Consider the following 53,949-nt stretch of genomic DNA (forward strand, 5'->3'; position numbering starts at 1 on the left):
CGGGGTCCGGGGCAGCGCCCCGGCCTTGCCTACAACCCCGCCAGCCAGGGCGGCTCTCCGGCGAAGGCGGCGGCGACATGGTCGATGAAGGCGCGGGTCTTGCGCGGCATCGGCCGGACCGGCGGCCAGACCAGGCTGACGGGCAACGGGTCCTGCGGCAGGTCGGGCAGCAGCCGCACCAGACGCCCGTCGCGCAGCGCGTCATGGACGATGAACATCGGCAACAACGCCAGCCCCAGCCCGCCGATGGCCATGTCGCGCATCGCCTCTCCGTTGTTAGCGGTGATGCGGCCCAGGGGCGGCTGCGCCACGCCCGCAAAGGGCCAGAGATCGCCCAACCGCGCGTTCAGATAGCCGATGGCGCTGTAGCGCGACAGGTCGGCCGGGCCGTCTATGTCACCATGCACCGCCAGATAGTCGGGGCTTGCCACAAGGGCGCGCGGATCGGCGCAAACCCGGCGGGCCATCAGGCTGCTGTCGCGCATCTGCCCGATCCGCAACCCCACGTCGAAGCCCGCCCGGCCCAGGTCGGTCAACTGGTCGTCGTAATCCAGCACCACCTCCAGCCCCGGATGGGCGCGGGCGAAGCCCGCGATCACCGGGCCAAGGTGACGGATGCCAAAGCTCATCGGGGCCGCGATGGCCAGCCGCCCGCGCAGATCGGCCTGCCCGCCCAGGCTTTCGGTCGCAGCGACCAGTTCGGCTAGGGCGGGCCGCACGCGATCGGCCAGGGCCAGGGCGTTGTCGGTGGGGGCGATGCGACCCGCATGGCGCGTGAACAGGGCCACGCCCAGGGCCGCCTCGAAGTCGCTGATCCGCTTGCTGACCACGGATTTCGACAGATCGGCCCGCGCGGCGGCGGCGGATATGCTGCCCGCGTCCAGGACCGCCAGAAAGGTCCGAATGTCGCTGATCGACCAGTCCATCCGGGCAGCATAGCGCGCCGCCCCCCGTTCGCAAGAACCGAACACCGCATTCCCTGCAAGACGGCTGCCACGAACGCCCCTGCTGCGCCATATTGGCATCAAGCAAAGACAGGAAACCGCATCATGCAACTGACCGGCATCCACCACCTGACCGCCATCACCGCCGACGCGGCGGGTAACAACCGTTTCTATACCGACACCCTGGGCCTGCGCCGGGTGAAGAAAACGGTGAACCAGGACGACACCTCGGCCTATCACCTGTTCTTCGCCGATGGCGCGGGCACGCCGGGCACGGACATCACCTTCTTCGACTGGCCCGCCCCACGCGAAAGGCGCGGCACCCATTCGATCAGCCGCACCGGGCTGCGGGTCGCGGAAGACAGCCTGGACTGGTGGGCCGCGCGCCTGTCGGACAAGGGCGTGACCACCGGCAAGGTCACAATGCTGGACGGCCGCGCCAGCCTGGATGTCGAAGATCCCGAAGGCCAGCGGCTGCGCCTTGTGGCCGCCCCCGAACCCGCAGGCCAGCCCTGGGACCAAAGCCCCGTCCCGGCTTCGCACCAGATCCAGGGCTTGGGTCCGATCACCATATCCGTCCCTGACCTGGGCCCGACCCAGGCGGTGCTGACCCAGGTGATGAACATGACGCTTGTGCGCGACTATCCCAGCCCTGACGGGCAGGGACAGGTCCATGTCTTCCAGATGGGCGATGGCGGGGCGGCGGCTGAACTGCATGTCGCGGTCCAGCCGGGCCTGCCCATCGCAAGCCAGGGCGCGGGCGGCGTCCACCATGTCGCCTTCCGGGTTCCGGACACGGACGCGCTGACCGCATGGGCCGACCGGGTCCGGGGCTTCCGCGTGCCGAATTCCGGCGAGGTGGAACGGTATTACTTCCGTTCGCTTTATTTCCGCGAACCGGGCGGAAACCTGTTCGAACTGGCGACCGACGGCCCCGGCTTCGACGTGGACGAACCGCGCGAGACGATGGGCCAGGGCCTGTCCCTGCCGCCCTTCCTGGAAGGCAGGCGCGCCGCCATCGAGGCCGGGCTGAAGCCGCTGGACTGACCGCATGAAAGGACGACGCGCATGACCACCATCCTTGGCCTGTCGGGCAGCCTGCGCCGCGCCTCGCTGAACAGCGGCTTGCTGCGGGCGGCCCGCGACGTGGCGCCCGAGGGGACGCGGATCGTGATCGGCGACATCTCGGGCGTGCCGCTTTATGATGGCGACGACGAGGCCGCGAACGGCACGCCCCCTGCCGTCGCCGCGCTGAACAGCCAGCTTGCGCAGGCCGACGGGTTGCTGCTGGTGACACCGGAATACAACAACGGCATTCCCGGCGTCTTCAAGAACGCCATCGACTGGATGTCGCGGGGCGAAGGCTTGCGGCTTTTTGCGGGCAAGCCGGTCGCGGTCATGGGCGCGTCCCCCGGCGGCTTCGGGACCACGCAGGCACAGACCCATTGGTGGCCTGTGCTGCGGACGCTGAAGACCCGGCCCTGGTGGGACGGGCGGCTGATGGTGTCGCGCGCGGGCGGGCTGTTCGACGCCCAGGGCAACCTGACCGACGACAAGACCCGCCAGCAGCTTGCCGAATTCATCGCAGGCTTCGTGGGCAGCCTGACACCGGAAAGGACCGCATCATGACACCTGACATCGACCATGTCGCGCTGACGGTGCGCGACCTGCCCGGCATGACGGCATTCTACCGCGACGCCCTTGGCCTGGCCCAGTTGGGCGGCGACGGCGAGACCGCGCGGCTTGGCGCCGGGGATAGCACCCTGCTGGAACTGCGCCGCGACGGCGCCGCACGCCCGCGCGACCCGCGCGAGGCGGGGCTGTTCCACACCGCCTTCCTGTTGCCCGACCGCGCCTATCTGGCCCGCTGGCTGCGCCATGCCGCCGAAAACGGCACGCGCCTGTCGGGAGCCAGCGACCACGGCGTAAGCGAAGCGCTGTATCTGGACGACCCCGAGGGCAACGGCATCGAAATCTATTGGGACCGTTCGCCCGACCAGTGGCAGCGCAGCGGCGACCGGATCGAGATGTTCACCCACCGCCTGGACCTGAACGACCTGCTGGCCCTGGCCGACACCCCGTGGCAGGGCGCGCCCCAAGGCAGCAGCGTGGGCCATGTGCATCTGCAGGTGGGCGACCTGGACCAGGCCGATGCCTTCCTGGCGGGCGACCTGGGCCTGACGCGGACCTTCGACGCCCCCGGCGGGGCCTGGTATGGCTGGAACGGCTATCACCACCACCTTGCCGGGAACACCTGGAACAGCCGCGGGGCAGGGATGCGCGACAAAGGAATGACGGGCCTGGCCGAGGTCGTGATCCGGGACCTTGGCCGGGCAAGCCAGACCATCACCGACCCGTGGGGAACGCCGTTCCGGTTCCTGTAGGGTGCGTGCCTGCACGCACCAAGCCGCCTACCAAGGTGCGTGCAAGCACGCACCCTACGGGCGTTCGACCGCGAAGGCGTCCGCCCAATCGGGGTTCTTCGCCAGCCGGTCCGCGACATAGGAACAGGCCGGGATGATGCGGAATCCTTCCTTGCGCGCATCCGCCACCATGGCCTCCACCAGGGCCGCGGCTGCGCCAGTGCCGCGCAGGGCCTCGGGGGCGCCGGTATGGTCGGCGCTGACCTGGCCCTTGCCGCGCCGGGTGAAGGTCAGTTCGGCCTCGGCCTCGATGCCCGCGATCCGGGCGACATAGCGGCCGTGGCGGGCATCGGTATCCTCGCGGGTGATGGTCAGGTCAGGCATCGGTTTCCCCTTTCATCCAGTCGGTCGCGGCCGCCAGGTCGTCGGCCACGACATCATGGCCCGCCTGCACGACGCGGGCGTCCAGCGTCGCGCCCCGGGCCGCCAGCCAGTCGTTCAGGCGCGGCGCATGAACACCGTAAGGATCGCGCGCCCCGGTCAGCGTCAGCACCGAAAGGCCGGTCAGCTCCACCTGGGGCAGGTCGTCCAGCACGGCCATCGGACGCATCAGGATCGCGCGGCGGATCAGGCCGGGATGCAGGCCCATCACCGCAGCCGCGAAATTCGCGCCGTTGCTGTATCCCATCACCGTGATTCGCGCCGGATCCAGGCCGTAGGCCGCCAGGGCGCCGGTCCAGAAGGCCGCGAAGGCCTCGGCCTCGGCCCGGATGTCGTCCTGGTCGAAGCTGGTCATCGCGGTGCGGCGGAAATACCGTGCCACGCCTTCCTCGGTCGAGCGGCCCCGCACGCCCAGCAGCGTGGCATGGGGCGCAATGCGATGGGCCAGCGGCATCAGGTCGGTCTCGGACCCGCCGGTGCCGTGCAGCAGCAGCATGGCCGATCCGTCGGCCTGGTCGGGCTGGCGCAGGCGGTGAACGAAGGGAAGCTCTCTCATCACGGTCCTTTCCTCGCCCGGACGGGCGAATTGCGGCAGGCGCAGGCGCAGGTCGTCAATGTTTCCGGCATGGGGCGGAAACATCAAGACCCGGCCCAAGGCATCGGCGGCTTCGTCCACCGCCATGCCCGGCCCGTCGGTCGCCAGTTCGATCAGCGTATCGCCCGGTTCGCGGACGTAAAGCGAGGTGAAATAAAGGCGGTCGTGGACCGTCACACCGCTGGCATTGCGGGCCTTCAAGGCATCGTGATGGCCCTGCAATGCCGCCAGATCGGGCACCCGCAGCGCCACATGGTCGATGACGCCGGTGCCCGGAATGCCCGGAACGAAGCCCGAGGCGTCACGGATGCCGATGGCATCGGTTTCGGACACCAGCCGCGTCAGCCCGCCCTCGGCCCCGTGCTGGCGATAGCCGAATGGACCAAGAAAGGCGGCCGTCTGTTCGGGCAGGGCCGACCAGATCGTCACCGCGCGGATCCGGGCGGGGGCGGCGGGCCAGTCCGCGTCGGGCGCCTCGGTGCCCACCAGCTTGACGATGATGCCGTCGGGATCCCTCAGCCGCAGAACGGGTTCGCCCCATTCGCGCACCGGCCCCTCGACCCGCAATCCGCGCTGCATGGCCCGGGTCAGCCAGTCGCCGATCCGCGCGCGCGGAATGGCCAGGGCGATTTCCGCCACGCGGCCATGGCCCACCCGTCCCGGCGCGCCGTCCTGCCAGACCAGGAAGCTGACAAGGCTGCCGGGCCTGCCCTGCGGGTCACCATAGAACAGGTGCAACTGCTCGGCATCCTCGAAGCCTGCCGTCTGCTTGACCAGCGAAAGGCCCAGAAAGCCCATCCAGAAATCGACATTCGCCTGAACGTCGCGGGTGATCGCCGTCACATGATGGATACCGCTGGTCATCGCGCACCTTTGCCGCAAGAAACATTCGCGCCGAAGATGCGGTTCCGGCAGGGCCCGCGCCAGTCGGGGCGGGGCCAATCCGGTGTTCGCGTCCGGCGAACGGCTTTCCGCTTCCCGTTCTGCCGCAGCGCACCTATCCTGATGCCTGACACAGGAGGAACCGACATGAGCTGGAATCCCGCCCTGACCCCCGGCTGCCCCGACGAGATCGGACCGGACGCCATCGAGACGCTGATCATCCCCCGCGCCCGCGACCTGGGCGGGTTCGAGGTGCGCCGCGCCCTGCCCGCGCCCAAGCGCCAGATGGTCGGGCCGTTCATCTTCTTCGACCAGATGGGACCTGCCGAGTTCCTGACGAACCAGGGCATCGACGTGCGCCCCCATCCCCATATCGGGCTGGGCACCGTCACCTATCTCTATCGCGGCAGCTTCCAGCATCGCGACAGCACCGGGGCCGACCAGATCATCACACCCGGCGCGCTGAACTGGATGATCGCGGGGCGCGGCGTGACCCATTCCGAACGCAGCCCCGAGGCCGCGCGCCAGGGGCCAAGCAGCCTTCTGGGCATCCAGACCTGGATCGCCCTGCCCGACAGCCACGAGGACATGGCCCCGGCCTTCGAACATCACGGCAAGGATGCGCTGCCCGTGATCCGCGACGCGGGAATAACGGCGCGGCTGATCCTGGGCCGCGCCTATGGCGAAACCGCGCCCGCGACGATGTATTCGGACACCTTCTACCTGGACGTGACGCTGGACCCCCGCGCCCGCTTTCCCCTGCCCGCCGATCACGAGGATCGCGGCATCTATGTCACCGAAGGCTCCATCCGCATCGCCGGCCAGGACTTCGAGGCCGGGCAGATGATGGTCTTCCGCCCCGGCGACGCGATCACCGTGCAGGCGGGCGACCGGGGCGCGCGGCTGATGGCCCTGGGGGGCGAGACGCTGAACGGGTCGCGCCATATCTGGTGGAACTTCGTGGCCTCCTCGCGAGAGCGCATCGAGGAGGCGAAACGCCAATGGCGGGCGGAACGTTGGGGCGCGGGCCTCTTTGACCTGCCGCCCACGGACCGCGCCGAACACATCCCCCTGCCCGAAAGGACCTGAACCATGACGATCAAGACCGCCCAGGACGTGCTGGACTTCTGGTTCTCGCCGCAGATGGAACCGATGTGGTTCGCCAAGTCCGACGATGTGGATGCCCGCATCCGCGACGACTTCGCCGCCACCTACGAGGCCGCGCACCGGCGCGAGCTGGACGACTGGGCCGCCACGGCCGAAGGCGCGCTTGCCCTGGTGATCGTGCTGGACCAGTTCCCGCGCAACATCTTCCGGGGCAGCGGCCGGGCCTTCGAATCGAACGACATCGCCCTGGAACATGCCCGCGCCTCGGTTGACGCGGGCCATGACCGGCAGGTCGATCCCAAGCGGCGGCAGTTCTTCTATCTGCCCTTCATGCACAGCGAGGATCTGCCCGACCAGACCCGCTCGGTCGAGCTTTACGAGGCCCTGGGCGACGACAACAGCCTGCGCTTCGCGATCGCGCATCGCGACATCGTCCAGCAGTTCGGCCGCTTTCCGCATCGCAACGCGGCTCTGGACCGGCCCAATACCCCGGACGAGGAGGAGTTCCTGAAAACCCACGGCGGCTTCTGATCGCGGCGGCTGGACGGTGCCGGGCGACTGGATTATCTACAATCCATGCCGAACGAACCCCTTGCCCATCGCATCAGCCGCGAACTTGCCGCGCGCATCGTTTCCGGCCGGATCGCCCCCGGCGAACGGCTGCGACAGGACCACATCGCCGCCGAATTCGGCGCCAGCCATGTCCCCGTGCGCGAGGCGTTTCGCCACCTGGAAAGCCGCGGCCTTGCCGTCAGCGAACCCCGCCGCGGCTTTCGCGTTGCGGGCTTTTCCCTGGCCGAGGTGCGCGAGGTGGCCGAGATGCGCGCCGCGCTGGAGGTGCTGGCCCTGCGCCATGCCGCGCCCCACCTGACCCCCGCGATCCTGGACCGGGCCGAGGAAGCGACGCGGGCGGGCGACCGTGCGGCCGATGTGGAAACCTGGGAGGAGGCAAACCGCCAGTTCCACCGCCTGATCCTGGACCCCTGCGGGATGCCGCGCCTGCTGAAATCCATCGCCGATCTGCACACCGCAAGCGCCCGCTTCCTGTTTTCCGGCTGGCGCGCGGAATGGGAGGCGCCGACCGACCGTGACCACCGCGCGATCCTGCACGCGCTGCGGTCGGGCGATCTGGACCGCGCCTGCGCCGTGCTGGCGCGGCATGTCCAGTTCAGCGGCCAACGGCCCCGGACGCGGCGCTGAACGATCCCTCTTGATCCGATAGATAATCCGTGGACTATCCTCGCACGACGAATCCATAATTATCTATAATTCAGGATAGGGACGATCAATGACGCCAATTCCAGCCTTCAGCCCCGTGAACCCGCACAGCCTGTCCCTGCCCCTCCGCCTGCTGGCGGTCGCCTTCGGCACGGTCCTGCTGGCTGTCTCCTCGCGGATCGAGGTGCCGATGGTGCCGGTGCCGGTGACCATGCAGACCTTCACCGTGGCGATGATCGGCGCGCTTTACGGCTGGCGGCTGGGAACGCTGACGGTGCTGGCCTGGCTGGGACAGGCGGCTTTGGGTCTGCCGGTGCTGGCGGGCGGCGCAGGGGGCCTTGCGCATTTCGCGGGACCGACCGGCGGCTATCTGGCGGCCTTCGCAGTGATGGCCGCGCAGATCGGCTGGCTGGCGGAACGCGGCTGGAACGGCGACCGGGCGGGCCTGGCCTTCCTGTCGATGCTGGTGGGCAACCTGATCTGCCTGGCCATGGGCGCGGCCTGGCTGTCGCGCGGCATCGGCTGGGACGCGGCGATCACCCATGGCGTGCTGCCATTCCTGGTCGGCGCGGTGCTGAAATCCGCCGTGGGCGCGCTGGCGCTGCGCCAGTTGGGCCGCCCGCGCCGCGCATGACGATCCGCCTTCGCGCGCATCACCTGCTTTGCCTGCTGACTTGGGCGGGCAAGGGCTACAGCCCCGCCTTCACGGCGGGGTTCACCGTTATCGCCACCCGCATCGCGGCGGGCGAGGCGGTGGCGATGGTCGAAGGCCCCGACGATGTCTGCGCGCCGATGCTGGACGATCCCGCCTGCCATTGCCGGGGCGGCAGCGTGGCGCGCCGCGACGCGCGGGCTGCCCGCGATCTGGCCGCGCTTCTGGGTCGTCCACTGGCGGCGGGGCAGCGGCTGGTGCTGGACCCCGCGACCCTGGCCCGGATGCGCCGCGCCTTCGCGGGCGGGGCGATCCGGGGTGCCTGCGCGGGCTGCGAATGGTCCGGCCTGTGCCGCGACATCGCCGATGACGGCTTTGCCGGGACGGTGCTGCCCGTTTCTCAGCCCGACAGGCTGCGGGCCTGATCGCGCAGCACGAATTTCTGGATCTTCCCGGTCGAGGTCTTGGGCAGCGGTCCGAACACCACGGTCTTCGGCGCCTTGTAATGGGCCATGTGGTCGCGGCAGAAGGCGATGATATCGGCCTCGGACGCGTCCTTGCCCGGCCGCAGGTCCACGAAGGCGCAGGGGGTTTCGCCCCATTTCGCATCGGGGCGGGCAACCACCGCGGCCTCGTTCACCGCCGGGTGGCGATACAGCACGTCCTCGATCTCCACCGACGAGATGTTTTCGCCGCCCGAGATGATGATGTCCTTGCTGCGGTCCTTGATCTCGACATAGCCGTCGGGATGCATCACGCCCAGGTCGCCCGTGGCAAACCAGCCGCCGCGAAAGGCCTTGGCGGTGGCCTCGGGGTTCTTGAGGTATCCGCGCATCACGTTGTTGCCGCGCATGAAGATCTCGCCCAGCGTCTGCCCGTCATGGGGGACGGGGGCCAGCGTCTGGGGATCGGCCACCATCAGCCCGCCAAGCGCCGCGTTGCGCACCCCCTGCCGCGCCTTCAGCCGCGCCCTTCGATCCGGCGGCAGCTCGTTCCATTCCGGCTTCCAGACGCAGACGACCGAGGGGCCATAGACCTCGGTCAGGCCATAGACATGGGTGACCTCGACGCCCATGTCTTCCATCGCCTGGATCACGGCGGCAGGGGGCGAGGCGCCGGCGGTCATCACCTTCACCGGGTGGTCGAAGCGTTTCAGATGCGCGTTCTGGGCCAGCATGTTCAGCACGATGGGCGCGCCGCAGAAATGCGTGACGCCTTCGCCCGCGATCAGGTCGAAGATCGGCTCGGCCCGCACCGCGCGCAGGCAGACCGAGGTTCCCGCGTTAGCGGCCATCGCCCAGGGAAAGCACCAGCCGTTGCAGTGAAACATCGGCAGCGTCCACAGATAGACCGAATGCGCGGGCATCCCCCAGTCCTGCAGTTGCGAGATCGCGTTCAGCGCCGCCCCCCGGTGGTGATAGACCACGCCCTTGGGATTGCCGGTCGTCCCCGAGGTATAGTTCAGCGCGATCGCGTCCCATTCGTCGGCGGGCGGCTGCCAATCGAATGCGGGATCGCCTTCGTCCAGCAGGGCCTCGTAATCCAGGTGGCCTATGGGATCGCCATGGGTGATCGTGGGGTCCAGGATGTCCACGACCAATCCCATGTCGCATCCCTTCAGCGCCTCTCGCGCAAGGGGCGCGAATTCGCTGTCCACCAGCAGGGCCTTGGCCTCTCCATGCTGCAGGATGAAGCGCACGGTGTCCGCGTCCAACCGGGTGTTGATCGCGTTCAGCACCGCGCCCAGCATGGGAATGCCGAAATGGGCCTCGTAAAGCTCGGGGATGTTGGGGGCGATCACCGCCACCGTGTCGCCCCGCCCGATCCCGCGCGCCGACAGCGCGCTTGCCAGGCGGCGGCACCGGTCCTGGGTCTGGACCCAGGTCCGGCGGACCGGGCCGTGGACCAGGGCAAGCCGGTCGGGATGGATCGCCGCCGTGCGGGCCAGGAAATCCAAGGGCGTCAATTGCGCGAAGTTGGCCGCGCAGGCGTCAAGGCCCTGGTCGTAGATGGTGTTGGTCATGTCCCCCTCCCCTTTTTTGCGATCAGCCGGCCCGGCCGATATGCTGGATCGCGGTGAAGCCTTCGAAGCGGGGACCGCCTTCGTAAAGCTTCTTCGTCTCGCCCGCCCGCGCATGGGCATCGCGGAACTGCTGGCTGCGGGTCCAGCCGATGAAATGATCCTCGGACTCCCAGACCGTGTGCGAGGCATAAAGCCGCCGCCCATTCTCCTCGGGGCCCTTCAGCATGTGGAATTCGACAAAGCCCGGCAGGCTGTCCAGCTTGCTGTCGCGGGACAGCCACAGGGCCTCGAACTCGGCGGCGTTCTCGACGGGGACGGTGAAACGGTTCATGGCGATGAACATGGCGAAACTCCTCTTTGCCGGCGATCCTGCCGATCCTGCCGCCATGGATAAGCCCCGGCCCGCCCCCTGTCACGCGCTTGTGACGGGGGTTCGAGGCGTTCCGGGTTACGCTTCCCGCGATCTTTCCGGGGGACGACCATGCGCCTTGCCCTTGCCGCCGCCGTGATCGCCGTTCTGCCGCTGGCCGCGCAGGGACAGGAACGCAGGCCCAGCCATTGCATCGCCATCGCCGGCGGACCCGAACGCATCCAGCAGGCCGCCTGGTCCGACCCGGTGCCGGAACGGTCGGTCAGGCTGTCCTTCCTGGGCCATGCGATGTTCCTGATCCAGACGCCGGGGGGCCTGGATATCGTGACCGACTTCAACGGCAACCTGCATCCCGACGCGCCGGTCCCGGACGTGGTGACGATGAACCGCGCCCATTCCAGCCATTGGACCGACCAGGTGGACGGGATCCCCCATGTGCTGCGCGGTTGGTCGGACCAGTTCGGCGTGGCGGCCGATCATTACCTGACGCTGGACGACGCGCTGATCCGCAACGTCCCGACCGATATCCGGTCCTTTGGCACGGTCGAGGAAAGCGGCAATTCCATCTTTGTCTTCGAGGCGGGCGGCCTCTGCATCGCGCATCTGGGCCACCTGCATCACGAACCCACAGATGAGGATTACGCCCGCCTGGGCCGGGTGGACGTGCTGCTGGTCCCCGTGGACGGCAGCTATACGATGGAACAGGCGGCGATGATGCGGGTGGTCAGCCGGCTGAACAGTTCGGTGGTGATCCCGATGCACTGGTTCGGCCCCGCCCGGCTGGAAACCTTCCTGACCGGCATGTCGGGCCAGTTCGACATCCAGCGGCCGGGGGGCAGCGAATACCTGGCGTCCTTGCGCGGGCTGCCGGACCGGCCGACGGTGGTGGTGCTGGAACCGGCATCCTCGGGGCGAAGCTGGCCTTGACGGGGACGGGGCGGCGCAACACTCTGCCCCCCGAACCAGCGAAGGCCCTGTCCTCCATGTCCGATTTCGTCATCCCGCCCGCCGCCATCCCGTCCCTGCCCCTGGCAGGGGACAGCCGCCGCTTTGCCGTCCGCCGCATCTATTGCGTGGCGCGCAACTATGCCGACCACGCGCGAGAGATGGGGCACGACCCGGACCGCGAACCGCCTTTCTTCTTTTCCAAGCCCGCCGACACGCTGCTGGCGGGGGATGCCGACCTGCCCTACCCGCCGCAGACCGGGGATCTGCATTTCGAGGCCGAACTGGTCGTGGCCCTTGGCGCGGGCGGCACGGACATCGCGCCCGCCGACGCGCAGGGGCTGATCTGGGGCTATGCCACCGGCAACGACTTCACCCGGCGCGATTTGCAGGCGGCGGCGAAGAAGGCGGGGCGGCCCTGGGATCTGGCCAAGGGCTTCGATCTGTCGGCAGCCTGCGGGCTGCTGCATCCGGTCGGCCAGACCGGCCCGCTGAACGACGGACGGATCGCGCTGTCGGTCGATGGCGTAATTCGGCAGGAATCGGATCTGTCGCAGATGATCTGGCCGGTGGCCGATGTCATCGCCCATCTGTCGCAATCGGTGCGGCTGGAACCAGGCGACCTGATCTTCACGGGAACCCCAGCAGGGGTTGGCGCGGTCACACGCGGGCAGGTCGCGACGGTCGAGATCGAGGGGCTGACGCCGCTGGTCACGCGGATCGTCTGATGGGGCGCAAGGTGCGTGCAAGCACGCACCTTGCGGATATGCGTGGCGTAGGGTGCGTGTTCACACGCACCATGCCTTACCGCGATCCTGCCCCCGTGGCGATCTGCAAGGTCGCCCATTCCTTTGCCGCGGCATTGCGGGCCTGTGCGGCAGCCAAGCGGGCGCCTGCGCGGGACCGGTCAGCCTCCAGCAGATCGACCAGTGCCAGGGCGCCTTCCTCGAAATTCTGGCGGGCCAGCGCATAGGCGCGGTCGTATGACGCCGCAGCCCCTTCCAGGGTCGCGGCCCGCTGGCGGAAGCGGCGCAGGTTCGACTGGGCGGTCTGCACATCCTCGACCGCCGCGGCGATGGCGGATTTCCAGGCGATCTCGGCTTGGCGGGCTTCGGACAGGCGGCGGGACCGGGTGGCCTGCAACGCGCCCTGGTTCAGGACCGGCAGCGACAGGCCCGGCCCAAAGCCCCAGGCATTCGCCCCGCCTCGGTCCGTGACCGTGCCCGTCAGTGAAATCGCGGGCAGCAGGTCGGCCGTGGCCACCCCCACCGCGGCAAGCGCGGCCGCGTAATCGGCCTGGGCCACGCGGATGTCGGGGCGCGAGCGCAGCAGGTCGGCGGGAACCCCGGTGCCCGGCCCCGGCGGCGTGCGCAACTGGGCCGATCCGCCGCGCATCTGTCCCATCAGCGGCGCGGCCTGCAGGTTCAGCAGCGTGGACAGGCGATAAACCTGGGCGTTGAACTGCGCCTCGTAATTCGGCAGATCGGCGCGGGCCGTTTGCAGCAGCGCCTCGGTCTGAGCCACGTCATATTCGGTGGCGATGCCCACCGACTGGCTGTTGCGCGTTACATCCAGCGTGCCTTCGCGCGTGCGGATCGTCTCGCGGGTCAGGGCCAGGGCCTGCTGGAAGAAACGCGCGTCGGCATAGGCCGCGATCACCTCGGCCAGCCAGGCCAGGCGGACGGTCTGCGCCTGGGCCTGGGCCGATTGCAGGCCCGCCGCCGCGCCTTCGCGGGCGCGGCGGGCGCCGCCGAACAGGTCGAAGACGAAGCTGGCCGACAGGGCGGCGGTGTTGGCGGTGCCGGCGGCGATGCCGTCGCCGCCCGTGCGTTCCCGCCCGGCCGTGGTCGTGCCGCCGATCTGGGACGCCCAGGGCTGGGCCGCCTGCACATCGGCCTGGGCCGCGCGGATGCGTTCGTTGGCTGCCATGATGTCGAAGCTTTGGCCCATGCCCTGCCCGATCAGGCGGTTCAGGGTGGCGTCGTTGTAGCCCGACCAGAAGGCCGCCTGCGGGGGCGTGGCCGCCCCCTCGCCCTCGTCGAAACCGGCGGGGACGGCGGGGGTGGGCAGGGCGTTCGGATCCGGGCCGACCGCCGCGCAGGCGCCCAGCGCCAGAACGGACCCAAGCATCGCGCGGCGGTGCATTCCAATCGTCATGCGAGTTTTCTCTTTCTTCTTGTCACAAGCTCGACCGCCTTCAGCACGGCCACATAGAAGACCGGCACCAGGAAGATCCCGATCACGGCAGACGACGCCATGCCGCCCAGAACCCCGATCCCGATCGAGTTCTGCGCCCCCGCCCCCGCGCCGCTGGCAATCGCCAGGGGCAGCACGCCCAGCATGAAGGCAAAGGTCGTCATCAGGATCGGGCGCAGGCGCATCTTGGATGCCTCGGTCGCGGCTTCCAGAAGCGGACGGCCCTGGGCCACCAGCGATTGCGCGAATTCCACGATCAGGATGGCGTTCCGGGCCGCCAGGCCGATGGTCGTCAGCAGGCCCACCTTGAAATAGACGTCGTTCGTCTGATCGAAGAACAGCGCGGCGGCCAGGGCACCCAGGATCCCCACCGGCACGGTCATCATCACCGCCAGCGGCACCGTCCAGCTTTCGTAAAGCGCGGCAAGGGCCAGGAACACGACCAGGGCCGACAGCGCGAACAGCAGGGGCGCCTGGTTGCCCGACAGCCGTTCCTGGTATGACAGGCCCGTCCAGGCCGTGCCGTATCCGCCGGGCATGTCGGCCACCATCTCCTCCATGGCGTCCATCGCCGCGCCGGACGACAGGCCCTGGGCCGCGGCACCAGACAGTTCCAGCGCGCGGGTGCCGCCGTAGCGGGCAAGGGCCTGCGGTTCCTGGTCCCAGACGCGGGTGGTGAAGGCGCCAAAGCTGACCATGTCGCCGTCGCGGTTGCGCGCGAACCAGCGGTCGATGTCTTCCGGCTGGGACCGGGCCTCGGCCTCGCCCTGGACGACCACGGGGCGCAGTTCGGTGCCAAGGGCGAAGTCGTTCACGTCGCGCCCCGAGAAGATCACTGACAGCATCGCGTTCACCTCGGATATCGACAGCCCGAAGGCCGCGGCCTTCTGCTGGTCGATGTCCAGGCGCAGGGACGTCTCGAACGGCGCGTCGTTGCCGCGCAGGTTGGTGACGCGGCCATCTTCCTGGGCCGTCGCGACAAGCTGGTCGGCAGCGGCCGTCAGCGCCTCTTGTCCCCGGCCCGACTGGTCCACGAGATACATCGAGAAGCCCGAGGACGCGCCCATGCCGGGAATGGCCGGCGGCTGCAGGAAATAGGCCTGGCCCGCGCGGTTGTTCATGAAGAAATAGCCATTGGCGCGCGTGACCAGGGACGCCACGTCAAGGCCGGGCCGTTCCTCGTAGTCGCGCAGCTTGGCGAACAGCAGGGCCTGGTTCTGGCCCGCCCCCCCGAAGCTGAAGCCCAGGACCGAGAAGGTCGATTCCACCGTCTCGGCTTCCTGCACGCTCAGGTATTCCTCGACCCGTTCGACAAGCGCCTGGGTCTGGGCGGTGGTGGAACCCTCGGGCGTCTCGATCATCACCATCATAACGCCCTGATCCTCGTCCGGCAGGAAGGATCCGGGCAGCTTGCCGTAAAGCGCGGCGGCGCCGAAGCCGATCGCCACCAGCACGATCAGCATGCGGAACGGACGGCGCACCAGCCGGGCCACGGCATTGCCATAGCCGTTGGTGGCGCGGTCCAGGTTGCGGTTGAACCAGCGTGCGGGCGCGATCCCGTCGCCATGCTTGCGGGGCTTCAGAAGGCTTGCGCACATGGCGGGCGTCAGGATCACGGCCACGCCCAGGGACAGCACCATGGCCGTGATGATCGTCAGCGAGAACTGGCGATAGATCACCCCCGTGGCGCCGCCCATGAAGGCCATGGGCAGGAACACCGCCGACAGCACCATGACGATGCCGACCAGGGCCGAGGTGATTTCCCCCATGCTCTTCTCGGTCGCCTCGACGGGGCCGAGGCCCTCCTCCTCCATCACGCGCTCGACGTTTTCGACGACGACGATGGCGTCATCGACCAGTAGGCCGATGGCCAGGACCAGGGCGAACATGGTCAGGGTGTTGATGGAAAAGCCCGCGGCCGCCAGCACCCCGAAGGTGCCCAGCAGCACGACCGGGATGGCGATCACCGGGATGATGGTCGCCCGCCAGCTTTGCAGGAAGGCCAGGATCACAAGGAAGACCAGCACCACGGCCTCGGCCAGGGTCTTGTAGACCTGGTGGATGGATTTTTCGACAAAGGGCGCGGTGTCATAGGGAAAGACCACCTCGACCCCTTGGGGCAGGGATGGCGCGATGCCGGCGATGACCTCGCGCACGGCATGGGCGGTTTCCACGGCATTGGCACCGGTCGCCAGGTTCACGCCGAAGCCCGCCGCCGGGTTGCCGTTATAGCGGGCCGATGCGCCATAGCTTTCCTGGCCGATCTCGATCCGGGCCACGTCGCCCAGAAAGACCGTCGATCCGTCCGGGTCCACGCGCAGCAGGATCCGCTCGAATTCCTCGACGGATGAGAACTGAGACTGGGCTGACAGGGTCAGGGTCAGGCGCTGGCCCTCGGCACTGGGTTCGGCGCCCAGGTCGCCCACGGTGACGTTGGTGTTCTGTTCGGACACGGCGGCGGTCACGTCGGCGGGCGTGACCTGGTATTGCGCCATCTTCATCGGATCCAGCCAGACGCGCATTGCATAGCCCGACCCGAAAGTGTCGATGGACCCCACGCCCGGCGTCCGCTTGACCGGATCCTCGATCATCTGGGACACCAGATCGCCCAGTTCCACGGTGGAATGGCTGCCATCCGTGCTGGTCAGCGCGCCCACCAGCAGGATCGACGAGGTCGAGCGCGACACGTTCACGCCCTGCTGCTGAACGATGTTGGGAAGCTGGCTGGTGACAAGCTGCAGCTTGTTCTGCACCTGGACCTGCGCGATGTCGGCATCGACCGTATCGTCGAAGGTGAGCGAGATCGACGCCGACCCCGGCGTCGAGTTCGAGGTCATGTAGATCAGCCCGTCGATCCCGGTCATCGCGTCCTCGATCACGGTGGTGACCGAGTTTTCGACGATCTCGGCGGATGCGCCGGTATAGGTCGCGCTGATGCGGACGGTGGTGGGGGCGATCTGGGGATATTGCTCGATCGCAAGGGTTTGCAGGCCAAGGCCGCCGACCAGCATGGTCACGAAGGCCAGGACCCAGGCGAAGACGGGGCGGTGGATGAAGAAACGGGCCATGCGCGGTTACTCGGCAGCGGGGGCGGTTTCAGCCGCAGCCTCGGGGGCAGGCTGTTCGCGCACCACGCCGTTTTCGTCCAGCGTGACGGGAACGGTCGTCACGGTTGCGCCTTCGGAAAGCGCCGCGAAATTGTCCACGATCAGCGTATCGCCGGGTTCAAGACCGTCCGTCACGATCCAGTGGTTCTGCCAGGTGCCGTCGTCGGTCAAATCCACCTGCGTGGCCTTGCCGTCGCGCACGACCCATGCCGTCAGTTGGCCGATCTTGCTGCGGGTGGCGGCATTCTGGGTGACCAGGAAGGCCTCGGTCGTGCCCAGGTCGATCTGGCCGCGCAGGAACATGCCGGGCAGGATCAGCCGGCGCGGGTTGTCGAAGCGAAAGCGCGTGTCTACCGCCCCGGTCGAGGTCGAGACGGTGAAGCCCGGCGCGACCAGTTCGCCCGTCGCGGCATAGGTTTCGCCGGTTTCCAGCGTCAGCGTGGCCTGCAGCGTCTCGTTCAGTTGCAACCGCCCGTCGCCGATATCGTCGCGCAGGGCCAGCATCCGGGCCGAGGGTTCGTACATGTCCACGTCGATGGGATCCAGTTGCGTGACCGTCGCCAGCGGATCGGCCTGCCCCGCCGTCACCAGATCGCCCACCGACACCGCCGCGACGCTGGCCATGCCCGCGATCGGGCTGGTCACGGTGGTCCAGTCCAGTTCGGATTGCGCCAGGGTCAGCGCGGCCTCGGCCGATTGCAGCGCGGCCTCGGCCTGTTCCAGGGCCGCGCGGGATTCGTCCACCTGGGCTTGGGTCGTGCCCGAACCCAGCAGCCGTTCCGTCCGGCTGAACGAGGTGCGCGCCTGCGTCAGCGCCGCCTGGGCCGAGGTCACCTGCGCCTGGGCGCTTTTCAGGTTTGCCTCGTAGGTGGTGGGGTCGATGCGGAACATCGGCGCGCCGATTTCGAGCGCGGTGCCGGGTTCGTAAAGGATTTCCGTCACCAGGCCGGTGACGCGGGGGCGGATCGCGGCCTCGGATTCCGCCACGGCCCGGCCCGGCAGGGTCAGGATGCGCGGAACCGATTGGGGCTGCAGCGTGACCACGCCCACCGTCGGCGGGGGCATCTGTTCCTGCTGCGCCAGGACGGGCAGGGACAAGAACCAGAGACCAAGAAATGCGGCGGCAACCACCGGGCGAAGACGAGACATCGGATGATTCCTATTGAGATGGCCGGCAGAACGGCGATGCTTGAGGGGGCTTGTTGCACAATAATGCATACTGTGCAATATTTGCCTGAACTGAATTCCGAGGGTGCGTCATGACGCCAAGATCAACGCTGCGTGACCGCAGGCGGCTCCAGACATCGCGCGACATTCAGCGCGTCGCGCTGACGCTGGCGCTGCGGCTGGGATATGATTCGGTGACGACAGAGCAGATCGCGGCCGAGGCGGGGATCAGCCCGCGGACCTTCTTCAACTATTACCTGAACAAGGACGCGGCGATCATCGGCACGGCGCCCAGCTTCGACGACGACACCGTGGCCTGGTTCCGGGCATCCTCGGGCCCGCTGCTGGGCGATCTGCTGAAGGCGCTGCGGCATCTGTTGTGCCATGCCGACCTGGACCGGGGCATGTCGCAGCTGATCAACCGGCTTCTGGACCAGTCGCCGGAACTGCTGCCGATCTTCTATGGGTCGCTGAAGCGGCTGGGCGACCAGATCGCCGACCTGGCCGTCACCCGCCTGGGAGAGGACGCGCGCCCGGACGCCGAATTGCTGGCGCAGGCGATCTCTCATGCGCTGGCGGACACGTTCCGCATCTGGGCCAATGACGACGCGATGTCCGAAAGCAGCATCGTCGATGTCATCGCGGCCAAGCTGAAGACCCTGCGCGGCTTTCTGGAACAGGCCTAGGGCACCGGCTGCGCGACCATCCGGCGGGCCAGGTCCGCGGCCTGGTTGCGGATGTCGGGGATCGCGGTGATTTCCCAGAAGGCGGCGCGCGATACTGGTCCGATGGCGAAGATCCGGTCCGACGGCCTGCCCTGGGCGTCGATGACCGCCGCATCGGGGCCGATGTCCAGGCCCAGCCGCAACGGGTCGATGCGCGCCTTGCCGGCGCCCAGAAGGCTGGCCACGACCGGCTTGGCATTCTGTTCCGGATCGCGCCGGATGCCCCGGCAGTCGATGACATGGGCGCATTTGACGCGCTGCTGCGTCCGTCCGCCCCGGCAGCGGATGACCGCCCGCAAGGCCCCGTCGCCGTCCCGTTCCACCCCCAGGAAGCTGGCCGCCAGCAACCGCATCCGCCCGGTCCTGATGGCGGCCCGGATCGGGGCGGCGCTTTCGGGCGGCAGGCGATGGCGATGGATTTCCCACCAGGACGCGGCATGGCGCAGGAAGCGGGCGCGTTCGGCTTGGGGCAAGGCCTGCCAGATCGGGGTGATATGCGGACGCAGCCCGTCCAGGGCATCGCGCCAGGTGCCGCCCCCGGCCTCGGCCTGCCGGACAAGGCCGCGCAGCCAGGCCATCAGCCGGCTGACCGGCGCGCCCAGCGGCACATCGCCGATGCCGATGGACAGGGGCCGGGTCGCGGCATGGACGCGCGGCAACTGGGCGCGGCGCGACACCACCAGGATCTCGCCCCGATGGCCGCAGCGCAGAAGGCTGAGAACCTGGTCCACCATGGACAGCCCCGAGCCCACGATCACCACCCGGTCGTCGCGGTCGGGCATCGGCCCCTGTTCCCAGGATCCCTGCATCAGCCCGTCGGGATCGGGTTCGGGCAGCGCATGGCCGGTGGCAAGGACCGCCCGATCGGCCCGCACCGCCCGCCCGTCGGCCAGATGCGCGACGACGCCGCAGCCGTCCTCGGCCAGGGCCACGCAGACCGCCCGCAGGCAGCGCAGCCGGCGCGGGCCGTCGCCGTGGGACCAGGGCAGGGTCAGGCTGGCCATATAGGCGCCATAGGTGGAGCGGCTGACGAAGCCGTCGCCTTGGTCCGGCCCCGCGGCGATCCCCTGGGTGGCCAGCCAGTCGCGGAAATGGTCCGGCTGGTCGGGAAAGGCGCTCATGCTGCTGGCGCGGGTGTTCAGCAGATGGTCGGGATCGCTGGTGGAATAGGCGACCCCGCAGCCCAGCATGTTCCGGCCCTCGATGATCGTGACACGGGCCTGGCCCTGCGGGTCGCGCAGCAGATGGGCCGCCATCAGGACGCCGCTGGCGCCGCCGCCGATGATGACGACATGGGGACCGGCGCCATCCGCCATCGGTGCCAGGGGGGCAGTCGGAATGGGATCCAGGATCATCGCGGCACCCTTCGGGTCAGATCAGCACGGCGGCCAGCAGCGCCAGGGCCGCCAGGTTCGCCACGATCAGGATGGCCCGGATGGTGCCGCTGTCGTCACCCTGTGGAGGGCGCCCCGTGCGGCGCAGATGCAGTTCGGTCTGGATGTCGAACATCGCGGGAACTCCGAAATCGACGATGGGGACAGGCTGGGCAGGCAGGGGTTCGGCGGGAACAGGTCCGACACCGCGATGAAAGCTGCGGCCGGGCATCGTCACGCCCCCGTCAGACGCGGCCTGACAGCGGCTGCCTGACCAAGCCACCGGCGCAGGACCGAAGGGCGTTCGGTCTGGTCCAGCAGGCGGTCGCGGATCACCTTTCCGCCGGGCCAGGGACCGAAACCGGAGGCCACGTTGACATGGCCCGCATGGCCCAGGTCGATCAGGTCGGCGCCAAGGGCATCGGCCAGGTCGCGGCTGCGGTCGAAGGCCATCCAGGGGTCGTTGCGGCTGGCCACCAGCACCGTCGGCACGTCCAGGGCCATGTCGGGCAAGGGGCCGAAACGACGGATGCGCCGGCAGCCGTCGGTCCCTGCCAGCGGGTCGGCGGGGGCGACCAGCATGGCGCCGCGCACCCGCAGCCCCGACCAGCGGGCCAGCATCTGCGCGATCAGCACCGAACCCAGCGAATGCCCGACCAGGATGCTGTTGGGATGGCGCAGGATCATCACCGCCAGGGCAGCCTCCCAGGCCTCGCGCACGGGGCGGCGGGGGTCGGGCAGATCGACGATCATCGCATTGGGATCGGTGCGCGCCCACCAGTCCTGCCAGTGTGGATTGGGCGATCCGTCAAGGCCGGGAACGATCAGGGTCTTGGACATGGTGCGATTCCTTCCGTCTATCCACAATAACCCTACATAGTTTGTCGTGATTTAGTTCCCAAAGATCGCCCGCCAAAGAGAACAAGGATCTAGCGGTCGCGGGTGTTGACGGGATAGGCGGTGGTATGGCGCAATCGCTCCATCGCGAAATGCGAGGTCAGGTTCTTGATCGGCACGGCATCGGTCAGGCGACGATAGAAATCGTCATAGGCCGCCATGTCGGACACTGCGACCTGCAGCAGGTAATCCATCTCTCCGGCCATGCGATAGGCTTCCATGACCTCGGGGAACTTCTCGACCACGGCCAGAAAGGCATCGCGCCAGGCGGCACCGTGGTCGGCGGCCTCGATCCCCACGAAGACCGTCAGGCCGAAGCCCAGCTTGGCCGGATCCGCCAAGGCCACGCGCCGGGTCAGAACGCCCGTCGATTCCAGCTTCTGGATCCGCTTCCAGCAGGGAGTCTGGGACAGTCCCACACGGTCTGCGATCTGGGCGATGGGTTGCGTCGCGTCTTGCATCAGGGCGGCGACGATCTTGCGGTCGATCAGGTCCAGGCTGGTCATACGGGCCTCGGGGAAGCGGTTTTGCCGCCAGAGTGCCACAAAAACAGCAAATGTCTAGCGTCTTAATCGTATATTATGGAGGGATCGTCTCGTCTGCAAATCTCGACCTTGATACGGGTATTTCTTCGCCCTAGTGTGGGCCATGATCACGCAGAAGATGAAATATGCCTTGAAGGCGATGCTGGTTCTGGGGGACGAGGCCGCCCAGCCTGCGCCCGAGGCCTTGACCATCGAAAAGATCGCCCGCAGGTCCGACACGCCCAAGCGGTTCCTGGAACAGATCCTGCTGGAACTGCGCAATGCGGGCATGGTCAGTTCCATCCGCGGGCGGTCGGGCGGCTATCTTCTGATCAAGCGGCCCAGCGACATTTCCATATCGGAACTGCTGCGGCTGATCGACGGGCCGATCGCCCCCCTGCCCTGCCTGTCGCGCCGCGCCTATCAGCGCTGCGAGGATTGCCGGGACGAGGCGTCCTGCCGCATCCGCAAGGTCTTTGCCGAGATCTTCTGGTCCTATCTGATCCTGATCGAATCGCTGACGCTGGAAGACATGCTGCGGTCCGAACAGGTGGCCGAACAGGTGATCGGGGCCTAGAACGGCGCGGGCTGGCTGAAGCTGACCTGCACGCCGCTGTCGGGATGGCGCAGGCGCAGGCTTTCGGCGTGCAGCATCAGGCGTGGATGATCGGCCGCCGCACCTGTCGCGTAAAGCGGATCGCCCAGGATCGGATGGCCGGTTTCGGCCATGTGGACGCGCAACTGGTGGCTGCGCCCGGTCAGCGGGAACAGTCGGACGCGGGTTTCGGCATCGCTCGCACGGATCACCCGCCATTCGGTCAGCGCGGGCCGTCCCTGGTCGTGATCGACCTTCTGGCGCGGCCGGTTCGGCCAGTCCACGATCAGCGGCAGATCGACGGTGCCGGTCTTCGGCTCCAGCCGCCCGGACAGGCGCGCGACATAGGTTTTCTTGACCTTCCGGTCCTCGAACTGCTTGGCCAGGGTGCGCTGCGCATGGGGCGTCAGGCCGAAGACCATCACGCCCGAGGTGTCCTGGTCCAGCCGATGCACCAGCAGCACGGTCGGGAACGCCCCGCGCAGCCGGTTGATCAGGCAATCGTCCTTGCCCTCGCCCCGGCCCGGGACGGACAGAAGGCCCGCAGGCTTGCCCACCACCAGGATCTCGTGATCGGCATGGATCACCTGGGGCGCATCGGGCGGCGGGGCATAGGTGAAGGCGGTCACTTCGTGACCAGCCGGATGGCCAGGCCCGCGAACATCACGGCGGCGATCTTGTTGATCAGGCCCAGGCGCCGCCCGATCGCATGGCCCGCATAGCCCGCGACGATGCCGTAGCCCATCGTGACCAGCGTGCCGGTAAAGGCGAAGATCAGCCCCAGGCCCAGGATCTGCTGCCAGATCGGACCCCAGGCGGGATTGGTGAACTGCGGCAGGAAGGCCAGCAGGAACAGCACGGGCTTGGGGTTCAGGGCATTGGACAGGAAGCCGCGCCGGATGATGTTCCAGGGCCTGACGCTGCCGCGCGCCGATGAATCGGCGGGACCGGCCCGCCAGCTTTTCCAAGCCAGCCACAACAGATAGGCCGCGCCCGCGTATTTCACGGCCAGCAACGCGCCGGGATGGGCGGCGACGATGGCGCCCAGGCCCACGGTCGCCAGCGTCACATGCATCAGCACGCCCAAACCGACCCCGAAGCCCGCAAGCGCGCCCGCCCGCGGCCCGCCCTGGATGCCGCAGGCGCTGGCGAAGAACACGTCCTGGCCGGGCGCGACGTTCAGCATCAGCCCGCCCGCGACGAAGGCGGTCAGCTGCGCCAGGGGGATGGCGGCGACGGTGTCCCAGATCATCCCTGCTGTTCCTGCGGCAGGCCGTCCGTGATGTCATAGTAATCGCCCTTGTCGGCGACATAGATATGACCCTGCAACCGCTGCCCCGTCGGGTTGTCCACGGCGCCCGGCGCGACCTCGACCCCGCTGCCGTCCAGGCGGCGCCAGAACAGGCTGCTGCCGCATTCCGGGCAGAAGCCCCGCTCGGCCTGGTCCGAGGACTGGAACCATTTGACCGGCCCATCCAGCGTCAGGCCCTCGGTCCCGGCGGCGGCCCAGACATGGCCCGACCAGCGGCGGCACTGGCTGCAATGGCAGGCCCGCAGCGGATCGCCGCCCCAGGTGCCGCTGAAGGTGACGGCACCGCACAGGCAGCGCCCGGTGAAGTCAGACATGGCCGAAAACCTCCTCCAGAATGGCGGCCAGGCGGGTCGCGTCTTCGTCGGTGAAGGCGTCCGGCTGGTCGCTGTCGATGTCCAGAACGCCGATCAGGCGGCCGCCGTTGCCAAAAACCGGCAGGACGATTTCCGACCGGGTGGAACTGGCGCAGGCGATATGGCCGGGAAAGGCGTCCACGTCGGGGACAAGCTGGATCTGCCGCGTGCGCGCCGCAGCCCCGCAGACCCCGCGCGAGAACGGGATCACCAGGCAGCCGTGGCCGCCCTGATAGGGGCCGATCTTCAGCAATTCGGGCGCCACCACGCGGTAAAAGCCGGTCCAGTCGAAGCGGTCGTCCGAATGGTGGATTTCGCAGGCAAGCGTCGCCATCAATGCGACCTCGTCTGTCTCGCCATGAGCCAGGGCGCGGATGCGGGCGGAAAGGGCGTCATAATCTGTCATGGCGCCCTTCTATGCCGCGCGGGGCGGCACGAAAAGCCGCCATCTTTCCATTTACGCGACCCGGCCTGTCGGCCAATCTGCGCGCCATGAACCGGCTTTCCCTGACGCAGCGCATTCTTCTGGTGATCCTGGCGATGCAGGCCGCGCTGTTCGCGGCCCTGGCCGTGGCCAGCCTGGAAGGCGCGCGCCGTGACATCGTCTCGGAAACCCGGCTGGCCGTGGACACCGCCCGCGCCCTGGTGCTGGCCACCGTCGGCACCATGCACGGGGCCGTGCCGCCCGACCGCATCATGCAGCTTCTGCCCGAAAGGCTGGTGGTGCCGCGCCATGTGACCCTGGGCACGGTCGATGTCATGGACGGCGTGGTGCGCCGGGCGCTGGCGCCCTCGGCCGCCCATGCCCAGGCACCCGCATGGTTCGCCCGGCTTGTGGCCCCGGACCTGCTGGAAACCCGCCTGCCGGTGGTGATCCAGGGCCGCCCGCGCGGCTATGTCTTCATCGCCAGCGACCCGGCCGAGGAGATCGCCCTGGCCTGGCGCAACCTGTCGGCCTTCCTGGGGCTGGCCGCGCTTGCCTCGGTCGTCCAGGGCATCCTGATCCTGCTGGCGACCCGGCAGGCGCTGCGGCCCGTCGCCGACATCGCCCGGCGGCTGGCCGATTTGCGCCGGGGCGATCTGTCGGCGCGCGTGGGACCGGTGGCGCAGCGCGACCTGGCACCCATCGCCGCAGGCGTGGACGACCTGGCCCAGGCGTTGCAACGGGCCCAGGCGGACCGCGCGCGGCTGCAACGCCGTGTCGTCACCCGCGGCGACGAGGAGCGCAAGGCCATCGCCCGCGACCTGCATGACGAGATGGGGCCCTGCCTGTTCGGCCTGCGGGTCGAGGCCGATGCCCTGCACGAGGCCGCCCCGACCCCCGCCATTGCCGGCCATGCGGCCGCCATTTCCCAGATCGCCGAGGAGATCGCCCGCGTGAACCGCGCCCTGCTGGGCGATCTGCGCCCCGCCGCCATCGGACAATTGCCGCTGGCGGCGGTGCTGGCGGATTACCTGTCCGATCTGGGGCGGCGTTTCCCGGACCTCGACATCGACCTGGATCTGGCACCCGGCCTGGCCGAACCCGACGAGGCGACCGCCTTGACCCTGTTCCGCATCGTGCAGGAGGGCACGACGAACGCCCTGCGCCATGCGGGGGCGTCGCGCGTGACGGTGCGGTTGTGGACCGATCCCGCCCATTGGCGGATCGAACTGTCGGACGACGGGCAAGGCATGGCGCCCGGTACGCGCGAAGGCACCGGCTTGACCGGGATGCGCGAACGCATCACCTTGCTGGGCGGCGATTTGTCCTTGTCCTCGGGGGCGGGGGGGACCACCATCAGCGCCAGCCTGCCCTTGCAGCAGTCCGAATGAAGGCCACAGATGAAATCCGCGCTTGTCATCGACGATCACCCGATCACCCATCTGGGCGCCAACCGCCTGCTGCGCGACCTGGGATACGAGCGGATCGGCCAGGCCATGTCGGGCGAGGATGCGCTGGCGCAACTGGCATCGGGCGAGGCGCCGGACCTGATCGTGCTGGACATCAGCCTGCCGGGCGCGGGCGGCCTGGATCTGGTGGCGCCGCTGCGAAATGTCGCCCCCGACGCGCGCATCCTGATCTTTTCGATGAACGACCAGACCGGCTTTGCCGCCCGCGCCCTGCAGGCGGGCGCGCAGGGATTCCTGTCGAAGAACGCGCCCCCCGCCGATTTCCGCGAGGCGGTGCGGGTGCTGGAAGCGGGCGAATTCTTTCTGTCGCCCAAGCACGCGATGGCCCTGGCGACGCTGCGGGCAGGGGCTTCGGCCGATCCGCTGGGGGCGCTGTCGGACCGCGAACGGCAGGTGCTGGCGCTGATCGGCCGGGGTCTTGGCCTTCAGGCCATCGCCGACGAACTGGATGTCAGCTACAAGACGGCGGCGAACACATCCTCGGCCCTGAAGAAGAAGCTGGGCGTGGACGGCATCAACGGGTTGATGAAATTCGCCCTGGACAGCGGAGTATGAGACCGATGCTGGGATGGTTCAGCCTGGACGACGACGCCCCGCCGGGAGAGGCCGACCGCATCCTGGCGCGGCTGTGTTCCGGCCTCGCGGATGCGGGATTGCGGCTGGCGGGCGCCATTCAGCAGAACACCGACCGCGGTGCGGATTGCGCCTGCGACATGGATGTGCTGGTCCTGGGCGAGGAAGACATGCCGATCCGCATTTCCCAGTCGCTGGGCACGGGCTCCAGCGGCTGCCGTCTGGATCCCGGCGCCCTGGAAATGGCGGCGGCGCGGGTTTCGGCAAGGCTTGCCGGGGCGGAACTGCTGATCGTGCCGAAGTTCGGCCGGCAAGAGGCGATTGGCCGCGGCTTTCGCAGCGTGATCGCCCAGGCCATCGCCCAGGACGTGCCGGTCCTGCTGCATGTGCCCGCCGAACAGCGCGCGGCCTTTGCGGAATTCTGCGACGGCATGGGCGAGCCTGTCCCGCCGGGGGGCCTGATCGAATGGTGCCTGGACCAGGTCACGGGCGTGCAGTGACCCAGGCCCCGGTCATCGACGCGCGCGGGCTGCTGTGCCCGCTGCCGGTCCTGCGGCTGCGCAAGGTCCTGCTGGAACAGCCGGCGGGCGCGCGGGTGCGGCTGTGGGCGAGCGATGCCATGGCCCTGGTCGATGTGCCGCATTTCTGCGACGGCGCCGGGCATCGGCTGGTGGCGCAGCGCGACATCGGCGGCGGTGTCCATGAATTCACCGTCGAAAGGGGGCCTTCCGCCCCCTTGGCCGCCATGGCGGCCTTACCCCCCGAGGATATTTAGACACAGAAGATGGGATGCTGGCGGTCTTTCTGAAAACCCTGCCCTTCTTCGGGCTGATCGGCCTGGGCTGGCTGGCCGCGCGAACGCGGTTCTTTCCGCAGGAAGGCGCGGCATGGCTGACGAGGTTCGTCTTCTATTTCGCGCTGTCGGCCATGCTGTTCCGGTTTGCGGCAGGGCTGGATCTGGCGGCGCTGTTCGACGGGCGGTTCGTCCTGGCCTATCTGGGGGGATCGCTGGCCGTCTGGGTGATCGGCATGGCCGCGGCGCGGGCGCGCGGCCTGCCCGTGGCCGAGGCGGCGATGGAGGCGCAGTGCTGCATGATCGGCAACACGGGCTTTCTGGGCGTGCCGATGCTTGTGGTGCTGCTGGGCGAACAGGCCGTCGGGCCGGTGCTGATGGTGCTGACCATCGACATGCTGGTCTTTTCCACGCTGATCACCCTGATCATCCATGCGGGCCGCAGCGGCGGGCTTCGCCTGGCGACGGTCGTGCCGATCCTGCGCGGCATCGTCGCCAATCCGATGATCCTGTCGATGGTGGCGGGCCTGGCCTGGGCGCAGATGCGGCTGCCCCTGCCCGGTCCCCTGGACGAGTTCCTGGTGATGCTGGGCGCGGCCGCGACACCGGGGGCGCTGTTCGCCATCGGTGCCAGCCTGGCCGGGCGCCGGATCGGCAGGCTTGCGGCCTCTGGCTGGCTGAGCGCGGCCAAGCTGGTGCTGCATCCGCTGGCCGTCGGGCTGGCCGCCTGGGCCTTGCGGGTCGAGCCGGTGGCGGCGGGCGTCATGGTGGCCGCCGCAGCCCTGCCCGTGGCGGGCAATGTCTATATCCTGGCGCAGTATTTCGGCGTGGCCCAGCAGCGCGTATCGGCCGCGATCCTGATATCGACCGCCGCCAGCATCGTGACGATACCGGTGGTCATGCTGTTGATCGGGCAGGCGTAGAAGGGAAATCCGGGCATTGAAGTTCCGCCCCGCAATCTTCGTCAAGAGCGTGGGCGGCCGCAGCGCCATGATGGTGGACTTGCCCGCTGAACCGGCCGAACGGCTTGCCGAATTGGCCGGGGAGATCGAGGACATCGTGGCGGGTCGAGGCGTCCTAGGAACTGCCGGGGCAAGTGCGGTCCCTGCAGGTCCTGTCGGTGCCGCAACCCAGACCGGCCCGCTTTCCGGTGATCAGCAATCTTGCCTCTGCAAGCGTCTGCGGCTAGCGTCCCTCCAAGCTCTGGAATAGACCCTCGATGCGCCGTGGGCGCTCACGTCTGACGACGTATGGCGGTCGAACCTGCGGATGGCCGAAAGCGGCTGTCGGCGCCGTTCAGGTGCAGGCCCAGTTTTATCACGGAGAATCGACATGCATCGCCTGATCGGCGGCGCGGTCGCAGCCCTCGGCCTTGTGCTCGGCGGCATTGCGGCAAGCGCCCAGACCCCGACCCTCTATTTCTCGGCTATCCCGGACGACGACGAAACCCGCCTGATGGAGAGGTTCGGCAAGGTCGCCGAGTATCTGTCGGAGGAACTTGGCGTGGACGTGCAATACGTGCCGGTGAAAAGCTATGCTGCTTCGGTCACGGCCTTCCGCAACGACCAGATCCAACTGGCCTGGTTCGGCGGCCTTTCGGGCGTGCAGGCGCGGCTGGCGGTGCCCGGCTCGCAGGCGCTGGCGCAGGGGACCGAGGACGGGGCCTTCGTGTCCTACTTCATCGCCCATGAAAGCACGGGGCTGGAGCCGTCCGAGGATTTCCCCCTGGACGCGGCAGGGATGAGCTTCACATTCGGGGCCCAGACCTCGACCTCGGGCCGGCTGATGCCGGAGTTCCACATCCGCGGGGAAACGGGCAAGGCGCCGGAGGAATTCTTCTCGCAGGTGGGCTTCTCGGGCGATCACGGGCAGACGCTGCGGCTCGTCTCGACGGGCGCCTATCAGGTGGGCGCGCTGAACTATACCGTCTATGACACGGCGGTGGCCGAAGGCGCCCCCGAGGTCGCGACCACCCGCGTCATCTGGAAGACGCCGCCCTATCCCGACTATAACTGGACCATCCGGGGCGATGCCGACGAACGCTTCGGCGCGGGCTTCACCGAGAAGGTGAAGCAGGCGCTGATCGGCATGGACGACCCCGAGCTTCTCGCCTCGTTCCCGCGCGAGGGGTTCGTCGAGGCCACCAACGACGACTATGCGCCGATCGAGGAAACGGGGCGGGCGCTGGGCATCCTGGACTGAAGCGCCCATGCTGAACTTCAGCGGAGAGGTGCTGTCCTATGGACGCACCACGGTTCTTTCGGACGTGGACTTCACCCTGCGTCCGGGGGAACGGGTCGTCCTGCTTGGCCGCAGCGGAGCAGGCAAGAGCACGCTGCTGAACGCCGCCTATGCCCGCATGGCCGAAAGCTTTCCCGACATCGCGCTGATCCCGCAGGAACACGGGCTGGTTCCGCAACTGTCGGTCTTCCACAACGTCTATATGGGCCGGCTCGACGCGCATGGGGCGGCCTACAACCTTGCCAACCTCGCCTGGCCCTTCCGGGCCGAGCGCCGCGCCATCGCGCCGGTGCTGGAAACAGTGGGGCTGGACGGTTTTGCCCGCGCGACCGTCGAGACCCTGTCGGGCGGTCAGAAGCAGCGGACGGCACTGGCCCGCGCCATCCATCGCGGCGGCCGCGTGCTGATCGGCGACGAGCCGGTATCGGCGGTGGATGAACGTCACGCGGCCGCCCTGATCGACGAGTTGGGGCGGCGGTTCGGGACGATCCTTCTGGCCCTGCACGATGTGGCTCTGGCGCGGCGGATCGCCACCCGCCTTGTCGGTATCCGCGCGGGCCGGATATTCTTCGACCGGCCGACGGCCGATGTTTCGGACGGTGACATCCATGACCTCTACCGTGCCTGAACGCCGGCGGCGGTTGGGCCGGGTCGGCACGGCGCTTGTCTTCGTCGTGCTGGCGGCGATGCTGCTGCCTTTCGCGGACTTCCGGCTGGGCGGACACGACCCCTGGGCCGAGTTGCGGCGGATGGCGTCGGGGCTTCTCTCGCCGGACTTCTCGTCGATCGAGGCGCTTGGCTGGGCGGCCGTGCTGACCGTGGCCTTTGCCATGTGCGGGGTCGCGCTGGGGGCCTCGGCGGGCTTCGTGCTTGCACCATTCTACCGCTTCGTGCTGGTGCGGAACTTCTGCATCGCCGTTCGGTCGATCCATGAACTGTTCTGGGCGATCCTGCTGATGCAGATCACGGGGCTTTCGGCAACGACGGGGATCCTGGCCATCGCGATCCCCTATGCGGGCATCTTCGCCAAGGTGCTTGCGGAGTATCTGGACGAGGCCGATCCCCGGCCCGCCGCCGCCATGCCGCCGCGCGCCGACCTGATCTCGGTCCATTTCTTCGCCCGCCTGCCGCTGGCCCGGCGCGAATTCCGGACCTACCTGCTCTACCGGCTGGAATGCGGGCTGCGGTCCAGCGCGGTCCTGGGCTTCGTGGGCCTGCCGACGCTGGGCTTTTCGCTCGACACGTTCTTCAAGCAGGGGATGTATGGCGCGGTCGCCGCCGTGCTCATCATCTATTATGTGCTGATCGGGACGATGCGGCTGTGGATGCGCCGGCCGCTGGTGCCGGTCTACCTGACCGCCGCGATCCTTGTCATGGCCGCCATGCCCAACCCGCCGATGGCCCCCGGCGCGCTGGTCCGCTTTCTGACCCATGACATCGTGCCCGCGCCGCTGAGAAGCGGCGATCCTGGCGATCCGGGAACATGGGCGCATTTCGGCGACTGGCTGTGGACCCTGCTGGCCGGGCAGGCGCTGCCGGGGCTGGCGGCGACGCTGATCGTGGCGCAACTGGCGCTGGTGCTGGCCGGGCTTGTCGCGCTGCTGGGCTTTCCGCTGACCGTTCCGCCGGTCGCGGGAAGGCTGGGGGCGGCGCTCGGCCATGTGGCGCTGGTCATCGCCCGCTCGACCCCCGAATACATGCTGGCCTATCTCGCCCTGCAAATCTTCGGCCCCTCGATGCTGCCTGCCGTGCTGGCACTGGGGCTGCATAATGGCGCGATCATCGCCCACCTGCTGGGCCGGCAATCGGCGCATCTCCACCAGAACCTGCGACCCGACGCCTCTCGGGGGATCGTGCTTTACGCCTATGAGCTGCTGCCGCGCATCTATGGCTCGTTCCTGGCGCTGTGCCTTTATCGGTGGGAGATCATCGTCCGCGAATCCGCGATCATCGGCCTGCTGGGCATCCCGACCCTGGGCTTCTACGTCGACCGCGCGATCCAGGAAATCCGCATCGACCGGGCGGTCGTTTTGCTGATCGTGACGATGCTGGCGACGGTGGCCATCGACTGGTTGTCCCGAAGGACGCGGGCGGCCATCGCGCCCAAGGACCTGAGGCAAGGCGCCGCGGCTGCATGAGGTCGCCGGAACACCGTTGAAGAGCATGTCAGGTCGGAAGGCCGCGGCGCAGTGCTGTCAGGCCGCTTTCCGCCAAAAGGGGTGCAAAAACTTACGCAGGCAGCCCTGCCATTCCGCGCAGGCCCATCAGCCCGGTTGTCGCCGCGCCGCCAGGCGGCCGCGATGCGAGACGACAGAGCCAATTCGATGCGCCCACCTTGCTGACTATTCCGCGCCCTCCTCCAGAAGCAGGTGGATCAGTTTGCGCGTGGCCTCGGCCCTGACAGGGTTGGGATAGTTCCGGTTCGCCAGCACCACCACGCCGATCTGCTCGGAAGGGATCATCGCGACATAGGAGCCGAACCCGTTGGTCGCGCCGGTCTTGTTGAGAAAGACCTTGCCGTCCAGGGCTATCGCTGCCCGTCGTGTCATCGGCTGCGGTGTCATCGCCATGTCAGCCGAGTTGCCGGCCGCGAGTTCGGAAGCATCCACCGGCCACGGATATCCTTCCCAGACCATGGCCTGGGCATAGTGGGCGGTATCGAATTCTGACATCCGGGTCTTGGCCAGTGCCGCCGTCATCGCGTCCTCAAGGGCGAGATTGCCAAGGTGGGCGTCGAGAAAGCGGATCATGTCTGTGACTGTGGATTTGATGCCATAGGCTTCGGCATCCAGCATGCCGGGGCTGACCCGGACCGGGCTGTCATCGGTCCGCGCGTATCCGAAGGCATAATGTCCCATCGCCGCCTTCGGCACCGTGACAAAGGTGCTGTTCAGGCCAAGCGCAGGCAGCAGATCCTCGTTGATGGCATCTTCATAGGACTTCCCGAACCGTTCGGCCGTGATCACGCCAAGCAGGCCGATGCTGACGTTCGAATAGGAACGGAGGGATTTGGTGTCTCCTTCGGGCTTCCAGGCGGCAAGATAGGTCATCAGCGCCTGATGATCGGCGATATCATCCGGGACCTGCAAAGGCAGGCCGCCGGTGGCATGGGCGGCCAGATCGTAAAGCGAGATCCCGTCGAAAGCCGTGCCAGCAAGCACGGGAAGCCCTGCCGAAACAGGGTCCTGCAATGACAGAAGACCCTTTTCTTCCGCCAGGGCGGCAAGCGCCACGTTGAACAGCTTGCTGTTCGATCCAAGCTCGAAAATGGTATCGGGCCCGACGGGACGAGACGCCGCGCGATCGGCCATGCCGTCGGCAAAGACGTAATGCCGCCCTTCCAGCGTGACGCCGACTGCGATACCTGGAATGTCGAACTCCTCGATGACCGGCCGGAAGACACTTTCGCTGATCGCCTGGAAGTCCTGCCGGGTCAGGTCCTGGGCATGGGCCGAAGCGGCGAGCATCGCGGTTGCGAAGCCGAGAAGTCGAACAATGATCATCATCTTTGCCTTGCGTTTGGTCGGGCGGACAGGGCCGCGTCCGAACCATGAGGAAAACTTACTGGATGGAGGTAAGGCGACCTGACGGCAGGCTTCAAATGATCGTTTCTTGCGGTACAGGTGAGGAAAACTAATAGGCCCGGCCATGGATCGACCGAACATCCCCCTTAACGCCCTTCGGGCCTTCGAGGCGGCTGCCCGCCACCTGACGCTGTCCAAGGCGGCGGTGGAACTTTGCGTCACCCAGGCGGCTCTCAGCCATCAGATCCGCAATCTTGAGGATCGACTTGGCGTAGCGCTGTTCCGAAGGGTGCCGAGAGGCCTGGTCCTGACCGAGGAAGGTGCCGCCCTTGCGCCTGTGCTGACAAGATCCCTGGATGCGATCGGCAACACGCTCGACCGCTTCTCGGGAGGGCGCTATCACGAAGCTCTGCATGTGGGCGTGGTGGGGACCTTTGCGACAGGCTGGCTCATTCCGCGGCTGGCGGACTTCGAGGCAGCCCACCCGGAAGTCGACTTGCGGGTGTTCACCAACAACAATCGCGTCAGTATCCCGGCTGAAGGTCTTGATCTGGCGATCCGCTTTGGTGACGGATCCTGGCACGGCCTGGACGCCTGGCGGATCCTGAACGCCCCCTTGACCCCGATGTGCGCGCCATCTCTTGCTCTCTCCGTCATTTCTCCCGAAGATCTGAACAAACACCGCTTGCTGCGGTCCTATCGGGCAGGCGAATGGGAAGGGTGGTTTACAGGCCAAGGGCTGATCTGCCCGCCGTTGCGCGGACCGATCCTCGACAGTTCGGTCGCATTGGCCGACATGGCGTCACAGGGGCACGGCGTCGCCCTTCTTCCCGCCGCACTGCTCAGCCACTGGGAAAGGACAGGACGGCTTGTTCGACCCTTCGATCATTCGGTTGCCCTGGGAAGCTACTGGTTGACGCGGCTTCAGTCCCGACCAGAGACCACAGGCATGCGGAGCTTTCGCCAGTGGCTCCAGCAGGCACTGTTCTGCGATGAAGGTACGGGACAATTGACGGCCTAGGAATTCAAACGGCCGAGTTGGCCCTGCTGCCGCGCGCCTGCCATCAACTGCGACACTTCCCCCGAGGTTGAGCGGTCCGGTTCAAATCACAAGCTGGGGCATACCCGAGGATGGATCGTGCAATGCTTCTGTCCAACCACACGATGCTGCGGGACAGGGCCGGGACGGTTGGCCTTCAAGCGCGGCTAGATGCCCTCCTGCCGGGCTGCCAGCCCCTTGGCGAGGATCGCGCCGGTGGGCCGCCCCGTGGGCGAGCCGCCACGCGGTTCCAGCGTAATCTCGTAAAGCTGGCCATCGGCGGGTTCCGGCAGGCGCGGGGCGTCCAGGTCAGCCGTGCCGGTGCCGGTCAGCAGGCCCAGGGAAATCGGTCCCATCTCTGCCGAAGGCAGCGTCCAAACCTGCATCTGCCGGTCCTGCGGAACCTCGACGCCGTTGACGAAGCGGATGCGGGCATCGGCACCGCCATAATCCTCGACCACGGCCGTGGGGGCCCCCGCATTGTCCAGAAGCACGGCGATCACGACCGGCTCGGGCGCGAACCAGGATCCGCCCAGAACCGCGCCCGCCAGAATGCCGATGGCAGCGGCGATGCCCGCAGGAAGCATCCGGCCGGGGCGCCGGGGACTGTTGGCGGCTGTCGGAACCGGGTTGGGCGTCGGCAGCGGGATCGGCTGGGACGCAGCCAGGCGTGCGCGGATCCCCTCCCACAGGGCTTCCGCGCCAGGATGCTCTTCGGCCGTCATGTCCAACGGCAACAGCCTGTCGCGCGACCGCGCGACAGCCGCGGCCCAGGTCGCGTCTGCAATCAGGGCAGCCTCGGCCTCTGCCTCTTGGTCATCGTCCAGCAGACCCAGCACAAAGGCGTCGGCGCGGGCGTCCAGGGTATCTTGCGTCATGACAGGCACCTCCGCAGCAGGTCCAGACCCCGGCGTATCCATGACTTCGCGGTGCCAAGCGGCACCGACTGGATCGCCGCGATCTCGCCATGGGTGAAACCGCCGACATAGGCCAGCAGGATAGCACGCCGAGATGCCGGTTCCAGGCCATGCAGGCAGTCCTTCAGCGCGACCTGGTCGCCAAGCGCATCCAGTCCCGCGCCCGCCGCCTGCAGGCGCGCGTCCTGCATTGCGGTCAGGTCGGCCGGCGCAAGGCTTTCCAGACGCCTGCCATCGCGCAGGACGTTCAGGCACCGATTGCGCAGGATCGCGAAAATCCAGCCTCGGGCCGACCCGTCGCCTGCCCGGAACTGATGTGCCTTGCGCCAGATCTGGACCATGCAGTCCTGCACCGCCTCCTCGGCCAGATCGCGCCGCTGCAGCATCCGATGCGCCACACCCAGCATCCGTCCGCCTTCGGCATCGAGGATCTGGCGCAGGGCATGCTGGTCCCCTGCGGCGCAGCGCTGCAGCGCGTCGGCCAGATCTTCCGATGCCGCAGCGGCGGGTGCGATCATGCGTGTGCCTCCCCTTGTCGCGGGACAGGGTTGCACGCCAAGGCGCGGGTGGTCCAGCCGTCGCGATGCGGTTTCCATGTCACCCCGACACATCGACCGCGCCGCCGGATGCGGTCCGAAAAAATAATCCGCCCGCTGCATCCAGAAGCGCGCCTTGCCGTGTCTTGAAGGAACGGGTGGCCCAGGTCGCCTGCAAACCGAAAGGATCGAGACATGACTGTATCTTGCACCGCACTTGCCGCCACCCTGGCGCTTGGCGTCACCGCCAGCATCGCCGCCGCTGCCCCCGTGATTGGCCTCGTCGATGGCACCACGCTTGCCATGTTCGATAGCGAAACCCCGGCCCAGGTGTCGACGATGCCCATCACGGGCGTCGAGATGCTGGTCGGGATCGACTATCGTCCCGGCAATGGCACGCTGGTGGGCGTGACCAGCGACAACCGGATCGTCACCCTGGATGCGACAACCGGCGCCGCGACCGAGCTTTCAACCATGAACATGCCCCTGTCCGCCTCCGAGATGCCGGTGATCGTTGACTTCAATCCGATGGCCGACCGGCTGCGGCTGATGACCGGCACGACAAACCACCGCGTCAATGTCGAGACGGGCGAAGTCACGGTGGACGGCAGCCTGGCCTTCGAGGAAGGCGACATGCACGCGGGCGAGATGCCGATGATCGCGGCGGCAGCCTATACCAACAGCTTCGGCAAGCCCGAGGAAACGGCGATGTATGACATCGACACCACCATCGGCGCTCTTATCCGCCAAACCTCGCCCAATGACGGAACGCTGGCGGCCGTGGGCAAGCTGGGCATCGCCATGGACGACACGACCCCCGCCTTCGACATTCAGACTGCCGAAGACGGCATCAACACCGCCTGGCTGGTCGCGGGGGGTACGATCTATACGATCGATCTGGAAACAGGTGCCGCAACCGAGGTCGGCAGGCTGGAGGGCATCGACGGCGACCTGACCGACATTGCGGTCATGCCCGCAATGTAGCGTCCCGTTCGGACTGGATGGTCCCTGTTTCATGGCCGCCTTTTCCGCCGATTTAGAGGCGAGGCGGCCATGATGGGCACGGGCAGTTTTACGGACGGCTTCAAAGCGACCGTGTGTCTTGCAGGGATGCAAGGTGAGCTGCACTTTGTGGCCGGGCCTTGGGGCCGGTTCTCGGCCGGGGCGACGTGCCGCCTCCCATGCATCCTGTCACCAGCCGGGTTCAAGCGGCAGCAGGCGATGGGACGAAAATCGGGGCTAGTCCAGGGTCATGATGCGCAAGATCGAAAAACCAGTTCACGCAAGCCCAGAGGATGAACAGCTACGCCCCTCACCGCCAGGCGGTCCGACACTTTCCCGCAAAGCGGCGATGTGCTTTGGCAATGGTCCGGTTTGGTCTTCTTCGGCATTCCAAGGCATCTGGCCGTTTTACCAAGCTTGATGCCAGGACGATCTCAGTCTGCTGCCAAAGGGAAAAACATCGGCGAGAAGCGTGGGCGTGATTCTTCGCGCCTTCCGTCAGCCTCGCTGCCTCGAAGAAGGAATAGTGGCCATTCGAGGAAGACTTCAGTGGCAATCCATACGGGAAAACTGGTCGGAGCGAGAGGATTCGAACCTCCGACCCCCTGCTCCCGAAGCAGGTGCGCTACCAGGCTGCGCTACGCTCCGACCGTGACGGGGCAGGTAGCGCGGGGCGGGCAGGATTGCAAGCCCCGTCAGGGGCGCGGCGGCCATATTCTTTGCAGAAGCGACGTGCGCGGCGCCGTCACCGTTTCCGCCCGGATGCGAGAGGCGATCACCGGGCGGTTGGCGGAATTGCCGCCCCGGCCTTCGCGCCAGACGATATAGATGCCCGATGCGATGATGATCGTGGCGCCCGCGAAGGTCGGCAGGTCCAGAACCTCGTCGAAGAAGATCCAGCCATAGGCGGTGGCCCAGAGGATCTGCGAATACTGCATCGGCGCGACGATCGCGGCCTCTCCGGCGCGGTAGGCCAGGATCAGCAGGAAGCCCGCGACAAGGCCCAGGCAGGCGATCACCCCGGCAAGGGCCAAATGCGGCAGTTCCATCGGGCGATAGCCGATGGCCAGCGAAGCGCCGGTGGCCAGGAAATTGCCCAGCATCGGCCACATCAACAGCACCAAGGGGCGTTCCGACCGGCCCAGCTTGCGCAGGATCACCGCCGTCGTCGCCGATGCGATGGCCGAGGCGAGCGCCGCGAGATGACCCCATCCCAGCGACTGCGCGCCCGGCCGCAGCACGACCAGCACCCCCAGAAGGCCGATCACCACCGCCGCCCAGCGGTGCGGGCCGACCTTCTCGCCCAGAAGCGGGATCGACAGGATCGTGACCAGCAGCGGCGCCGCGAACAGGATCGAATAAACCTGCGCCAGGGGCAGTTGCGAAAAGGCGAAGAAGCTGCCCATCCCGGCGATCACCCCCACCACCGTGCGGACCGCGACCCAGCCGGGATTGGCGGGCCGCAGCGTGCCGGGCGTGGGATCGCGCATGATGATGACCATCACCAGCGGAAAGGACAGCAGCGACGAGAAGAACAGCACCTGGAGCGCGGGATACTGCGCCCCAAGCACCTTGATGACCGCGTCATGCGTCGCATAGATGCCCATCGCCAGCAGGGCGAGGGCCGCGCCACGGACGTTGGACGCGGCTTCCATCAGGCTTGCGACAGGGCCGCGACGATCCGGTCGCCCATCTCGGCGGTGGACACGGGCGTGCCGCCGTCGGGACCCATCAGGTCGGCCGTGCGCACGCCGTCCGCCAGCACCTTTTCCACCGCCCGTTCCAGGTCGGAGGCTGCCTGGCCTTCGTCGAAGGAATAGCGCAGCGCCATCGCGAAGGACAGGATGCAGGCGATCGGGTTGGCCTTGCCCTGCCCCGCGATGTCGGGCGCGCTGCCATGGACGGGTTCATACATCGCCTTGGGCCGGCCATTCGCCATCGGCGCGCCCAAGGATGCCGAGGGCAGCATCCCCAGCGACCCGGTCAGCATCGCAGCGGCGTCCGACAGAAGGTCGCCGAACAGGTTGTCGGTCACGATCACGTCGAACTGGCGCGGGTTGCGCACCAGCTGCATCGCGCCGTTGTCGGCATACATGTGGGTCAGCTCCACGTCGGGATATTCGTTGTCATGGACCCACTGCACCTCCTCGCGCCAGAGGATGCCGGATTCCATCACATTGGCCTTCTCCATCGAGCAGACCTTGTTGTTGCGGCGCCGCGCAAGTTCGAAGGCGGACCGGGCCACGCGGCGGATCTCTCCGCTGGTGTAACGCTGGGTGTTGATGCCGACGCGGCCGCCCTCGTTGTCGGGGTTGTTGCCGTCGGCATGGATGCCGCGCGGTTCGCCGAAATAGACGCCCGAGGTCAGTTCCCGCACGATCAGGATGTCGAGGCCCGCCACCACCTCGCGCTTGAGGCTGCTGAAATCGGCAAGCGCGTCAAAGCACTGCGCCGGGCGCAGGTTGGCGTAAAGATCCATTTCCTTGCGCAGGCGCAACAGGCCGCGCTCGGGTTTGACGCTGAAATCCAGCACATCGTATTTGGGCCCGCCGACCGCGCCCAGCAGGACCGCGTCCACGGCCTGAGCCTCGGCCATCGTTTCGTCCGTCAGGGGCGTGCCATGCGCGTCATAGGCGGCGCCGCCGACCAGACCTTGCCGGATGTCGAAGGACATGCCGCGATTGGCCCCGAACCAGTCGATGACCTTCACGACCTCGGCCATGACCTCGGGGCCGATCCCGTCGCCGGGCAGGATAAGAAGCGAATAGCTGTCGGACATGCGGGCCTCCCTCTTGACGCGGGTTCCGGGTTAGACGGGCGCCGGGATGGGGTCAAGCGGGGGCGGGGGCGCCAAAGGTCTGGCCCGCGGAATTGCACGTCTTGCACCCGGCGCCGCGATGGCCCAGCCTGCGCGCGACGCCGCGAAGGGGAAGCACCGCGCATGCCAGCCATTTCCGTGGGCATCGTCAGCCTCGTGCTGGCCTATGTCCTCAGCCAGTTCTATCGCGCCTTCCTGGCGGTGCTGACGCCGGTCCTGGGGGTGGAACTGGGGGCCAGGCCGGGGGACCTGGCGCTGTCGTCCGGGCTGTGGTTCGCGGCCTTCGCCCTGATGCAGATCCCCGTGGGGCGGATGCTGGACCGGATCGGGCCGCGCCTGACGGTGGCCCTGCTGCTGGGCGGCGCGGGCGGCGCGGGGGCAGCGGTCTTCGCCCTGGCCCAGGCGCCCTGGCACCTGCATCTGGCAATGGCATTGCTGGGCGTGGGCTGCGCGCCGGCGCTGATGGGGTCATACTACATCATCGCCCGCGAATATCCGGCTGCGGCCTTCGGGGGCATGGCGGGAATGATCGTGGGCTTCGGCTCGCTGGGCAATATCCTGGGGGCGACACCGCTGGTCTGGGCCATCGAGGCGCTTGGCTGGCGCGCGACCATGGCGGGCCTTGGCGTGGCCACCGTGGCGGTGGCGGTGCTGATCGCGGGCACCGTGCGCGATCCCGCCAGGCTGGGCGCGGACCAGCCGCAGGGTTCGCTGGCCGAGGTGCTGCGCATCCGCGCGCTGTGGTTCATCCTGCCCCTGTTCTTCGTGAACTACGCGGCCTCGGGCGCGATCCGGGGCCTTTGGGCCGCGCCCTATCTAGAACGCGTCTTCGAGGCCGATGCCGTGCTGATCGGCCGGGCGACGCTGGCGATGGGTCTGGCGATGATCGCGGGCAATTTCCTGGTGGCCCCGGCCGTGCGGCTGGTGGGCAGCCTGCGCCGGACGGTGCTGATCTTCACGGGCTGCACGCTGGCGGTGATGGGGTTCCTGGTCATGAACCCCGATCCGGGCCTGGCGGCGGCGGTGGTGCTGCTGGCGCTGATCGGCCTGTCGGGGGCGGGCTATGTGCTGCTGATGGCGCATGGGCGGTCCTTTTTGCCCGATCACCTGGTGGGCCGGGGCGTGACCTTCCTCAACATGATTTCCATCGGCGGCGTCGGCGTGATGCAGTTCGCCTCGCGCCCGGTGTTCCAGGCGGCGGCTGCGGCCTATGCCCCGCCGCAGGCCTTCGCCATGCTGTTCGGGTTCTTCCTGATCCCGCTTGCCATCGGCTTCGCCCTGTATTTCCTGACGCCCGAGGCCCGGAATGCCTGATCCGATGACGGACCCTCTGGTTGTCGCCCCCAACCTCAAGCGCCGCCTGTCGGGCGTCACCGCGACCGTGGTCCGGCTGATCCCGGTGCAGGCCCGCACCATCGCGATCCGCGCCACCGGCCCCGGCCTGCCGCCCGAGGTGCCGCATATCCCCCTGATCCGCGCGGCCCTGATGCCGCGCGACCGCTGGCGGGTCTGGCACGCGCGGCGCAACACGGAAATGGCGCTTGGCCTGATCCTGCGGCACCTGCTGCGGCGCAAGTACCGGCTGCTGTTCACATCCGCCGCGCAGCGCCGCCATACGGGCTTCACCAAATGGCTGATCCGCCAACAGGACGCGCTTGTCGCGACATCGGACAAGGCGGCCAGCTATCTGGACCGGCCCGCGACGGTGGTGATGCACGGGGTGGATACCGCGGTCTTCCAGCCGCCTGCCGACAAGGCCGCGTTGCGGCGCGAACTGGGCGTTGACCCCGATGCGGTGCTGATCGGCTGCTTCGGCCGGGTGCGCGCGCAGAAGGGCGTGGATCTTCTGGTCCGCGCGGGGCTGCGGCTGCTGCCGGACCGCCCGCGCGTGCAGATCGTCTTCACCGGCCGCATCACGCCCGACAACCGCGCCTTCGCCGACGAATTGCTGGAGGAAATCCGGTCAGCAGGCCTGGAAGACCGCATCCGCTTCCTGGGCGAACTTCCCTGGGACCAGGTGGTGCGCCATTATCAGGCGCTCGACCTGTTCGCGGCCCCCGCCCGCTGGGAGGGCTTCGGCCTGACGCCGCTGGAGGCGATGGCCTGCGGCGTGCCCACGGTCGCGGCCCGCGTCGGCGCCTATGAAACGCTGATCCGCGACGGCGTCACCGGCAGCCTGGTGCCGCCCGACGATCTGGATGCGCTGACCGATGCCCTGCGGCTTTGGCTGGACGATGACGCGGCCCGCGCCGCCGCAGGACGCGCGGCCCGCGACCATGTCGCCACCAACCACGCCATCGAAGGTGAGGCCCGCGCTCTGGTCGAAATCTACAACGATTTGCTGGCCCGGCCATGAACAAGCTGTCCTTCTATTCCGCCCGCCTGATACGCGATGAAACCGCGCTGCAATCCCTGTCGGTCCCGCAAGGCAACCTGCTGGCGGACCTGGAGGGAAAGCGTGTCGCGCTGATCGGCAATGCCCGGTCTCTGGCGCAAACCCGTCAGGGCGCGGCCATCGACGCCGCAGACCTGGTGATCCGCATCAACCGCGCGCCGATGCCCAGCCCCGACAGCCACGGCACCCGCACCGACTGGCTGGCCCTGGCGGTCCGCCTGGCCCATGAGGATCGCGACCGCCTGAACCCGTCGCGCCTGCTGTGGATGTCGCCCAAGCGCAAGCGGCTGGGCTGGCGGGTCGCCAGCAGCCCCGGTTTCTATCTGCATCCCCTGCCCGACTATCACGCGCTGAAGGACCGCCTTGCCGCGCCGCCGACCACCGGGGCGATGCTGATCGACCTGCTGCTGCGGTCCTCGCTTGCAGGTCTGACCCTTTACGGCTTCGATTTCTTCGCCAGCCAAAGCCTGTCGGGCCGGCGCACCGCCGACCAGGTGCCCCACGACTTCGGCGCCGAAGCCGCCTGGGTCGCGGATCTGCGCCGCAGCGATGCCCGCCTGACGCTGGCCTAGAGAAACCCGATCCAGCGGCCGGCCAGCAGCACCGACAGCCAAAGCACCGCCGAGATCCCGGCCAGCACCCGCGTGGCTCTGTCGGCAACCCCGGTGGCCACGACCCTTTGCCAGCCCAGCCGGTGCAGCAGGGCGACATTGCCAAGCGCCGCCGCCAGCAGCACCAGCTTCCACCGGAAGGCAGCATTGTCCAGGTATTCGGTCGCGCCGACCGACCACAGGCAGAACCCCGTCAGCATCGCCAGCCCCAGCCCCGCACCCGCCATGCGCGACAGGAAGGGGCCGATCACGGCCAGGGACGGCCCGCGCAGCACGCCCAGCATCCGCAGATCCAGCGGCAGGATCGCGCCCAGCAGCAGCCCGATCCCCAGGATATGCGTGGCGTTCAGGACCATGTAGAGGGTGCCCGACCCGCGCAGCACCCGCGCCAGGCTTGACGCCTCGACCCAGGCCGCAAGCTCCACCACCCGTCAGTCGGACCGGATGCGTTCGGGATACATGTCATAGTTCCGGCCGTCTATGACGATGCGGACGGCCTTGATATGCGCCTCGGCCCCGTCGCGGTCGCGGTTGCCGATCACGGTGACGGCGTCGCCCACGGCGGCGGTGTCCGGCCCGAAGCCCGACCGCGTGGTCCGGCCCGGATTGCCCAGCTCGACGAACCAGACCGTGCCGTCGGCCGCCCTGACCCGAAGGCTGGGATGGGGCGGCGCCATCGAGATGTCCTCGATCACGCCCTCCAGGCGCGACTGCTCGGCCTCGGCCCAGGACCAGCCGTGATGGGCCAAGGCGGGGGGCGCCGCAGGGGCCATGACCGCAAGGGCCAGAAGCGCGGGGCGAAGGGTGCTGAACATGAGCCGGCCTTTCCCGTTTGGTCGCCCAAGGATAGCGCGCCCGGCCCGGCCGGCGGATGACATTGGCGTGACCCATGCGCCGGTCGGGTGGCCGGGCCTTTCCCCTTCCCTTGCACCCCCCCATGCGCTAAACGCACCCGACCGCCAGAAAAGGAGTCCCAAGGAGATGGGGTACAAAGTCGTCGTCGCCGGCGCCACGGGGAACGTGGGCCGCGAAATGCTGAACATCCTGGAAGAACGCATGTTCCCGGTGGATGAGATTGCCGTGCTGGCCTCGCGCCGGTCGCAGGGCACCGAAGTCAGCTTCGGCGACAAGACCCTCAAGGTGAAGGACATCGAGCAGTTCGACTTCACCGGCTGGGACCTCGCGCTGTTCGCGATCGGATCGGACGCGACCAAGATCCACGCCCCCCGCGCCGCCCAGGCCGGCTGCGTGGTGATCGACAACTCGTCGCTCTATCGCTATGACCCGCAGATCCCGCTGATCGTGCCCGAGGTGAACCCCGAGGCGATCCACGACTACAAGAACAAGATGATCATCGCCAACCCCAACTGCTCGACCGCGCAGATGGTGGTGGCGCTGAAGCCGCTGCATGACCGTGCGCGCATCAAGCGCGTGGTGGTTTCGACCTATCAGTCCGTGTCTGGCGCCGGCAAGGACGGCATGGACGAGCTGTGGGACCAGACCAAGGGCATGTATGTGCCGGGCCAGGAAAAAGAGCCCAAGAAGTTCCAGAAGCAGATCGCCTTCAACGTGATCCCGCAGATCGACGTCTTCCTGGACAGCGGCGACACCAAGGAAGAATGGAAGATGGCGGCCGAGACGAAGAAGATCCTCGACCCCGCGATCAAGGTCACCGCGACCTGCGTGCGCGTCCCGGTCTTTGTCGGCCATTCGGAATCGATCAACATCGAGTTCGAGGATTTCCTGGACGAGGACGAGGCCCGCGACATCCTGCGCGAGGCGCCGGGCATCCTGGTCGTGGACAAGCGTGAACCCGGCGGCTACACGACCCCGGTCGAATGCGTGGGCGACTTCGCCACCTTCGTCAGCCGCATCCGCCAGGACGTGACCGTCGAAAACGGCCTGAACCTGTGGTGCGTCAGCGACAACCTGCGCAAGGGCGCGGCGCTGAACGCGGTGCAGATCGCCGAACTGCTGGGCAATCGCGTCCTGAAGAAGGGCTGACCGGGTGTTCGACTGGATCGCGGCTTTCCTCGACAGCGGCGGGGCCCTGGCCATCGCGGCCCTGATGCTGCTGGAAAACGTCTTTCCGCCGATCCCGTCGGAACTGATCATGCCGCTGGCGGGCTTCAACGCCGCGCGCGGCGGCACACCCTTGTGGCTGGCGATCCTGGCCGGGGGGCTGGGATCGCTGGCGGGGGCCTGGCTGTGGTACCTGGTCGGGCGCGCCTTCGGGGCGCACCGGCTGCGCCGCCTGATCGCCAGCCACGGCCGCTGGCTGACCCTCACCCTGTCGGAATTCGAAGCGGCCGAGGGCTGGTTCAACCGTTACGGCCGGGCCATCGTCTTCTTCGGCCGCTTCGTCCCCACCGTGCGCACGCTGATCTCGATCCCCGCAGGGATCGAACGGATGCCGCAGGGGCAGTTCCTGCTCTACACCGCGCTTGGCAGCTTCATCTGGTCGGGCGGGCTGGCGGTTGCCGGTTATCTGCTGGAAGACCAGTACGAAAATGTCGAACACTGGATCGACCCGCTGTCCACGGCGGTCGTGATCGGGATCATCGCGCTTTATCTGTGGCGCGTGATCCGCTGGAAGCCCGACGCCTGAGGAGCGCCGGGCATCCCTTTATCCCGGATCAGACTTCCACCCAACTGCGGCCGCCTTCGACGGCCTGGACCAGGGTGCCTTCGCTGATGTCGTGGACAAGGCCGTGGATCGACATCTGGCCCGATTCGACCGCCGCCTTGACGAAGGGGAAGGTCATCAGGTTCTCGATCGACACCAGCACCGCCTCGCGTTCCAGGGCGGCGACCTGCTGGTCCTCGGGCAGGTCCTTCACCCGGTCATAGCCGGGGCGCAGGACATCCATCCAGCGGCCCACGAAGCTGGTCTTCTCCTCAAGCTCGGGGGCGCGGCCCGAACACATGGCATGACAGCCCGCGACACCGCCGCAGCTGGTATGGCCCACGATGATCAGATGGGCCACCTTCAGCGCCTGCACCGCATATTCCACCGCGGCCGAGGTGCCGTGCTGCAGCCCGTCCGGCGCATAGGGCGGCACCAGGTTGGCGATGTTGCGGTGGATGAAGAATTCGCCCGAATCCGCGCCGAAGATGCTGGTGACATGGACGCGGCTGTCGCAGCAGGAGATCACCATGGCGCGCGGACGCTGCCCATCGGTCGCCAGACGGCGATACCAGGCGCTGTTTTCGGAATAGGACGTGGCCCGCCAGCCGTGGAAACGGCCGACCAGATAGTGCGGCAGGGGGCGGATGTTGTTCATGTCTCACCTCTCTTGTCACGCTGCTTGATAGGCGGGGATTGAAACAAATTCGAGAGGTTTCTTTTGCCGCCATCAAGCCTTTCTTCATGGCAAGGCCCCATGTTGCGGGGACCGGACGTGCAAGAAGATGAAGGTAAGGCAGATGGCACAAATCATGGCGTTGGCCGTATCGGAACCCGTTCGGGTCGATTCCCGGCGCGTCGGCGATATCGTCACCGAACTGGGCGAAACGGCGGCCCAGAATGTCATCGGCCTGGCGCTTGAACAACTGGCGGGGGCGCTGACTGCGGCCGACCGTGCCGTCGGCGCGGAAGACCTGCCCGAGATCGCGCGCCAGTCGGACCTGCTGGCCCGGCTTGCCTGGCAGATCGGGCTGTTGTCGCTGGCAGGCGTGGCCATGGACCTGGGCGGCTGCGCCGAACGGCGCGATCCCATTGCCCTGCCCGCCGTCCATGCCCGGCTGATGCGGGTCGGCAACCGGTCCCTGACGGCCATCTGGGACAGGTCCGGGCTTGGCTAGGCTTGCGGGCCGGGGCGCAGGTTGTAATGTCGCGCCCGACAGACAAGGCCCGACAGACAAGGCCGACAGACAAGGATTGTCTCATGCTCCCAGATTTCGCCCCCGAATCCGCCGACGCCCTGCCGCTGTGGGTCGTCTGGAAGGGCGATCCGCTGGCGGACCAGGCCGGACCCTGGCCCGCCTCGGCCGGGTTTTCGGCGAAGCTGGGGGAAATCTGCCTGCTGCCCAATGCCTCGGGCGGGCTGGCGGGCGCTTTCCTGGGCCTGGGCGACCGGACCCGGGCAAACCGCACCCGTTTCGCGCTGGCCCATGCCACGGCCCTGCCGCCCGGCATCTGGCGCCCCGCCTTGCCCGAAGGACTGGACCCGGACGAGGCTGCCCTGGCGCTGCTGCTGGGACAGTACCGCTTCACCCGCTACAAGGGGGCAGCCCAGGACGGGCCGCAATTCATTTGCCCCGAAGGCGTCGATGCCGCCCGGATCCGCGCCCAGGCGGCCGGAGAGTTCCTGACGCGCGACCTGATCAACACCCCCGCCAACGACATGGGGCCGGACGATCTGGAAGCCGCGGCCCGCGCCCTGGCGGCTGAGGTCGGCGCATCCGTGACGGTCACGGCCGGACCGGATCTGCTGGATGCCAACCTGCCGATGATCCACGCGGTCGGGCGCGCCGCCGAACAGGCCCCGCGCCTGATCGACATCCGCCTTGGCGATGCCGGGCCGCGACTGACGGTCGTGGGCAAGGGCGTGTGTTTCGATACCGGCGGGCTGGACATCAAGCCCTCGGCCTCGATGCTGCTGATGAAGAAGGACATGGGCGGGGCGGCGACCGCGCTTGGTCTGCTGAAGATGCTGGCGCTGACCGGCGCGGCCGACCGGATGCGGATCCGCGTCCTGCTGCCGGTGGTGGAGAACAGCGTTTCGGCGGCGTCCTTCCGCCCCGGCGACGTGCTGACCAGCCGCAAGGGCCTGACGGTCGAGGTGAACAACACCGATGCCGAAGGCCGCCTGATCCTGGCCGATGCGCTGACGCTGGGGGCCGAGGAATCGCCCGACCTGATGATCTCGCTGGCGACGCTGACCGGCGCGGCGCGGGTCGCGCTTGGCCCCGACCTGCCGCCCTTCTATTGCGACGACGATGCGACCGCCGATGCGCTGTCCCGCGCCGCGATGGCCGTGCGCGATCCCCTGTGGCGGATGCCCTTCTGGGACGGCTACGAATCGCAGATCGAGCCGCCGATTGCGGATCTGGACAACGCCCCCTCGGGCGGGATGGCGGGGTCGGTCACGGCGGCGCTGTTCCTGCGCCGCTTTGCCCAAGGATGCGGGCGTTACGTCCACATGGACATCTATGGCTGGCAGCCGGTGCTGGCCCCGGGTCGCCCCAAGGGCGGCGTGGGCCAGGGGGCGCGGGCGATCCTGGCCGCGCTGCCGCAGATCCTGCCCACGGACGCATCATGACGCTGGACCGGCGCCTGACCCCCGCCACGGATCGCGTTGCCCTGGAAAGCCTGGCGGGCGTGATCGAGCGTCCCGCCTATACCCCCGGCCACTCCGCGCGGCTGACGGTGCCCTTGGCCGACCTGATGACCGCCCCCGACGGTCGTCGCGACCGACAGGTCAATTTCGGCGCCGACGTGACGGTGATCGAGACGCGCGACGGCTGGTGCTTCGTGCAGGCGGATCTGGACGGATACTGCGGCTGGTTGCCCGCCGCCGCACTGGGCACGGATCTGCCACCCATCACACATCGGGTGACGGCGCCCGCGACGCATGTCTATCCCGCGCCCGACATGAAGCAGCGAGAGACCGCCAGCCTGTCGATCGGCGCCCGCCTGTCTGTCGCGGCGATCGAGGGGCGGTTCGCGCGGCTGGCGACCGGCGGCTTCGTTCCCGTCCAGCATGTCGGCGACCGACCCGCACCGGATCCGGTGCCCGTCGCCGAAAGCCTGCTGGGAACCCCTTATCTGTGGGGCGGCAACAGCCGCTGGGGCATCGACTGTTCCGGGCTGGTCCAGGCCGCGCTGACCGCCTGCGGCATCCCCTGCCCCGGCGACAGCGATCTGCAACGCGTGGCCTTTCCAGCCGTGGATGACATCCGGCGCGGCGACCTGCTGTTCTGGCCGGGCCATGTGGCCCTGGCGATGGGACCGGATCGCATGATCCACGCCACCGCCTTTGCCATGGCCGTGATCGTCGAAGCCATCCCTGACGCGCTGGCACGGATCGAGGCTGCGGGCGACGGCCCCTTCCTGGGCATCCGCCGCCCGGCTCTGGCGCAGCCTGCCGCTTTGGCCTAGACCCCCGCCAAAGGAGGCCCGGCCCATGTTCACCGTCTCGCTGATCGCATCGCCCCTGCGCGCCAACCTGACCGAGGATGTGGCGCAAGCCCTGACCCATCGCTGGGGGGGCGGACCGATCCGCTGGCTGAACCCCCGCGTCGCGGCCGAATTCGACCTGCCGGCCGAACCCGCCGATTTCCAGGACGCCTGGGCCGAACTGCAGCAGCAGACGCTGGATCTGGCGATCCAGCCCGCCGCGGGGCGGCGCAAGGCGATCCTGCTGGCCGACATGGATTCGACCATGATCGGGCAGGAATGCATCGACGAACTGGCCGACATGGCAGGCGTCGGCCCGCGCGTGGCCGACATCACGGCCCGCGCCATGAACGGAGAACTGGACTTCGACGGCGCCCTGACCGAACGGGTGGGCCTGCTGACCGGGTTGAAGGACAGCGTGATCGCCGATGTCCTGGCCTCGCGCATCACCATGGCGGCGGGCGGGGCGGAACTGGTGGCGACGATGCGCGCGAACGGCGCCTATACGGCGCTTGTGTCGGGCGGCTTCACCGCCTTTACCCAGGCCGTGGCCGACCGGCTGGGGTTCGACGAACACCGCGCCAACACCCTGCTGGCCGAAGGCGGGTTGCTGACCGGACGGGTCGCGCTGCCGATCCTGGGGCGAGAGGCCAAGGTCGAGGCGCTTATCCGGATCGCCGCCGCGCGGGGGCTGACCCCCGCCGATGCGATCGCCGTGGGCGACGGCGCGAACGACCTGGGCATGATCCAGATGGCCGGAACGGGCGTGGCCCTGCACGCCAAACCCTCGGTGGCCGCGCAGGCCCCCATCCGCATCAATCACGGCGACCTGACGGCGCTGCTGTACCTGCAAGGCTATGGCGCGCGGGATTTCGTCACGGGCTGATCGCCCGCACCGTATCGGCCGCAGGCCGCGCGATGCTGGCGGCCGCGCCCGTTCCGGCCCAGAACGCCCCGTATCCGGCGTTCCCCTGCGCCATGGCGGCGGCGTGCAGCGCCTTGCCGATGTCATAGGCCACCGGATAATCCGCCGCGCCCGTGTCGTCGATTGCGGTGAAATCATTGGCTAGGCAGCGTGCCGGACGGCCGGAAATCGCGCGGGTCATCACCGTCCGCCCGCCCGACAGCGCCGCGCGATGCGCGGGCGGGGTCGCGGCTTCGGGCGCGCGCAGAAAGGCGGTGCCGCATTGCACGGCGGCCGCGCCCGCATCCATCGCCGCCCGCGCCGCCGCCCTGTCCATGATCGCACCCGCAGCCACGACCGGCAGGCCCAGCGGCAGCAGCGCCCGCACAAGCGCCAGATGATCCAGCCGGCTGTCGGGACCGTCCGGGTCGAAGATGCCGCGATGCCCCCCCGCCTCGTGGCCCTGCGCCACGATCACGTCGAAACCTGCATCCCGAATCGCCTGCCCCTCGGCGACCGAGGTTGCCGTCGCCCACAACTTGCATCCCGCCCCTTTCAAGGCGGCGATCTGTTCGGGCGTGGGAAGGCCGAAATGACACCCGACGATGGCCGGCCCCTCGGCCAGCAGCACCGACAGCATTGCGTCGTTGCCGCGAAAGCTGGGATAGATTTCGCGCAGCGTCGTGGGCGGGCTGGCCCCGAACCGCTGGAAGACCGGGCGCAGGGTGTCGGTCCATGCGGCCTCTTGCGCCGGGTCGCGACGGGCGGGCCTATGGCAGAACAGGTTCACCCCGAAGGCCCGGTCCGTTCCCCGCCGCACCGCATGGATCGCCTTGCGCGCGCCCTCCGCGTCCAGGGCACCAAGCGCCACGAAGCCCAGTCCGCCCGCTTCGCAGACCGCCACGGCCAGTTCCGGGGTCGAGGTGCCCGCCATCGGCGCCTGCACCACACGGTGCGTCAGATCATCGAACATCGTCGTGCCCCTTATCCTTGCCCGGACGGACATCCGAGGAACCATGCCCGGTGTCCGACCCCCGCCACCATGCGGCAGGCTGGGGGCGTGCGAAACCCCCGATGCCCCCATCTTTACAATCACGGTCCAAAGGCGCATGGCGCCGTTCATGCTGGACCTTTCCCTTGAACTGCTGCTGATCCTTGCCGCTGCCGGCTTCGCGGCGGGCTTCATCGATTCGATTGCCGGGGGTGGCGGGCTGATCACCCTGCCCGTGCTGCTGCTGGCAGGAATTCCCCCGGCCCAGGCGCTTGCCACGAACAAGGTTCAGGGGGCCTTCGGCGCCGCGACCGCCGCCATCAGCTATGCCGCGCGCGGTCTTGTCGATCTGCGCAGCCAATGGCGATCCGCGCTGATCGCCGGGGTGGCGGGGGCACTGGGGGCGGTTCTGGTCAGCTATCTGCCGACCGACAAGCTGCGGCTGGTCCTTCCGGTGATCCTGATCGGCATCGCGGTCTTTTTCGCGCTGAAACCCGGCCTGAACGATCTGGACCGGGTGCAGCGGGTGGCGCCGGCGGCCTTTGCGCTGACAGCGGTGCCGCTGGTGGGCTTCTATGACGGGCTGATCGGGCCGGGGGCGGGATCGTTCTACATGATCGCCTTTGTCACCCTGGCGGGATACGGGGTGCTGAAGGCCACCGCGCATACCAAGCTGCTGAACTTCGCCTCGAACCTGGGCGGGCTTGGGGCATTCGCGCTGTTCGGTCAACCCTTGTGGCTGGTGGGGATCGTGATGGGCGTGGCGCAGATCGCCGGGGCCATGCTGGGCGCGCGGCTGGCCAGCCGCATCGGCGCGCGGCTGATCAAGCCGCTGCTGGTCGTGACCTCGACCGCGCTGGCGCTGCGGCTGATCTGGCAGATGATCTAGGCGGGAAAGCCGGGGGCGGTCCGCATGTCCCCGGTGACCATGCCGCGCCAGTTGCGGATCGGGTCGGTCAGGAAGCGGCCGACCGCCGGGTCGTTTTCGGGCAGCACGCCCAGATGGACAAGCAGGGCGGTGATCGCGGCTTCCGCCGCGCGGGTCGCGCCATCCGTCACCTTCAAGGCCACGCCCAGCCCCTGATCGGGCAGGATGGCGACGAAGACCGCCTCGGCCCCCGTCTTGGCGGCGACGCGCCCGCCCATGGCCCGCATCAGGATCGTGCAGGCCCGCCCCTCGCCCGCGACCATCTCGGGATGCGCGCGCATCGCATCGACCAGCCGCCGCATCGCCCGGCCCCGCCTGTCGTCGGAGGGATCGGCGAAACCTGCCATCGCCCGGCCCAGACCCGCCAGCGAGCAGGACCAGTTCGGGGCCGAACAGCCGTCGATGCCGTATCCGGGGCTTGTCTCGGCCGTCACCTCCTCGAAGGCGGCCTTCACGGCCTGCTGCACGGGATGGTTGGGATCCACATATTCGGTGCCGCCGCCCAGGTGCCGGTTCAGAGTCAGAAAGCCCGCGTGCTTGCCGGAACAGTTGTTGTGAAGCTGGCAGGGGCTTTCGTCGCCGCAGGTCAGGCGGCGGTTTTCATCCGCATCGCGCGGCATGTGGCAGCCGCAGCGCAGGTCAGATTCCCCCATGCCAAGCCCCCGCAGCCACTGATCCACCGCATCGACATGGATCCGCGCGCCGCTGTGGCTGGCGCAGGCCAGGGCCAGCTGGCGGTCGGTCAGGCCCGCCGCATCCGCCGCGCCGCTTTCGATCAGGGGCAGCGCCTGGATCATCTTGCAGGACGATCGGGGAAAGACGATCTGCTCGGGGCGACCCCAGGCCTCGATGACGCCCTTGGTGTCGCAGATGACGGCATCGCCGCAATGGCTGCTTTCACGCTGTCCGCCGCGCCACAGCTCGATCAATTCCGCTGACCGCATCGCCTGCCTCCCCTGACAATTGCGCGATTTCCTGCCTTGCGCTCTTTCTCGCGCAATGATTTTGGCTATCGTGACCGGGGACGGTTGAAAAGACCACAGCAATCGGGAAAAACCCCCAAAAGATGTGGCGAGATATGGCAGGAGGCCAGAGCATGACCAATACCACGCTGCGCGGCATGACCGCCGCCCTTGTCCTGATGGCCGGACTGGGAACCGCCGCGGCGCAGGAATCCACCAATGTCGTCGCGACCGAGGGCGACTGGACCGTCTTCGCGGCGGAAAACCCCAAGGAATGCTGGGCCGTTTCCCCGCCCAAGGCGACGCAGAACACCGATGCGAACGGCGCCCCGCGCGAGGTGACGCGCGGCGATATCCGCCTGTACGTGGCCTATCGCCCTGGCCAGAACGGCGAGGTGTCCTTTACCGGCGGCTATCCCTTCGCCCCCGACAGCACGGTCGAGGTCGATATCGGCGGCAACAAGTTCAACCTGTTCACCGAAGGCGAAAGCGCCTGGACCGGCAGCGCGTCCGAGGATGAAAAGCTGATCGGCGCCCTGCGCGGCGGGTCGAACGCGGTCATCACCGGGCGGTCGTCGCGCGGCACCGTGACCAAGGACACCTTCAGCCTGGCGGGGATCACGGCGGCCACCAACACGGCACGCTCGCGCTGCCAGTAAGAGCCGGGGGACTTCACGTCCCCCGGACCCCCGTGGGATATTTGAGCCAAAGTGAAAGGCAAGGCCGGTTGATTTTCGGCCCTGTTTCGCTTATCTGCGGGTCTTTCGCCCCAGATCGGTAATGCCATGAACGCGCCCATCACGCAGGATGTCCTGACCCTTCCCCGCAAGCTGCCCGACAGCGGGCGGGTGAACATCGTCGGGCTGACGCGCGACCAGTTGCGCCAGGCACTGATCGACGCGGGCACCCCGGAAAAGCAGGCCAAGATGCGCGTGGGCCAGGTCTGGCAATGGGTCTATCACTGGGGTGTGCGCGATTTCGCGGGGATGTCGAATCTGGCCAAGGACTATCGCGCCCTGCTGGCCGAGAAGTTCGAGATCGCCCTGCCCGAGATCGTGACCCGGCAGGTCAGCGCCGACGGCACCCGCAAATACCTGGTCCGCATCGCCGGCGGCCACGAGGTCGAGACCGTCTATATCCCCGAGGAAGGGCGCGGCACGCTGTGTGTGTCCAGCCAGGTCGGCTGCACGCTGACCTGTTCCTTCTGCCACACAGGCACGCAGAAGCTGGTGCGCAACCTGACCGCAGGCGAGATCGTCGGCCAGTTGATGCTGGCCCGCGACGACCTGGGCGAATGGCCGGTTCCGGGCGCGCCCAAGGACGAAACCCGTCTGGTCAGCAACATCGTCCTGATGGGCATGGGCGAGCCGCTGTACAACTTCGACGCCGTGCGCGACGCCATGCGCGTCTGCATGGACAACGAGGGGCTGTCGCTGTCGCGCCGCCGCATCACGCTTTCCACCAGCGGCGTGGTCCCCGAGATCGCCCGCACCGCCGAGGAGATCGGCTGCCAGCTTGCCGTCAGCTTCCACGCCACCACCGACGAGGTCCGCAACGTCCTGGTGCCGATCAACAGGCGCTGGAACATCGCCACGCTGCTTGACGCCCTGCGCGAGTATCCGCGCCTGTCGAACAGCGAGCGGATTACCTTCGAATATGTGATGCTGGCCGGCGTGAACGACAGCGACGAGGACGCGCATCGCCTGGTCGAGCTGATCCGGGGCATCCCCGCCAAGATCAACCTGATCCCCTTCAACGAATGGCCCGGCGCGCCCTACAAGCGGTCCAGCAACAACCGCATCCACGCCTTTGCCGACATCATCTACAAGGCGGGCTATGCCAGCCCGATCCGCACCCCGCGCGGCGAGGATATCATGGCCGCCTGCGGGCAGTTGAAGTCGGCGACGGAACG

Annotated in this window: 60 protein-coding genes and 1 tRNA gene (1 of these 61 only partly in view); 34 read left to right on the forward strand and 27 right to left on the reverse strand. The window is 68.0% G+C overall.

Annotation, left to right across the window (positions count from 1 at the left end):
- Window positions 1-29 precede the first annotated feature (29 nt).
- A complete protein-coding gene (locus CK944_RS07770; RefSeq protein WP_239986001.1) occupies window positions 30-971 on the reverse strand; it encodes a LysR family transcriptional regulator in 942 nt (313 codons plus the stop codon).
- Window positions 972-1,049: 78 nt separating this feature from the next.
- Here CK944_RS07770 and CK944_RS07775 point away from each other — a divergent pair, with 78 nt between their 5' ends.
- From CK944_RS07775 to CK944_RS07785, 3 genes are read left to right on the forward strand one after another with little or no spacing between them, the layout of a single operon-like run.
- On the forward strand, window positions 1,050-1,991 hold the full coding sequence (locus CK944_RS07775) for a ring-cleaving dioxygenase (protein ID WP_103172496.1): 942 nt from the start codon (window positions 1,050-1,052) through the stop codon (window positions 1,989-1,991).
- Window positions 1,992-2,012: 21 nt separating this feature from the next.
- On the forward strand, window positions 2,013-2,573 hold the full coding sequence (locus CK944_RS07780; RefSeq protein WP_103172497.1) for an NADPH-dependent FMN reductase: 561 nt from the start codon (window positions 2,013-2,015) through the stop codon (window positions 2,571-2,573).
- Window positions 2,570-3,328 (forward strand): VOC family protein, encoded by a 759-nt coding sequence (locus CK944_RS07785; protein ID WP_103172498.1) that lies wholly within the window; start codon window positions 2,570-2,572, stop codon window positions 3,326-3,328. The genes CK944_RS07780 and CK944_RS07785 overlap by 4 nt, the downstream gene beginning before the upstream one ends.
- A 54-nt stretch (window positions 3,329-3,382) precedes the next feature.
- Here the strand turns inward: CK944_RS07785 and CK944_RS07790 are convergent, their stop codons facing one another.
- A complete protein-coding gene (locus CK944_RS07790; RefSeq protein WP_103172499.1) occupies window positions 3,383-3,691 on the reverse strand; it encodes a GNAT family N-acetyltransferase in 309 nt (102 codons plus the stop codon).
- Window positions 3,684-5,207, reverse strand: a complete 1,524-nt coding sequence (locus CK944_RS07795; RefSeq protein ID WP_103172500.1) for a VOC family protein — start codon at window positions 5,205-5,207, stop codon at window positions 3,684-3,686. The genes CK944_RS07790 and CK944_RS07795 overlap by 8 nt, the downstream gene beginning before the upstream one ends.
- 165 nt (window positions 5,208-5,372) lie before the next feature.
- Here CK944_RS07795 and CK944_RS07800 point away from each other — a divergent pair, with 165 nt between their 5' ends.
- The 5 genes from CK944_RS07800 to CK944_RS07820 all read left to right on the forward strand — a co-directional run bounded on the left by CK944_RS07800 (window position 5,373) and on the right by CK944_RS07820 (window position 8,627).
- Window positions 5,373-6,314 carry a pirin family protein gene (locus CK944_RS07800; protein WP_103172501.1) on the forward strand — a complete coding sequence of 314 codons (942 nt, stop codon included), beginning with the start codon at window positions 5,373-5,375 and terminating at the stop codon, window positions 6,312-6,314.
- A 3-nt stretch (window positions 6,315-6,317) separates the two neighbouring features.
- Window positions 6,318-6,863 (forward strand): DUF924 family protein, encoded by a 546-nt coding sequence (locus CK944_RS07805; RefSeq protein ID WP_103172502.1) that lies wholly within the window; start codon window positions 6,318-6,320, stop codon window positions 6,861-6,863.
- 45 nt (window positions 6,864-6,908) lie between these two features.
- Entirely contained in the window at window positions 6,909-7,532 is a 624-nt protein-coding gene (locus CK944_RS07810; protein ID WP_103172503.1) for a GntR family transcriptional regulator, read from the forward strand.
- A gap of 88 nt (window positions 7,533-7,620) precedes the next feature.
- Entirely contained in the window at window positions 7,621-8,184 is a 564-nt protein-coding gene (locus tag CK944_RS07815) for a biotin transporter BioY (RefSeq protein WP_103172504.1), read from the forward strand.
- Window positions 8,181-8,627, forward strand: a complete 447-nt coding sequence (locus CK944_RS07820) for a DUF1284 domain-containing protein (protein WP_103172505.1) — start codon at window positions 8,181-8,183, stop codon at window positions 8,625-8,627. The genes CK944_RS07815 and CK944_RS07820 overlap by 4 nt, the downstream gene beginning before the upstream one ends.
- On the opposite strand, the gene CK944_RS07825 is transcribed toward CK944_RS07820, so the two are convergent.
- Window positions 8,603-10,225, reverse strand: coding sequence for an acyl-CoA synthetase (locus CK944_RS07825; protein WP_103172506.1), 1,623 nt, complete (start codon window positions 10,223-10,225; stop codon window positions 8,603-8,605). The two genes, CK944_RS07820 and CK944_RS07825, sit on opposite strands and share 25 nt — an antisense overlap.
- A gap of 22 nt (window positions 10,226-10,247) precedes the next feature.
- Window positions 10,248-10,568, reverse strand: a complete 321-nt coding sequence (locus CK944_RS07830; RefSeq protein WP_103172507.1) for an antibiotic biosynthesis monooxygenase — start codon at window positions 10,566-10,568, stop codon at window positions 10,248-10,250.
- Window positions 10,569-10,706: 138 nt separating this feature from the next.
- Here CK944_RS07830 and CK944_RS07835 point away from each other — a divergent pair, with 138 nt between their 5' ends.
- Both CK944_RS07835 and CK944_RS07840 read left to right on the forward strand, forming a co-directional pair.
- On the forward strand, window positions 10,707-11,522 hold the full coding sequence (locus tag CK944_RS07835; protein WP_103172508.1) for an MBL fold metallo-hydrolase: 816 nt from the start codon (window positions 10,707-10,709) through the stop codon (window positions 11,520-11,522).
- A gap of 56 nt (window positions 11,523-11,578) precedes the next feature.
- A complete protein-coding gene (locus CK944_RS07840; RefSeq protein ID WP_103172509.1) occupies window positions 11,579-12,268 on the forward strand; it encodes a fumarylacetoacetate hydrolase family protein in 690 nt (229 codons plus the stop codon).
- 76 nt (window positions 12,269-12,344) lie between these two features.
- Here the strand turns inward: CK944_RS07840 and CK944_RS07845 are convergent, their stop codons facing one another.
- From CK944_RS07845 to CK944_RS07855, 3 genes are read right to left on the reverse strand one after another with little or no spacing between them, the layout of a single operon-like run.
- Complete coding sequence (locus CK944_RS07845; protein WP_239986002.1) at window positions 12,345-13,697, reverse strand: efflux transporter outer membrane subunit; 1,353 nt, start codon at window positions 13,695-13,697, stop codon at window positions 12,345-12,347.
- On the reverse strand, window positions 13,694-16,804 hold the full coding sequence (locus tag CK944_RS07850) for an efflux RND transporter permease subunit (RefSeq protein WP_103172510.1): 3,111 nt from the start codon (window positions 16,802-16,804) through the stop codon (window positions 13,694-13,696). The genes CK944_RS07845 and CK944_RS07850 overlap by 4 nt, the downstream gene beginning before the upstream one ends.
- A 6-nt stretch (window positions 16,805-16,810) precedes the next feature.
- Window positions 16,811-17,992 (reverse strand): efflux RND transporter periplasmic adaptor subunit, encoded by a 1,182-nt coding sequence (locus CK944_RS07855; RefSeq protein ID WP_103172511.1) that lies wholly within the window; start codon window positions 17,990-17,992, stop codon window positions 16,811-16,813.
- A gap of 110 nt (window positions 17,993-18,102) precedes the next feature.
- Here CK944_RS07855 and CK944_RS23610 point away from each other — a divergent pair, with 110 nt between their 5' ends.
- The gene (locus CK944_RS23610) at window positions 18,103-18,696 is read left to right on the forward strand and encodes a TetR/AcrR family transcriptional regulator (RefSeq protein WP_192877739.1); all 594 of its coding nucleotides are present in this window, start codon (window positions 18,103-18,105) and stop codon (window positions 18,694-18,696) included.
- Here the strand turns inward: CK944_RS23610 and CK944_RS07865 are convergent.
- The 4 genes from CK944_RS07865 to CK944_RS07880 form a co-directional block, all read right to left on the reverse strand.
- The gene (locus tag CK944_RS07865) at window positions 18,693-20,090 is read right to left on the reverse strand and encodes an FAD/NAD(P)-binding protein (protein WP_239986003.1); all 1,398 of its coding nucleotides are present in this window, start codon (window positions 20,088-20,090) and stop codon (window positions 18,693-18,695) included. The genes CK944_RS23610 and CK944_RS07865 overlap by 4 nt on opposite strands.
- 16 nt (window positions 20,091-20,106) lie before the next feature.
- Entirely contained in the window at window positions 20,107-20,346 is a 240-nt protein-coding gene (locus CK944_RS07870) for a hypothetical protein (RefSeq protein WP_158247973.1), read from the reverse strand.
- Window positions 20,343-20,948 (reverse strand): alpha/beta hydrolase, encoded by a 606-nt coding sequence (locus CK944_RS07875; protein ID WP_103172513.1) that lies wholly within the window; start codon window positions 20,946-20,948, stop codon window positions 20,343-20,345. The genes CK944_RS07870 and CK944_RS07875 overlap by 4 nt, the downstream gene beginning before the upstream one ends.
- A gap of 89 nt (window positions 20,949-21,037) precedes the next feature.
- Entirely contained in the window at window positions 21,038-21,511 is a 474-nt protein-coding gene (locus CK944_RS07880; RefSeq protein ID WP_103172514.1) for an Lrp/AsnC family transcriptional regulator, read from the reverse strand.
- A gap of 142 nt (window positions 21,512-21,653) precedes the next feature.
- Here CK944_RS07880 and CK944_RS07885 point away from each other — a divergent pair, with 142 nt between their 5' ends.
- Window positions 21,654-22,106, forward strand: coding sequence for an Rrf2 family transcriptional regulator (locus tag CK944_RS07885; protein ID WP_103172515.1), 453 nt, complete (start codon window positions 21,654-21,656; stop codon window positions 22,104-22,106).
- Here CK944_RS07885 and CK944_RS07890 read toward each other — a convergent pair.
- From CK944_RS07890 to CK944_RS07905, 4 genes are read right to left on the reverse strand one after another with little or no spacing between them, the layout of a single operon-like run.
- Window positions 22,103-22,753, reverse strand: a complete 651-nt coding sequence (locus CK944_RS07890) for a pseudouridine synthase (RefSeq protein ID WP_103172516.1) — start codon at window positions 22,751-22,753, stop codon at window positions 22,103-22,105. The genes CK944_RS07885 and CK944_RS07890 overlap by 4 nt on opposite strands.
- A complete protein-coding gene (locus tag CK944_RS07895; protein WP_103172517.1) occupies window positions 22,750-23,376 on the reverse strand; it encodes a LysE family translocator in 627 nt (208 codons plus the stop codon). The genes CK944_RS07890 and CK944_RS07895 overlap by 4 nt, the downstream gene beginning before the upstream one ends.
- Complete coding sequence (locus tag CK944_RS07900) at window positions 23,373-23,750, reverse strand: GFA family protein (RefSeq protein WP_103172518.1); 378 nt, start codon at window positions 23,748-23,750, stop codon at window positions 23,373-23,375. The genes CK944_RS07895 and CK944_RS07900 overlap by 4 nt, the downstream gene beginning before the upstream one ends.
- Window positions 23,743-24,195 carry a GAF domain-containing protein gene (locus CK944_RS07905; protein ID WP_103172519.1) on the reverse strand — a complete coding sequence of 151 codons (453 nt, stop codon included), beginning with the start codon at window positions 24,193-24,195 and terminating at the stop codon, window positions 23,743-23,745. Before CK944_RS07905 ends, CK944_RS07900 begins: the two co-directional genes overlap by 8 nt.
- 86 nt (window positions 24,196-24,281) lie before the next feature.
- Here CK944_RS07905 and CK944_RS07910 point away from each other — a divergent pair, with 86 nt between their 5' ends.
- From CK944_RS07910 to CK944_RS07950, 8 genes are all read left to right on the forward strand, one after another.
- Window positions 24,282-25,604, forward strand: coding sequence for an ATP-binding protein (locus CK944_RS07910; protein WP_146038625.1), 1,323 nt, complete (start codon window positions 24,282-24,284; stop codon window positions 25,602-25,604).
- Between the two features lie 9 nt (window positions 25,605-25,613).
- Window positions 25,614-26,237: a response regulator transcription factor gene (locus CK944_RS07915; protein WP_103172521.1), complete on the forward strand. Its 624-nt coding sequence runs from the start codon at window positions 25,614-25,616 to the stop codon at window positions 26,235-26,237.
- 5 nt (window positions 26,238-26,242) lie between these two features.
- Entirely contained in the window at window positions 26,243-26,755 is a 513-nt protein-coding gene (locus CK944_RS07920) for a DUF2478 domain-containing protein (protein ID WP_103172522.1), read from the forward strand.
- The gene (locus CK944_RS07925) at window positions 26,752-27,030 is read left to right on the forward strand and encodes a sulfurtransferase TusA family protein (protein WP_371411657.1); all 279 of its coding nucleotides are present in this window, start codon (window positions 26,752-26,754) and stop codon (window positions 27,028-27,030) included. Before CK944_RS07920 ends, CK944_RS07925 begins: the two co-directional genes overlap by 4 nt.
- A gap of 14 nt (window positions 27,031-27,044) precedes the next feature.
- Complete coding sequence (locus tag CK944_RS07930; RefSeq protein ID WP_103172524.1) at window positions 27,045-27,971, forward strand: AEC family transporter; 927 nt, start codon at window positions 27,045-27,047, stop codon at window positions 27,969-27,971.
- A gap of 409 nt (window positions 27,972-28,380) precedes the next feature.
- Complete coding sequence (locus tag CK944_RS07940; protein ID WP_103172526.1) at window positions 28,381-29,250, forward strand: putative selenate ABC transporter substrate-binding protein; 870 nt, start codon at window positions 28,381-28,383, stop codon at window positions 29,248-29,250.
- 7 nt (window positions 29,251-29,257) lie between these two features.
- Complete coding sequence (locus CK944_RS07945; RefSeq protein ID WP_103172527.1) at window positions 29,258-29,917, forward strand: ATP-binding cassette domain-containing protein; 660 nt, start codon at window positions 29,258-29,260, stop codon at window positions 29,915-29,917.
- A complete protein-coding gene (locus CK944_RS07950) occupies window positions 29,898-31,427 on the forward strand; it encodes an ABC transporter permease (protein ID WP_103172528.1) in 1,530 nt (509 codons plus the stop codon). The genes CK944_RS07945 and CK944_RS07950 overlap by 20 nt, the downstream gene beginning before the upstream one ends.
- Before the next feature lie 204 nt (window positions 31,428-31,631).
- On the opposite strand, the gene ampC is transcribed toward CK944_RS07950, so the two are convergent.
- Entirely contained in the window at window positions 31,632-32,795 is a 1,164-nt protein-coding gene (ampC, locus tag CK944_RS07955; protein ID WP_103172529.1) for a class C beta-lactamase, read from the reverse strand.
- Window positions 32,796-32,937: 142 nt separating this feature from the next.
- On the opposite strand from ampC, the gene CK944_RS07960 reads away from it, so the two are divergent.
- A complete protein-coding gene (locus CK944_RS07960; RefSeq protein ID WP_103172530.1) occupies window positions 32,938-33,834 on the forward strand; it encodes a LysR family transcriptional regulator in 897 nt (298 codons plus the stop codon).
- A 185-nt stretch (window positions 33,835-34,019) separates the two neighbouring features.
- Here CK944_RS07960 and CK944_RS07965 read toward each other — a convergent pair whose 3' ends face one another.
- Window positions 34,020-34,730 (reverse strand): anti-sigma factor domain-containing protein, encoded by a 711-nt coding sequence (locus tag CK944_RS07965; RefSeq protein ID WP_103172531.1) that lies wholly within the window; start codon window positions 34,728-34,730, stop codon window positions 34,020-34,022.
- Window positions 34,727-35,287, reverse strand: a complete 561-nt coding sequence (locus tag CK944_RS07970) for a sigma-70 family RNA polymerase sigma factor (protein WP_103172532.1) — start codon at window positions 35,285-35,287, stop codon at window positions 34,727-34,729. The genes CK944_RS07965 and CK944_RS07970 overlap by 4 nt, the downstream gene beginning before the upstream one ends.
- 213 nt (window positions 35,288-35,500) lie before the next feature.
- Between CK944_RS07970 and CK944_RS07975 the strand changes: the two genes are divergently transcribed.
- Entirely contained in the window at window positions 35,501-36,289 is a 789-nt protein-coding gene (locus CK944_RS07975) for a DUF4394 domain-containing protein (protein ID WP_103172533.1), read from the forward strand.
- 589 nt (window positions 36,290-36,878) lie between these two features.
- Here the strand turns inward: CK944_RS07975 and CK944_RS07980 are convergent.
- From CK944_RS07980 to leuB, 3 genes are all read right to left on the reverse strand, one after another.
- Window positions 36,879-36,955, reverse strand: a tRNA-Pro gene (locus tag CK944_RS07980).
- A 47-nt stretch (window positions 36,956-37,002) separates the two neighbouring features.
- Window positions 37,003-37,962, reverse strand: a complete 960-nt coding sequence (locus tag CK944_RS07985) for a DMT family transporter (protein ID WP_103172534.1) — start codon at window positions 37,960-37,962, stop codon at window positions 37,003-37,005.
- Complete coding sequence (leuB, locus tag CK944_RS07990) at window positions 37,962-39,086, reverse strand: 3-isopropylmalate dehydrogenase (protein ID WP_103172535.1); 1,125 nt, start codon at window positions 39,084-39,086, stop codon at window positions 37,962-37,964. Before leuB ends, CK944_RS07985 begins: the two co-directional genes overlap by 1 nt.
- Before the next feature lie 162 nt (window positions 39,087-39,248).
- Here leuB and CK944_RS07995 point away from each other — a divergent pair, with 162 nt between their 5' ends.
- From CK944_RS07995 to CK944_RS08005, 3 genes are read left to right on the forward strand one after another with little or no spacing between them, the layout of a single operon-like run.
- The gene (locus tag CK944_RS07995) at window positions 39,249-40,439 is read left to right on the forward strand and encodes an MFS transporter (protein ID WP_103172536.1); all 1,191 of its coding nucleotides are present in this window, start codon (window positions 39,249-39,251) and stop codon (window positions 40,437-40,439) included.
- Between the two features lie 4 nt (window positions 40,440-40,443).
- A complete protein-coding gene (locus tag CK944_RS08000; RefSeq protein WP_192877740.1) occupies window positions 40,444-41,481 on the forward strand; it encodes a glycosyltransferase family 4 protein in 1,038 nt (345 codons plus the stop codon).
- Window positions 41,478-42,092, forward strand: a complete 615-nt coding sequence (locus CK944_RS08005; RefSeq protein ID WP_103172538.1) for a glycosyltransferase family 29 protein — start codon at window positions 41,478-41,480, stop codon at window positions 42,090-42,092. Before CK944_RS08000 ends, CK944_RS08005 begins: the two co-directional genes overlap by 4 nt.
- Here the strand turns inward: CK944_RS08005 and CK944_RS08010 are convergent.
- Window positions 42,089-42,556 carry a DUF6644 family protein gene (locus CK944_RS08010; RefSeq protein ID WP_239986004.1) on the reverse strand — a complete coding sequence of 156 codons (468 nt, stop codon included), beginning with the start codon at window positions 42,554-42,556 and terminating at the stop codon, window positions 42,089-42,091. The two genes, CK944_RS08005 and CK944_RS08010, sit on opposite strands and share 4 nt — an antisense overlap.
- A gap of 6 nt (window positions 42,557-42,562) precedes the next feature.
- Window positions 42,563-42,946 carry a DUF6152 family protein gene (locus CK944_RS08015; protein WP_103172540.1) on the reverse strand — a complete coding sequence of 128 codons (384 nt, stop codon included), beginning with the start codon at window positions 42,944-42,946 and terminating at the stop codon, window positions 42,563-42,565.
- A gap of 166 nt (window positions 42,947-43,112) precedes the next feature.
- Between CK944_RS08015 and CK944_RS08020 the strand changes: the two genes are divergently transcribed.
- Window positions 43,113-44,135, forward strand: a complete 1,023-nt coding sequence (locus tag CK944_RS08020) for an aspartate-semialdehyde dehydrogenase (RefSeq protein WP_103172541.1) — start codon at window positions 43,113-43,115, stop codon at window positions 44,133-44,135.
- 4 nt (window positions 44,136-44,139) lie between these two features.
- Complete coding sequence (locus CK944_RS08025; RefSeq protein WP_103172542.1) at window positions 44,140-44,739, forward strand: DedA family protein; 600 nt, start codon at window positions 44,140-44,142, stop codon at window positions 44,737-44,739.
- 28 nt (window positions 44,740-44,767) lie between these two features.
- Here CK944_RS08025 and CK944_RS08030 read toward each other — a convergent pair whose 3' ends face one another.
- Entirely contained in the window at window positions 44,768-45,415 is a 648-nt protein-coding gene (locus tag CK944_RS08030) for a carbonic anhydrase (RefSeq protein WP_103172543.1), read from the reverse strand.
- A 142-nt stretch (window positions 45,416-45,557) separates the two neighbouring features.
- On the opposite strand from CK944_RS08030, the gene CK944_RS08035 reads away from it, so the two are divergent.
- The 4 genes from CK944_RS08035 (at window position 45,558) to serB (ending at window position 49,138) form a co-directional block, all read left to right on the forward strand.
- Window positions 45,558-45,935, forward strand: coding sequence for a hypothetical protein (locus CK944_RS08035; protein ID WP_103172544.1), 378 nt, complete (start codon window positions 45,558-45,560; stop codon window positions 45,933-45,935).
- An 83-nt stretch (window positions 45,936-46,018) separates the two neighbouring features.
- A complete protein-coding gene (locus CK944_RS08040; RefSeq protein WP_103172545.1) occupies window positions 46,019-47,395 on the forward strand; it encodes a M17 family metallopeptidase in 1,377 nt (458 codons plus the stop codon).
- Complete coding sequence (locus tag CK944_RS08045; RefSeq protein ID WP_103172546.1) at window positions 47,392-48,234, forward strand: C40 family peptidase; 843 nt, start codon at window positions 47,392-47,394, stop codon at window positions 48,232-48,234. The genes CK944_RS08040 and CK944_RS08045 overlap by 4 nt, the downstream gene beginning before the upstream one ends.
- 25 nt (window positions 48,235-48,259) lie before the next feature.
- Complete coding sequence (serB, locus tag CK944_RS08050) at window positions 48,260-49,138, forward strand: phosphoserine phosphatase SerB (RefSeq protein WP_103172547.1); 879 nt, start codon at window positions 48,260-48,262, stop codon at window positions 49,136-49,138.
- Here serB and CK944_RS08055 read toward each other — a convergent pair.
- On the reverse strand, window positions 49,128-50,129 hold the full coding sequence (locus CK944_RS08055; RefSeq protein ID WP_103172548.1) for a nitronate monooxygenase family protein: 1,002 nt from the start codon (window positions 50,127-50,129) through the stop codon (window positions 49,128-49,130). The genes serB and CK944_RS08055 overlap by 11 nt on opposite strands.
- A gap of 148 nt (window positions 50,130-50,277) precedes the next feature.
- Here CK944_RS08055 and CK944_RS08060 point away from each other — a divergent pair, with 148 nt between their 5' ends.
- The gene (locus tag CK944_RS08060) at window positions 50,278-51,036 is read left to right on the forward strand and encodes a TSUP family transporter (RefSeq protein WP_103172638.1); all 759 of its coding nucleotides are present in this window, start codon (window positions 50,278-50,280) and stop codon (window positions 51,034-51,036) included.
- Here the strand turns inward: CK944_RS08060 and CK944_RS08065 are convergent.
- The gene (locus tag CK944_RS08065) at window positions 51,033-52,019 is read right to left on the reverse strand and encodes an asparaginase (RefSeq protein ID WP_103172549.1); all 987 of its coding nucleotides are present in this window, start codon (window positions 52,017-52,019) and stop codon (window positions 51,033-51,035) included. The genes CK944_RS08060 and CK944_RS08065 overlap by 4 nt on opposite strands.
- 152 nt (window positions 52,020-52,171) lie before the next feature.
- On the opposite strand from CK944_RS08065, the gene CK944_RS08070 reads away from it, so the two are divergent.
- Together CK944_RS08070 and rlmN are read left to right on the forward strand one after the other, a co-directional pair.
- Window positions 52,172-52,696 (forward strand): invasion associated locus B family protein, encoded by a 525-nt coding sequence (locus tag CK944_RS08070; RefSeq protein ID WP_103172550.1) that lies wholly within the window; start codon window positions 52,172-52,174, stop codon window positions 52,694-52,696.
- Between the two features lie 126 nt (window positions 52,697-52,822).
- Window positions 52,823-53,949 carry the 5' portion of a 23S rRNA (adenine(2503)-C(2))-methyltransferase RlmN gene (rlmN, locus tag CK944_RS08075; RefSeq protein ID WP_103172551.1) on the forward strand. 46 nt of this gene lie beyond the right edge of the window, so only the first 1,127 of its 1,173 coding nucleotides appear in the window; the start codon lies at window positions 52,823-52,825; its stop codon lies beyond the right edge, outside the window.

Origin of the sequence: Paracoccus sp. SY, from assembly GCF_002901215.1 — a bacterium.
Classification (GTDB): Bacteria; Pseudomonadota; Alphaproteobacteria; order Rhodobacterales; family Rhodobacteraceae; genus Paracoccus; species Paracoccus acridae.

Excerpts from the sequence above, each read along its gene's own strand:
- CK944_RS07775 (WP_103172496.1), top strand. The coding sequence starts at position 1,050 with ATGCAACTGACCGGCATCCACCACCTGACCGCCATCACCGCCGACGCG.
- CK944_RS07780 (WP_103172497.1), top strand. The coding sequence starts at position 2,013 with ATGACCACCATCCTTGGCCTGTCGGGCAGCCTGCGCCGCGCCTCGCTG.
- CK944_RS07785 (WP_103172498.1), top strand. The coding sequence starts at position 2,570 with ATGACACCTGACATCGACCATGTCGCGCTGACGGTGCGCGACCTGCCC.
- CK944_RS07790 (WP_103172499.1), bottom strand. The coding sequence starts at position 3,691 with ATGCCTGACCTGACCATCACCCGCGAGGATACCGATGCCCGCCACGGC.
- CK944_RS07795 (WP_103172500.1), bottom strand. The coding sequence starts at position 5,207 with ATGACCAGCGGTATCCATCATGTGACGGCGATCACCCGCGACGTTCAG.
- CK944_RS07800 (WP_103172501.1), top strand. The coding sequence starts at position 5,373 with ATGAGCTGGAATCCCGCCCTGACCCCCGGCTGCCCCGACGAGATCGGA.
- CK944_RS07805 (WP_103172502.1), top strand. The coding sequence starts at position 6,318 with ATGACGATCAAGACCGCCCAGGACGTGCTGGACTTCTGGTTCTCGCCG.
- CK944_RS07810 (WP_103172503.1), top strand. The coding sequence starts at position 6,909 with ATGCCGAACGAACCCCTTGCCCATCGCATCAGCCGCGAACTTGCCGCG.
- CK944_RS07815 (WP_103172504.1), top strand. The coding sequence starts at position 7,621 with ATGACGCCAATTCCAGCCTTCAGCCCCGTGAACCCGCACAGCCTGTCC.
- CK944_RS07820 (WP_103172505.1), top strand. The coding sequence starts at position 8,181 with ATGACGATCCGCCTTCGCGCGCATCACCTGCTTTGCCTGCTGACTTGG.
- CK944_RS07825 (WP_103172506.1), bottom strand. The coding sequence starts at position 10,225 with ATGACCAACACCATCTACGACCAGGGCCTTGACGCCTGCGCGGCCAAC.
- CK944_RS07830 (WP_103172507.1), bottom strand. The coding sequence starts at position 10,568 with ATGTTCATCGCCATGAACCGTTTCACCGTCCCCGTCGAGAACGCCGCC.
- CK944_RS07835 (WP_103172508.1), top strand. The coding sequence starts at position 10,707 with ATGCGCCTTGCCCTTGCCGCCGCCGTGATCGCCGTTCTGCCGCTGGCC.
- CK944_RS07840 (WP_103172509.1), top strand. The coding sequence starts at position 11,579 with ATGTCCGATTTCGTCATCCCGCCCGCCGCCATCCCGTCCCTGCCCCTG.
- CK944_RS07845 (WP_239986002.1), bottom strand. The coding sequence starts at position 13,697 with ATGACGATTGGAATGCACCGCCGCGCGATGCTTGGGTCCGTTCTGGCG.
- CK944_RS07850 (WP_103172510.1), bottom strand. The coding sequence starts at position 16,804 with ATGGCCCGTTTCTTCATCCACCGCCCCGTCTTCGCCTGGGTCCTGGCC.
- CK944_RS07855 (WP_103172511.1), bottom strand. The coding sequence starts at position 17,992 with ATGTCTCGTCTTCGCCCGGTGGTTGCCGCCGCATTTCTTGGTCTCTGG.
- CK944_RS23610 (WP_192877739.1), top strand. The coding sequence starts at position 18,103 with ATGACGCCAAGATCAACGCTGCGTGACCGCAGGCGGCTCCAGACATCG.
- CK944_RS07865 (WP_239986003.1), bottom strand. The coding sequence starts at position 20,090 with ATGATCCTGGATCCCATTCCGACTGCCCCCCTGGCACCGATGGCGGAT.
- CK944_RS07875 (WP_103172513.1), bottom strand. The coding sequence starts at position 20,948 with ATGTCCAAGACCCTGATCGTTCCCGGCCTTGACGGATCGCCCAATCCA.
- CK944_RS07880 (WP_103172514.1), bottom strand. The coding sequence starts at position 21,511 with ATGACCAGCCTGGACCTGATCGACCGCAAGATCGTCGCCGCCCTGATG.
- CK944_RS07885 (WP_103172515.1), top strand. The coding sequence starts at position 21,654 with ATGATCACGCAGAAGATGAAATATGCCTTGAAGGCGATGCTGGTTCTG.
- CK944_RS07895 (WP_103172517.1), bottom strand. The coding sequence starts at position 23,376 with ATGATCTGGGACACCGTCGCCGCCATCCCCCTGGCGCAGCTGACCGCC.
- CK944_RS07900 (WP_103172518.1), bottom strand. The coding sequence starts at position 23,750 with ATGTCTGACTTCACCGGGCGCTGCCTGTGCGGTGCCGTCACCTTCAGC.
- CK944_RS07905 (WP_103172519.1), bottom strand. The coding sequence starts at position 24,195 with ATGACAGATTATGACGCCCTTTCCGCCCGCATCCGCGCCCTGGCTCAT.
- CK944_RS07910 (WP_146038625.1), top strand. The coding sequence starts at position 24,282 with ATGAACCGGCTTTCCCTGACGCAGCGCATTCTTCTGGTGATCCTGGCG.
- CK944_RS07915 (WP_103172521.1), top strand. The coding sequence starts at position 25,614 with ATGAAATCCGCGCTTGTCATCGACGATCACCCGATCACCCATCTGGGC.
- CK944_RS07920 (WP_103172522.1), top strand. The coding sequence starts at position 26,243 with ATGCTGGGATGGTTCAGCCTGGACGACGACGCCCCGCCGGGAGAGGCC.
- CK944_RS07930 (WP_103172524.1), top strand. The coding sequence starts at position 27,045 with ATGCTGGCGGTCTTTCTGAAAACCCTGCCCTTCTTCGGGCTGATCGGC.
- CK944_RS07940 (WP_103172526.1), top strand. The coding sequence starts at position 28,381 with ATGCATCGCCTGATCGGCGGCGCGGTCGCAGCCCTCGGCCTTGTGCTC.
- CK944_RS07945 (WP_103172527.1), top strand. The coding sequence starts at position 29,258 with ATGCTGAACTTCAGCGGAGAGGTGCTGTCCTATGGACGCACCACGGTT.
- CK944_RS07950 (WP_103172528.1), top strand. The coding sequence starts at position 29,898 with ATGACCTCTACCGTGCCTGAACGCCGGCGGCGGTTGGGCCGGGTCGGC.
- ampC (WP_103172529.1), bottom strand. The coding sequence starts at position 32,795 with ATGATGATCATTGTTCGACTTCTCGGCTTCGCAACCGCGATGCTCGCC.
- CK944_RS07960 (WP_103172530.1), top strand. The coding sequence starts at position 32,938 with ATGGATCGACCGAACATCCCCCTTAACGCCCTTCGGGCCTTCGAGGCG.
- CK944_RS07965 (WP_103172531.1), bottom strand. The coding sequence starts at position 34,730 with ATGACGCAAGATACCCTGGACGCCCGCGCCGACGCCTTTGTGCTGGGT.
- CK944_RS07970 (WP_103172532.1), bottom strand. The coding sequence starts at position 35,287 with ATGATCGCACCCGCCGCTGCGGCATCGGAAGATCTGGCCGACGCGCTG.
- CK944_RS07975 (WP_103172533.1), top strand. The coding sequence starts at position 35,501 with ATGACTGTATCTTGCACCGCACTTGCCGCCACCCTGGCGCTTGGCGTC.
- CK944_RS07985 (WP_103172534.1), bottom strand. The coding sequence starts at position 37,962 with ATGGAAGCCGCGTCCAACGTCCGTGGCGCGGCCCTCGCCCTGCTGGCG.
- leuB (WP_103172535.1), bottom strand. The coding sequence starts at position 39,086 with ATGTCCGACAGCTATTCGCTTCTTATCCTGCCCGGCGACGGGATCGGC.
- CK944_RS07995 (WP_103172536.1), top strand. The coding sequence starts at position 39,249 with ATGCCAGCCATTTCCGTGGGCATCGTCAGCCTCGTGCTGGCCTATGTC.
- CK944_RS08000 (WP_192877740.1), top strand. The coding sequence starts at position 40,444 with ATGACGGACCCTCTGGTTGTCGCCCCCAACCTCAAGCGCCGCCTGTCG.
- CK944_RS08005 (WP_103172538.1), top strand. The coding sequence starts at position 41,478 with ATGAACAAGCTGTCCTTCTATTCCGCCCGCCTGATACGCGATGAAACC.
- CK944_RS08015 (WP_103172540.1), bottom strand. The coding sequence starts at position 42,946 with ATGTTCAGCACCCTTCGCCCCGCGCTTCTGGCCCTTGCGGTCATGGCC.
- CK944_RS08020 (WP_103172541.1), top strand. The coding sequence starts at position 43,113 with ATGGGGTACAAAGTCGTCGTCGCCGGCGCCACGGGGAACGTGGGCCGC.
- CK944_RS08030 (WP_103172543.1), bottom strand. The coding sequence starts at position 45,415 with ATGAACAACATCCGCCCCCTGCCGCACTATCTGGTCGGCCGTTTCCAC.
- CK944_RS08035 (WP_103172544.1), top strand. The coding sequence starts at position 45,558 with ATGGCACAAATCATGGCGTTGGCCGTATCGGAACCCGTTCGGGTCGAT.
- CK944_RS08040 (WP_103172545.1), top strand. The coding sequence starts at position 46,019 with ATGCTCCCAGATTTCGCCCCCGAATCCGCCGACGCCCTGCCGCTGTGG.
- CK944_RS08045 (WP_103172546.1), top strand. The coding sequence starts at position 47,392 with ATGACGCTGGACCGGCGCCTGACCCCCGCCACGGATCGCGTTGCCCTG.
- serB (WP_103172547.1), top strand. The coding sequence starts at position 48,260 with ATGTTCACCGTCTCGCTGATCGCATCGCCCCTGCGCGCCAACCTGACC.
- CK944_RS08055 (WP_103172548.1), bottom strand. The coding sequence starts at position 50,129 with ATGTTCGATGATCTGACGCACCGTGTGGTGCAGGCGCCGATGGCGGGC.
- CK944_RS08060 (WP_103172638.1), top strand. The coding sequence starts at position 50,278 with ATGCTGGACCTTTCCCTTGAACTGCTGCTGATCCTTGCCGCTGCCGGC.
- CK944_RS08065 (WP_103172549.1), bottom strand. The coding sequence starts at position 52,019 with ATGCGGTCAGCGGAATTGATCGAGCTGTGGCGCGGCGGACAGCGTGAA.
- CK944_RS08070 (WP_103172550.1), top strand. The coding sequence starts at position 52,172 with ATGACCAATACCACGCTGCGCGGCATGACCGCCGCCCTTGTCCTGATG.